The 57,671-nt window shown below is 65.8% G+C and carries 40 protein-coding genes, 6 pseudogenes and 1 riboswitch (1 of these 47 running past the window's edge); of the genes and pseudogenes, 22 read left to right on the forward strand and 24 right to left on the reverse strand.

Annotated elements, in window-relative coordinates:
* Nucleotides 1-203: 203 nt before the first annotated feature.
* The 3 genes from scpB to H3V53_RS26420 all read right to left on the reverse strand — a co-directional run bounded on the left by scpB (nucleotide 204) and on the right by H3V53_RS26420 (nucleotide 3,880).
* The gene (gene scpB / locus H3V53_RS26410; protein ID WP_336600461.1) at nucleotides 204-1,250 is read right to left on the reverse strand and encodes an SMC-Scp complex subunit ScpB; all 1,047 of its coding nucleotides are present in this window, start codon (nucleotides 1,248-1,250) and stop codon (nucleotides 204-206) included.
* Nucleotides 1,251-1,571: 321 nt separating this feature from the next.
* On the reverse strand, nucleotides 1,572-2,819 hold the full coding sequence (locus tag H3V53_RS26415) for a pyridoxal phosphate-dependent aminotransferase (RefSeq protein WP_419539579.1): 1,248 nt from the start codon (nucleotides 2,817-2,819) through the stop codon (nucleotides 1,572-1,574).
* 158 nt (nucleotides 2,820-2,977) lie between these two features.
* The gene (locus tag H3V53_RS26420) at nucleotides 2,978-3,880 is read right to left on the reverse strand and encodes a LysR family transcriptional regulator (RefSeq protein WP_336600462.1); all 903 of its coding nucleotides are present in this window, start codon (nucleotides 3,878-3,880) and stop codon (nucleotides 2,978-2,980) included.
* A gap of 420 nt (nucleotides 3,881-4,300) precedes the next feature.
* On the opposite strand from H3V53_RS26420, the pseudogene H3V53_RS26425 reads away from it, so the two are divergent.
* Nucleotides 4,301-4,696, forward strand: a pseudogene (locus H3V53_RS26425) (transposase); the annotation flags it as partial.
* Between the two features lie 444 nt (nucleotides 4,697-5,140).
* Nucleotides 5,141-5,410 (forward strand): hypothetical protein, encoded by a 270-nt coding sequence (locus H3V53_RS26430; protein ID WP_054926529.1) that lies wholly within the window; start codon nucleotides 5,141-5,143, stop codon nucleotides 5,408-5,410.
* Nucleotides 5,411-5,754: 344 nt separating this feature from the next.
* Here the strand turns inward: H3V53_RS26430 and H3V53_RS26435 are convergent, their stop codons facing one another.
* On the reverse strand, nucleotides 5,755-6,069 hold the full coding sequence (locus H3V53_RS26435; RefSeq protein WP_054926530.1) for a hypothetical protein: 315 nt from the start codon (nucleotides 6,067-6,069) through the stop codon (nucleotides 5,755-5,757).
* Nucleotides 6,070-6,363: 294 nt separating this feature from the next.
* Between H3V53_RS26435 and H3V53_RS26440 the strand changes: the two genes are divergently transcribed.
* The 3 genes from H3V53_RS26440 to H3V53_RS26450 all read left to right on the forward strand — a co-directional run bounded on the left by H3V53_RS26440 (nucleotide 6,364) and on the right by H3V53_RS26450 (nucleotide 8,158).
* On the forward strand, nucleotides 6,364-7,050 hold the full coding sequence (locus H3V53_RS26440) for an ElyC/SanA/YdcF family protein (RefSeq protein WP_054926531.1): 687 nt from the start codon (nucleotides 6,364-6,366) through the stop codon (nucleotides 7,048-7,050).
* Nucleotides 7,051-7,394: 344 nt separating this feature from the next.
* Complete coding sequence (locus tag H3V53_RS26445; protein ID WP_054926533.1) at nucleotides 7,395-7,631, forward strand: hypothetical protein; 237 nt, start codon at nucleotides 7,395-7,397, stop codon at nucleotides 7,629-7,631.
* Nucleotides 7,632-7,900: 269 nt separating this feature from the next.
* Nucleotides 7,901-8,158 (forward strand): hypothetical protein, encoded by a 258-nt coding sequence (locus tag H3V53_RS26450; protein ID WP_054926538.1) that lies wholly within the window; start codon nucleotides 7,901-7,903, stop codon nucleotides 8,156-8,158.
* A 113-nt stretch (nucleotides 8,159-8,271) separates the two neighbouring features.
* On the opposite strand, the gene H3V53_RS26455 is transcribed toward H3V53_RS26450, so the two are convergent.
* A complete protein-coding gene (locus H3V53_RS26455; RefSeq protein WP_054926534.1) occupies nucleotides 8,272-8,562 on the reverse strand; it encodes an antibiotic biosynthesis monooxygenase in 291 nt (96 codons plus the stop codon).
* 321 nt (nucleotides 8,563-8,883) lie between these two features.
* Here H3V53_RS26455 and H3V53_RS26460 point away from each other — a divergent pair, with 321 nt between their 5' ends.
* Nucleotides 8,884-10,158, forward strand: a complete 1,275-nt coding sequence (locus H3V53_RS26460; protein WP_336600463.1) for an EAL domain-containing protein — start codon at nucleotides 8,884-8,886, stop codon at nucleotides 10,156-10,158.
* A gap of 16 nt (nucleotides 10,159-10,174) precedes the next feature.
* On the opposite strand, the gene arfB is transcribed toward H3V53_RS26460, so the two are convergent.
* Nucleotides 10,175-10,582, reverse strand: a complete 408-nt coding sequence (gene arfB, locus H3V53_RS26465; RefSeq protein WP_336600492.1) for an alternative ribosome rescue aminoacyl-tRNA hydrolase ArfB — start codon at nucleotides 10,580-10,582, stop codon at nucleotides 10,175-10,177.
* Between the two features lie 226 nt (nucleotides 10,583-10,808).
* On the opposite strand from arfB, the gene H3V53_RS26470 reads away from it, so the two are divergent.
* Nucleotides 10,809-11,468 (forward strand): VC0807 family protein, encoded by a 660-nt coding sequence (locus H3V53_RS26470; protein ID WP_336600464.1) that lies wholly within the window; start codon nucleotides 10,809-10,811, stop codon nucleotides 11,466-11,468.
* On the opposite strand, the pseudogene recD reads toward H3V53_RS26470, so the two are convergent.
* The 3 genes and pseudogenes from recD to recC form a co-directional block, all read right to left on the reverse strand.
* Nucleotides 11,465-13,536, reverse strand: a pseudogene (recD, locus tag H3V53_RS26475) (exodeoxyribonuclease V subunit alpha). The gene H3V53_RS26470 and the pseudogene recD overlap by 4 nt on opposite strands.
* A pseudogene (recB, locus tag H3V53_RS26480) lies at nucleotides 13,533-17,263 on the reverse strand (exodeoxyribonuclease V subunit beta). Before recB ends, recD begins: the two co-directional pseudogenes overlap by 4 nt.
* On the reverse strand, nucleotides 17,260-20,628 hold the full coding sequence (gene recC / locus H3V53_RS26485) for an exodeoxyribonuclease V subunit gamma (protein WP_336600465.1): 3,369 nt from the start codon (nucleotides 20,626-20,628) through the stop codon (nucleotides 17,260-17,262). Before recC ends, recB begins: the two are co-directional and overlap by 4 nt.
* Before the next feature lie 217 nt (nucleotides 20,629-20,845).
* Here recC and H3V53_RS26490 point away from each other — a divergent pair, with 217 nt between their 5' ends.
* Entirely contained in the window at nucleotides 20,846-23,347 is a 2,502-nt protein-coding gene (locus H3V53_RS26490; RefSeq protein WP_336600466.1) for an FUSC family protein, read from the forward strand.
* A 154-nt stretch (nucleotides 23,348-23,501) separates the two neighbouring features.
* On the opposite strand, the gene H3V53_RS26495 is transcribed toward H3V53_RS26490, so the two are convergent.
* Nucleotides 23,502-23,705: a hypothetical protein gene (locus H3V53_RS26495; protein ID WP_054926541.1), complete on the reverse strand. Its 204-nt coding sequence runs from the start codon at nucleotides 23,703-23,705 to the stop codon at nucleotides 23,502-23,504.
* Between the two features lie 118 nt (nucleotides 23,706-23,823).
* Nucleotides 23,824-24,306 carry an Lrp/AsnC ligand binding domain-containing protein gene (locus tag H3V53_RS26500; RefSeq protein WP_054926542.1) on the reverse strand — a complete coding sequence of 161 codons (483 nt, stop codon included), beginning with the start codon at nucleotides 24,304-24,306 and terminating at the stop codon, nucleotides 23,824-23,826.
* Nucleotides 24,307-24,438: 132 nt separating this feature from the next.
* Between H3V53_RS26500 and H3V53_RS26505 the strand changes: the two are divergent.
* Nucleotides 24,439-25,070 (forward strand): annotated as a pseudogene (locus H3V53_RS26505) (cysteine dioxygenase family protein).
* 101 nt (nucleotides 25,071-25,171) lie between these two features.
* Here the strand turns inward: H3V53_RS26505 and H3V53_RS26510 are convergent.
* The 4 genes and pseudogenes from H3V53_RS26510 to H3V53_RS26525 form a co-directional block, all read right to left on the reverse strand.
* Nucleotides 25,172-27,786, reverse strand: a pseudogene (locus tag H3V53_RS26510) (mechanosensitive ion channel family protein).
* 162 nt (nucleotides 27,787-27,948) lie between these two features.
* The gene (locus H3V53_RS26515; protein WP_336600468.1) at nucleotides 27,949-28,596 is read right to left on the reverse strand and encodes an NAD(P)-dependent oxidoreductase; all 648 of its coding nucleotides are present in this window, start codon (nucleotides 28,594-28,596) and stop codon (nucleotides 27,949-27,951) included.
* A 94-nt stretch (nucleotides 28,597-28,690) separates the two neighbouring features.
* Nucleotides 28,691-29,149 carry an Rrf2 family transcriptional regulator gene (locus H3V53_RS26520; protein ID WP_336600469.1) on the reverse strand — a complete coding sequence of 153 codons (459 nt, stop codon included), beginning with the start codon at nucleotides 29,147-29,149 and terminating at the stop codon, nucleotides 28,691-28,693.
* A 105-nt stretch (nucleotides 29,150-29,254) separates the two neighbouring features.
* The gene (locus H3V53_RS26525; protein WP_336600470.1) at nucleotides 29,255-29,716 is read right to left on the reverse strand and encodes a BCAL1086 family glycoprotein; all 462 of its coding nucleotides are present in this window, start codon (nucleotides 29,714-29,716) and stop codon (nucleotides 29,255-29,257) included.
* Between the two features lie 207 nt (nucleotides 29,717-29,923).
* Between H3V53_RS26525 and H3V53_RS26530 the strand changes: the two genes are divergently transcribed.
* On the forward strand, nucleotides 29,924-30,505 hold the full coding sequence (locus tag H3V53_RS26530) for a DJ-1/PfpI family protein (RefSeq protein ID WP_336600471.1): 582 nt from the start codon (nucleotides 29,924-29,926) through the stop codon (nucleotides 30,503-30,505).
* A 142-nt stretch (nucleotides 30,506-30,647) separates the two neighbouring features.
* Nucleotides 30,648-30,971 (forward strand): hypothetical protein, encoded by a 324-nt coding sequence (locus H3V53_RS26535; protein WP_336600472.1) that lies wholly within the window; start codon nucleotides 30,648-30,650, stop codon nucleotides 30,969-30,971.
* A 56-nt stretch (nucleotides 30,972-31,027) separates the two neighbouring features.
* Here the strand turns inward: H3V53_RS26535 and H3V53_RS26540 are convergent, their stop codons facing one another.
* The gene (locus H3V53_RS26540; RefSeq protein WP_336600473.1) at nucleotides 31,028-32,683 is read right to left on the reverse strand and encodes a sensor histidine kinase; all 1,656 of its coding nucleotides are present in this window, start codon (nucleotides 32,681-32,683) and stop codon (nucleotides 31,028-31,030) included.
* Nucleotides 32,684-33,118: 435 nt separating this feature from the next.
* Between H3V53_RS26540 and H3V53_RS26545 the strand changes: the two genes are divergently transcribed.
* From H3V53_RS26545 to H3V53_RS26560, 4 genes are all read left to right on the forward strand, one after another.
* Complete coding sequence (locus H3V53_RS26545) at nucleotides 33,119-34,318, forward strand: ammonium transporter (RefSeq protein ID WP_336600474.1); 1,200 nt, start codon at nucleotides 33,119-33,121, stop codon at nucleotides 34,316-34,318.
* 175 nt (nucleotides 34,319-34,493) lie between these two features.
* Nucleotides 34,494-34,554: riboswitch (Fluoride riboswitch) on the forward strand.
* 73 nt (nucleotides 34,555-34,627) lie between these two features.
* Nucleotides 34,628-35,008 (forward strand): fluoride efflux transporter CrcB, encoded by a 381-nt coding sequence (gene crcB, locus H3V53_RS26550; RefSeq protein WP_336600475.1) that lies wholly within the window; start codon nucleotides 34,628-34,630, stop codon nucleotides 35,006-35,008.
* A gap of 297 nt (nucleotides 35,009-35,305) precedes the next feature.
* A complete protein-coding gene (locus H3V53_RS26555) occupies nucleotides 35,306-35,557 on the forward strand; it encodes a hypothetical protein (RefSeq protein ID WP_336600476.1) in 252 nt (83 codons plus the stop codon).
* An 11-nt stretch (nucleotides 35,558-35,568) separates the two neighbouring features.
* Nucleotides 35,569-35,835 carry a hypothetical protein gene (locus H3V53_RS26560; RefSeq protein WP_336600477.1) on the forward strand — a complete coding sequence of 89 codons (267 nt, stop codon included), beginning with the start codon at nucleotides 35,569-35,571 and terminating at the stop codon, nucleotides 35,833-35,835.
* Nucleotides 35,836-35,907: 72 nt separating this feature from the next.
* Here H3V53_RS26560 and H3V53_RS26565 read toward each other — a convergent pair whose 3' ends face one another.
* From H3V53_RS26565 to H3V53_RS26575, 3 genes are all read right to left on the reverse strand, one after another.
* Nucleotides 35,908-36,507, reverse strand: a complete 600-nt coding sequence (locus H3V53_RS26565; protein WP_336600478.1) for a hypothetical protein — start codon at nucleotides 36,505-36,507, stop codon at nucleotides 35,908-35,910.
* A 182-nt stretch (nucleotides 36,508-36,689) separates the two neighbouring features.
* On the reverse strand, nucleotides 36,690-37,538 hold the full coding sequence (locus tag H3V53_RS26570) for a CHAD domain-containing protein (RefSeq protein ID WP_336600479.1): 849 nt from the start codon (nucleotides 37,536-37,538) through the stop codon (nucleotides 36,690-36,692).
* 137 nt (nucleotides 37,539-37,675) lie between these two features.
* Nucleotides 37,676-38,614: a hypothetical protein gene (locus H3V53_RS26575; RefSeq protein WP_336600480.1), complete on the reverse strand. Its 939-nt coding sequence runs from the start codon at nucleotides 38,612-38,614 to the stop codon at nucleotides 37,676-37,678.
* A 212-nt stretch (nucleotides 38,615-38,826) separates the two neighbouring features.
* On the opposite strand from H3V53_RS26575, the gene H3V53_RS26580 reads away from it, so the two are divergent.
* From H3V53_RS26580 to H3V53_RS26600, 5 genes are all read left to right on the forward strand, one after another.
* Entirely contained in the window at nucleotides 38,827-39,315 is a 489-nt protein-coding gene (locus H3V53_RS26580; RefSeq protein ID WP_336600481.1) for a PRC-barrel domain-containing protein, read from the forward strand.
* A 707-nt stretch (nucleotides 39,316-40,022) separates the two neighbouring features.
* Complete coding sequence (locus H3V53_RS26585) at nucleotides 40,023-40,859, forward strand: IclR family transcriptional regulator (RefSeq protein ID WP_336600482.1); 837 nt, start codon at nucleotides 40,023-40,025, stop codon at nucleotides 40,857-40,859.
* Between the two features lie 494 nt (nucleotides 40,860-41,353).
* Nucleotides 41,354-42,751: an MdtA/MuxA family multidrug efflux RND transporter periplasmic adaptor subunit gene (locus H3V53_RS26590; protein ID WP_336600483.1), complete on the forward strand. Its 1,398-nt coding sequence runs from the start codon at nucleotides 41,354-41,356 to the stop codon at nucleotides 42,749-42,751.
* A gap of 17 nt (nucleotides 42,752-42,768) precedes the next feature.
* Entirely contained in the window at nucleotides 42,769-45,906 is a 3,138-nt protein-coding gene (locus H3V53_RS26595; RefSeq protein ID WP_336600484.1) for an MdtB/MuxB family multidrug efflux RND transporter permease subunit, read from the forward strand.
* A gap of 17 nt (nucleotides 45,907-45,923) precedes the next feature.
* Nucleotides 45,924-49,232 (forward strand): efflux RND transporter permease subunit, encoded by a 3,309-nt coding sequence (locus H3V53_RS26600; protein ID WP_054926609.1) that lies wholly within the window; start codon nucleotides 45,924-45,926, stop codon nucleotides 49,230-49,232.
* A gap of 24 nt (nucleotides 49,233-49,256) precedes the next feature.
* On the opposite strand, the gene H3V53_RS26605 is transcribed toward H3V53_RS26600, so the two are convergent.
* The 3 genes from H3V53_RS26605 to H3V53_RS26615 form a co-directional block, all read right to left on the reverse strand.
* Nucleotides 49,257-49,721, reverse strand: coding sequence for a hypothetical protein (locus H3V53_RS26605; RefSeq protein WP_336600485.1), 465 nt, complete (start codon nucleotides 49,719-49,721; stop codon nucleotides 49,257-49,259).
* Nucleotides 49,722-49,967: 246 nt separating this feature from the next.
* The gene (locus H3V53_RS26610) at nucleotides 49,968-50,531 is read right to left on the reverse strand and encodes a peroxiredoxin (RefSeq protein ID WP_336600486.1); all 564 of its coding nucleotides are present in this window, start codon (nucleotides 50,529-50,531) and stop codon (nucleotides 49,968-49,970) included.
* Between the two features lie 201 nt (nucleotides 50,532-50,732).
* Entirely contained in the window at nucleotides 50,733-52,067 is a 1,335-nt protein-coding gene (locus tag H3V53_RS26615; protein ID WP_336600487.1) for an EAL and HDOD domain-containing protein, read from the reverse strand.
* 312 nt (nucleotides 52,068-52,379) lie between these two features.
* Between H3V53_RS26615 and H3V53_RS26620 the strand changes: the two are divergent.
* Nucleotides 52,380-54,204 (forward strand): annotated as a pseudogene (locus tag H3V53_RS26620) (putative bifunctional diguanylate cyclase/phosphodiesterase).
* A 94-nt stretch (nucleotides 54,205-54,298) separates the two neighbouring features.
* Nucleotides 54,299-55,756: an HDOD domain-containing protein gene (locus tag H3V53_RS26625; protein ID WP_336600488.1), complete on the forward strand. Its 1,458-nt coding sequence runs from the start codon at nucleotides 54,299-54,301 to the stop codon at nucleotides 55,754-55,756.
* Nucleotides 55,757-55,869: 113 nt separating this feature from the next.
* Here H3V53_RS26625 and H3V53_RS26630 read toward each other — a convergent pair whose 3' ends face one another.
* Nucleotides 55,870-57,225 carry an EAL and HDOD domain-containing protein gene (locus tag H3V53_RS26630; protein ID WP_336600489.1) on the reverse strand — a complete coding sequence of 452 codons (1,356 nt, stop codon included), beginning with the start codon at nucleotides 57,223-57,225 and terminating at the stop codon, nucleotides 55,870-55,872.
* A gap of 317 nt (nucleotides 57,226-57,542) precedes the next feature.
* Nucleotides 57,543-57,671 carry the final stretch of an ABC transporter substrate-binding protein gene (locus H3V53_RS26635; protein ID WP_336600490.1) on the reverse strand. 663 nt of this gene lie beyond the right edge of the window, so only the last 129 of its 792 coding nucleotides appear in the window; the start codon falls outside the window, past its right edge — the gene reads right to left on this strand; the stop codon is at nucleotides 57,543-57,545.

Below are 57,671 nucleotides of genomic sequence, written 5' to 3' on the forward strand. Positions count from 1 at the left end.
CGCTCGTCGCCCTCGCCCTCCGGCGCTGGCGCCGCCCGTTCGCTGTCGCCCGCCGGCGCTTGCGCCGTGCGCGTTTCGTCGGGGCGCGCAGCAGCGACGGCGCGCTCGGATTCGGACGAATCGGTGTCGTGGATGTCTGTCAAAACAACCTCAAAATGTCAGGTCGCGCGCCCGTTGCGGGCGCGTCAAAAAGTACGGTTACGTCAGGCGCTGCGCGACTCGGCTTCGTCGTCGGTGTATTCGCCTGCGTCCTGAGCGGCGTCGCGGCGATCGTGACGATCGTCGCGTGCCGCTTCGCTCTGGTCTGGTTCGGCCGGGTTGGCGTGGTCTGCGTGCCCGGTCTCGTTGTGAGATTCGCGCGTGTCTTCGTGTTCGTATTCGGACTGCGCGGCGGCGCCGGCTTCATCAGCCAGCTCCATTCGATGCGTCGCCTCGTCGGCGATTCGGTGCTCGCTGGTCGCGACGGCGTTTTCCGTTTCGCGTGCGCCGGACACCTCGGCTTCTTCTTCGACTTCAATAGCCTGGCCGTGCGCATTGTCACCGGGTTCGTCCTGCGATGCCGACGCTTCCTGCACGGAATGCGCCACGCTTTCCGCCGACAAGGCTTGCGCAGCAGCAACCGTCATGCCATCGGCGCCGATTTCCGATGCCTCGGTCGCAAGGGCTTCGGTCTCGGCGGCCTCGCCATCCGGAAACTCGATCGCGTGCTGCGCGAGCAGATCGATATTCGTCTGCGCCGACGGATCATCGAGCGGCGGCAGTTCCTCGAGCGACTTCAGCCCGAGATCGTCGAGGAAAGAACGTGTGGTCGCGTACAGCGCCGGGCGGCCCGGCACGTCGCGATGGCCGATCACTTCGATCCAGCCGCGGTCTTCGAGCTGCTTCACGACCTGCGTGTTCACCGTCACGCCGCGAATCTCTTCGATATCGCCGCGCGTGACAGGTTGCCGATACGCGATGATCGCAAGCGTCTCGAGCACCGCGCGCGAGTACTTCGGCGGCTTCTCGGGATGCAGGCGATCGAGATACGTGCGCATCGCCGGCTTGCTCTGGAAGCGCCAGCCGGAAGCCAGTCCGACGAGTTCGACGCCGCGTCCGGACCAGTCCTGCTTCAGGTCTTCAAGCAGCGCGCGGACCGTGTCCGCCGACACGCCGTCGGCAAAGAGCTTACGCAAATCACCGAGCTTTAACGGCTCCTGCGCGCAGATCAAGGCAGTCTCGAGGACGATCTTCGCCTCTTGGGTATTCATGCAGCTAGGTCAGACCCTGTGGTCAAAGAACCGGATCAAACAGACGATGTGGAACTGAAGACGCGCTCGCCCGATTCTGATCGGTCATATTGATGGGAGCACGCACCGGGGGGAGGCGAAAAAGGCATCGAGCCAAACCCAGCCGGACGACGGAGCAGCGAAATTCCGCGAGGGAACCGCGTGACTGGCTGCCATATTACGCAAAAACAATCGGTGCGTAAAGACGAAATCCAGACTGCACCTTAATCGACATTTCCGGCGCTGCATGACGGATCGGCGCGACGGCCGTCCCCGGCCGCCGCTGGCTGTCGACGCCGCGGGTCAGCGCCCGATGCCGTGCCGCTCCAGATACCCTTTCAATCGCTCGACACCTGCGTCGAGCCGCGCCGGATCGCATGCATAGCACCAGCGCACGAAGCCCTCGCCCTCCGGCCCGAACGCGCTGCCGGGCGCAAGCCCGAGCCCGGCCTCGCGCACCAGCGCCTTGCATAGCTCGAGGCTGTGCGCCGCGCCCGGCAACGCGAAGAACACGTACATCGCGCCCGGCGGCGCCTTCACGTCGACGCCCCGCAGCGCAGACAGCGCGCGTACCAGATGATCGCGCGACGCCCTCAGATCCGCGACCAGATCGCGCGTGAAAGCCGCGCCCTGCTCGATGGCCGTGATGCCCGCCTGTTGCACGAAGGCGGGCGCACAGGACGTGTTGTACTCGACCAGCTTGCCGAGATCGTCCATCAGCGACGCGGGCGCCACGATCCAGCCGAGGCGCCACCCCGTCATCAGCCATGCCTTGGAGAACGAGTTCACGCAGATCACGCGCTCGTCGCGCGCGGCGAGATCGAGGAACGACGGTGCGCTGAGCGCTGCTTGCTGCCCCGCGCCGTCCGCGTAGTAAAGGCGCTCGTAGACTTCGTCGGCGACGACCCAGATGCCGTGCCGCCGGCAATGCTCCAGCACGGTGCGCTGATCGTCGCGCGTCATGACCCAGCCGGTCGGATTGTTCGGCGAGTTCAGCATCAGCAGTTTCGTGTCCGGCGTGAGCGCCCCGAGCAGGCGTTCCAGCTCGAGCTGCCAGCCCTGTGCCCCATAAACGAGCGACACCGTTTCGACATGCGCGCCAAGAATTTTCGGAATCTCGACGAGATTCGGCCATAACGGCGTCACGGCAACCACGCGGTCGCCTGCGCCGACGACCAGCTGCGCAGCCAGCATCAACGCATTGACGCCCGCGCTCGTCACGGCCACGTGTTCCGCCGACGTCGGTCCGTGCAGTTCGCTCACATATCGCGCGAGCGTCGCACGCAGCGGCGCAATGCCCAGATTGTGCGTGTAGAACGTCGCGCCCGAAGCCAGCGCCGCGCTCGCGGCATCGCGGATGAACGGCGGCGTCACGCGATCCGATTCACCGAACCAGAACGGCAGCACGTCGGGCACGCCGAACCCGGCATTCGCCACTTCGCGGATCTGCGACGGGCGCAACGCGCGCACGGCATCGCGTGCATCGGGCGTTGCGCGAGGCGCCAGGTCGGGCATCAGAGAATGAGGCTGGGGCAAGTCCGTTTCGCGCATCGAGGGTTCCGGCGGATCTGTCGAAAGTGGCGAGTGTAACGCGCCGCAAATGGCGGACGGTGCGAATCCAGCAAACCGCGCCGGCAAATGCCCCAGCAAAAGGGAAAGGACGCGGGGCCAGCTCGCGGGGCCAGCAAGCGCGCCGGCGCAAAGCCGCGTCAGCGCAGATCCTCGGTGCGGCCCGGCACCTGATGAATCAGATTCCACACGGCGTCGGCCGCGGGCGACAGCGAACGGTCGCGCCGCCGCACCAGCTCGACCGTGCGCTCGGCGCGCGGCACGAGCGCTCGCGCGACCAGTGCGGAATCCGCCGGCAGCGGTAGCGCGAGCCACGGCAGCACGCTCACGCCGACGCCCGCCTGCACCAGCCCGAACACCGTCGACGGATGGCCGAGCTCCTGCACGACGTTCGCGCTCACGCCGTGCGACTCCAGCGCGGCGTCGATGATCGGCCGGCTACCCGACGCCTGGTCGAGCATTACGAGCCGCTCGCCGTCCAGTTCGCGCCACGCCACTTCGCGCCGCGCCGCAAGAGGATGGTCATCGCGCGACACGAGACAGAACGAGTCGGTCATCAGCGGCTCCGTGACGAGGTCATCGGCGGAAAGCGGGCCGATCACCACGCCGAAGTCCACCTCGCCGGACTTGACCTTGCGCACGACGTCGCTCTGCACGTCGTCGCGCAGGCCCAGCGTGATGTACGGGAACTGCCTGCCGCACGCCGCGATGATGCTCGGCATCAACCGGCACGCGATGGTCGGGCTCGCCGCGACCATTACCCTGCCGCGCCGCTGTTCGCCGATTTCGCGGATTTCCCGCAAGGCGTCGTCGAGATCGGTCAGCAACCGCGACACGCTGGCCACCAGATTGCCGCCGACGTCGGTCAGCTGGACTTCGCGCGTGGTGCGGTCGATCAGCTTCAGGCCGATCTCCGCCTCAAGCTCGCGCACGCACCGGCTGACGGCCGACTGCGTCAGCCCGATTTCGCTGCCCGCGCGGCTGAAGCTCTGCAACCGCGCGACCTCGATGAACACGCGCAGTTGACGCAGCGTTACATTCATCCACTCCCCTCATGAATCGTGTCATTTGATGCCGATTTTACGCGCCGGGACCGGCTCGCGCACGAATCCGGGGCTTTCGCTGCAATGCAGCAAGAAGGCGCAGACGCACGCGGGACGGGCCTGATTGCACAAGATTGGTGATTGTCCCGATTTGCGCGATAGCTTTTTTGGATTCTCATACGGGCCAGGCTAGCGCCCGTATCGGCTTGATCCGGCGGGGCTTCGAGGCGGTTTGAAGCAAGGTGGCACGCTTCATGCATTTCCCCTTGCACAAGAGTCGGCCCCGAATGGACTGGTGAAAAAACACGGTCCGTCGGACATGAGCCGGCTCTCCGCCGGCGTCCGGAACCGATCCGGGCGCATGAAGAGTGCGCAGCGCGGGGCAGCGCACCGGAGTTAGCTTCGCTGAGGTGAAACATGATGGTGTTCGACGATTTGAGAGACAACGAGTGGGCGCTGGTTGAGGCGTTGTTCTGTGCGGAGCCGGCACGGAGCGAACGCCGTGGTCGACCACGCGTCGAAGCTCGCGCGGTAGTGAACGCCGTGTTGTGGGTTTTGTCGACGGGCGAGGGCTGGTCCAAGTTGCCGGGCCGTTATCCGTCGCCGCCGACGTGCCGTCGTCGTTTCGACGAATGGCAGGCCGACGGCACGCTGGCTGAAATTGTGAAGCGTCTCGGTTCGAGCGGCCGCGAGATTTCGCTGCGCGGTCGCATCGGCGCGACGGCTGCCAAGCCGCCCGCACCGCCGAGCCGCGATCGCCTGCGCGGCGCGTTCTGGACCAATCCGGAATCCTGGCGCGCGCCCGTCAAGATGGCGTGACAGAAAGCCCCATGCCGCCGGGCGCCTTCGGGCGCCCGGCGCGTTTCCGAGGCCGTCGCAGCCCGGCCGGATTCTCCCTTTCGCGCGTAGCATCGTTCCGTCAAGCGGTTCGCGCGGTGTTCAGCGCGATTCACGCGTAACACGCGCCCACTCGACGGGATCATGGCCATCCGCGCCGCACGGGTCTCCAACCGCCTGTCGCAATGACCTCCGGCCGCCGTTCTTTCGGCCGGTTACACGCTGCGCGCGCCCGAACGCCGGGGGCCGCCCCCAACTCTAGCGCCTGCGCGCGCTTCGCCCGTTTCCGCCGACCCGCTACGCATATCGTTCGTGACGGGACGAAACATCCATTTACTCTTATTTACAGCACGCTTTCGCAGTGCGGCATACGGTACGAGTATGCAAACAAGCCCGCCCCGACCGGCTTGTCGGGAATCGATCATGAGGCCCATGTCACTGCGTGTCTGCGGCGCGGTCGTTGCGCTGCTTGCCGCAACTGCCTTTGCGCAACAACGCCCGCAAGGCTGGAACTGGCGGCCGGAGCAGCCGGCGACCCTCCAGGCTTGGCAGCAGGCGGAAACACGCAATCAGAATTTCACGCCGCCGACGCCGCGCGGCGACCTGCGCGGCGATATCGCCAGCAACGTGCGCGCGCGCCCGGACGGGCAGCGCGAGGAAGCGTCGCAGCGGCGCGGCCCGGCTGCGCACTGAACGCGACCGAATCACCGGCGCGGCCCGCCGATGTGAATCGAGCGAGCCGGCATCGACGAAGATCTGCAATATCGGGAACCACCGGCCGTATCGCCAGTCTCATCATTGCCATTAAGCACAGCGTGGCAGAAGTAATTCCGGTATGCCCGTATCCTCGCGATACGGGCTTTTTTTTTCACACGCGATGCAGCGCGAAAACCGCCGCAGGATCTGTGGGCGCCGTCGGCATAAAGGAAGTGTTGAAACGCGGAATTGGCGGCGACACGCCCTCGACGCGTCGCGACTGACGCGTTTTGCGCGCGCCCACTGTTCTCGTGGGCGCCCGTCCTGCAAGAGCCGGTCGCCTAGACGGCGGCTGCCCTCTCTCCGGCTACAGCGCCGGCGAAAACGTAATCCCGCATACGGCGCGCGTCCCAGTCGAGCGAACGCTCGTCGCGCGCAAGCCGCGCAAACTCAGAGCGGCCTCGTTCGGTCAGCACCGCGATGTCCACAGGAGCATGGAAACCCGGCGCGGGAGCCACCGTCCGTTGCCGAACGGTGTCCATCATGCCAAGCGAACGGAGATACTGAAAAACGCCTGGGCGCTTCGCCCACGGCACCTGACGGTATTGCGCCCGTCGCAGCGCCTCGAGTACAGCTTCGTTCGAATAAGTGGTCATCTCACTTCTTTCTTAAAGTGCAGCCAAGACTTATTTGTTCGCGACACAATGGCGCGTCTGTCGACACGCGCACCGCGGACAGCGTCAGAATTCACGCTTTTATCCGCCAATGCAGGCATTGGCCGCCGTTTATTTCGGTCCCCCGTGTGAACGCCGTGCTAGCGTTCTGCTTCCAATGGCGGCGATGCGACCGTGACGGTGCGATGGTCCGCCTATGGAAATGTCCGAATACCATACGTTACCCCAATAAAATTGATTCTCTTAACTTTATTGCTGCTTTTTTTTGCAGCTTTTATGCTGCTGCGCAGCGCCCGCACACTGATCGGCGCGCTCACCATCGTGGTCTTCTGGGCGCTCGGCGCCGGCTGGCTGGCCCAGCCACTGCTCGATCTCGCCCAGCGCGGCGCGCCGCCCGGCGGCCAGACGGTTGCTCCCGCAACCTACGCAACCCGCACCGCCATCGTGATGCTCGGCACAGGCACCATTCACCGCGACGGCAAGCTGGTTCCGCCGAAGGACGCGATTGCCCGCATCGTGACGAGCGCCGGCCTGTACGCGCGCTGCAAGCAGGTCGGCCGCGTGTGTCACGTGATAGTAAGCGGCGGCAATCCGCAGGAGCACGAGTCGACGGAAGCCGACACCTACCTGCCCTATCTGCTGCGCGAAGCCGTGCCGCGGGACGATATCGTTCTCGAGAACACCAGCCTCACGACGTACGAAAACGCCCGTAACGTCGCTGCCATTCTGCCGGACGGATATTACGGTTCGTTGATCCTGGTCACATCGGCCTATCACATGCCGCGGGCGCTGCTGGACTTCCATCGCTTCGGCATGAACCCGCTGCCCGTTGTGTCGAACACGCGACGCGCGACGCGCGGCCTGCTGCCACGCCGGGAAAACTTTTTCGACGCCGAAATCGCATTGCATGAACTGATCGGCATCGTGCAGTTCCACGTTTACCGGCAGCTCGGCTGGTTTTGATCCCGGCCCGGCCACGCAGGTCCTGATTTGATTAGCTATCCGATCCATACCTGGACGCGGCAGCTTGCGCGCGTGCCGCGCCGATTGACCATCGGTGGCCATTGCCAGCGGGAAAATCTGACTTGCCGCGACACGCGCGGCGAAGCGCAGCACAATACGTTTCATGCGCGCCACGCCTGTCTCACGCGGCTTCCTGCGCGACGCGCACAGATGTAACCAGACGTAACCATATGTGAATTCTGTTACAGAAGACGCGCTGGACTGAACATTGCTGGCTAGAATTCACTGTCGTACCACTGGACAGGTCATCCTCGGGTCCACAACCACTCTCTACGGAGGCAACGATGAAGAAAGTGTCCCTGGCAATCCTGGTATCCCTCTCGGCACTGACGGGCGCGGCTTACGCGCAGCAGGATCAAGGCATCATGATGAGCACCGACCCGGCAAAGGCCGCCGACGTCGAGCAGCGCGCGCAAGACCTGCAGGCGAAGCAGCAGGCGATGGAAAGCGCGCCTGCCGCACCGATGAAGCATCACAAGGGTTCGATGCATCACAAGAAGCCGGCAGAGCCTGCCCAATAAGCGCCGCGCCACATACAGTCGCGAACCGCACCAGCACCCGCGGCGCGAGCCGGTTCAAACGCAGTCCGCGCATGCTCTACGCACGCCAGGTTGCGTAAAACGAAAAGCCGAAGCCGGTTGTCACGGCCTCGGCTTTTTTGTGTGGGCAAACATGGGTGAATGCCTGGCAAAGCATGTGCGAGGCGCGCAACGACGTTATGCTAAAGTCGCGCACCAACGAATCCATCCAATTGACACAACCCGCGTGCGCCCCTGGTGCGGAGGACAGAATGAGCAACATCCAGCTGGACATCGAATGGACTGAAGCAGCATCCCGCAAGATCGAAAAACTTATGCCGCGCGGCAATCAGGATGCGTTCCTCGCGCTGCCGCCAGTCGAATGTCTGCCGATGGAAGGCGACGTGCTGTTCCTCGGGCCGTCCGGCAAGCAGCAGCCGTTCATCGTCGCCGAGCGCCAGTACCATCACGACGGCGACGCCGACTGGACCATCATCCTCATTCTCGACGTGCCGCAGTCGACGCACTGAGCGTGTCCGCCAGGCGGGCTCCCGGCTTCGCCCGAGCCCGTCTTGCGCAACCGGACCATTGCCGCGACGGGAACGATCGGACCGATAAAACCGGTTGAACCGACTGAAGCGTCCTACGCGATCTTCGACACGATGCGAAGTTCCGCGTATTCCACCCACTCCGCCGACGCCTTCCTGTACGCCTCGATATGCGCCGACTTCGCGTGCGCAGCGAGTGCCTCTTCGCTTTCCCAACGCTCGAAGAAAATGAAGCGCCGCGGCTCGCGCAGGTCGCGGTGCAGATCGTACTGCAACGCGCCGCGTTCCTTGCGCGTCGGTCCGACGATACCTTCGAGCGCCGCGCGTAATTGCTCTTCATGTCCCGGCTTTGCAACCGAGATCGCCACGACTGCGATTTCAGACATGCCCCACTCCTCTTTTTTAAAACCAGCAGCATAACGTCACTGCCATAAAAGCACTGGCAATCTGCGCCAACATCGAGCCATCTTGCACAGCCCGATGCACCCGTCTGTGATAACCCGAACATTCACATTGCATACTTACTGCTAGACTGATTTCGGCACATCGAACTGCACCACTGAGCCACTGAGCGGAGTCGCGCGTGAACGGCATCGATCTGACTGCCTTCGGGCCCGACCTCCATTGCGCCGTTGTCGCACATGCCTGCCGCCGGCATTTGCTGCATCCGGGCGAGCGCCGCACGCTGCATAGGACAATCTGCCGTCATGCCTAACGTCGACGATACGACGCTCACCGGCCTTCTGCAGCACATGGTGCAGGACGAGGCCGGATGGGCCGCGCCGTGGCGAACCATCACCTTGCGCAGCGTCTTCCAGCCCGTCGTGTCGGTGACGCACCAGCGCGTGGTCGGTTACGAAGCGTTGCTGCGCGCGTTCGATCCCGTCGGACACCCCATCTCGCCCGCCGTGCTTTTTTCCGGCACGCGCTCGACGGCCGACGCGCGCGCGCTCGATCGTCTTGCTCGCTGCCTGCATGTGGCGAACTTCATGGCGCAAGGCATAGAGACAGGCTGGCTGTTTCTGAACACGCGTCCGCAAGTATTCGAAACGGGTTGGCCGCAGCGTCCGTTCATCGATGAACTGTCAGAGCATTTCGGACTGCCTCAGGAACGCATCGTGATCGAAGTGCTCGAGCAACCGGCCGACGACGAGTCCGCCGTCGCCAGCATGCTGGCCGCATCGCAGCCGCGCGAGTTCCTGATCGCCATCGACGACTTCGGCACCGGCTTTTCGAACTTCGACCGCGTGTGGCGTTTCAGACCCGATATCGTGAAGCTCGACCGCTCGCTGGTGGCGCGCGCGGGTCGGCACGACAACGACAACTCGCTGATCGGTCATCTGATCAACATGCTGCATCAGTCGGGCACGCTGGTGCTCGCGGAAGGCGTCGAAACGGAAGACGAACTGATGACGCTGATGCAGGCCGACGTCGATTTCGTCCAGGGTTACTGGTTCGGTCAGCCCAAGGCGTCGATGCAGGCGGCGAGCGCGCGCGTGCCCGAGTTGATCGAGCAGATGTGGGAGCGGTTCGAGAGCTATGGGCGCACGCATTCGCGCTACCAGCGGCCGGGCTTCGAGGGGTTCACGGAAGCGGTGCTGGCGGGTGCCTCGCTCTACATGCAGACGGGCGACCTCGCGCAGGCCGCGCTGCCCGTCTTCCTGCTGCCCGACGCGCGCCGCGTGTTCGTGCTGAGCGATCGCGGCGAACAGTTGCAGCCGTCGATCACGCCTTGCGGCACGCCGGCTCCGCCCGCGCGGCTCGCGCCCCTCTTTCCCGACACGCGCAACAACTGGTCGCGGCGCGCGTATTTCAAGCATGCGCTCGCCGCGCCCGGACGGGTCGCGATGATGGGACCGCACTGCTCGCTGATCGACGGCCAGGATTGCTACACGGCCGCCGTCACCGTCGAGCGCGACGGCGCGACGCACGTGTTCTGCGTGGATTTTCTGCCGGAAGTACGCAATCCAAGCCCGGTTTGACGCGTGGGCGCGGGCGTCACTCGTGATCGATACGCCGCCGCGCGGATTTGACGTCGCCGCGCCGCGCCTTGCTTTCGAGCCGCCGTTCTTTCGACGCGCGCGTCGGCCGCGTCGCGACACGCGCCTTGCGGGTCACGCTGACGCTGTCGATCAGCGCATCGAGCCGCGCGAGCGCCGCCGCGCGGTTCATTTCCTGCGTCCGGTATTCCTGCGCCTTGATCACGACCACGCCGTCGCGCGTCAGCCGATGGTCGGTGATGGCGAGCAGGCGCATCTTCAGCACGTCGGGCAGCGACGACGCGCGCACGTCGAAGCGCAGATGAATCGCGCTCGACACCTTGTTGACGTTCTGTCCACCCGCGCCCTGCGCGCGCACAGCCGTCAGCTCGATTTCGTTCGGCGGGATCGGATAGCGTGAAGTCATGTGAACGTGCAGCAACGGACAAATGGCAAGTGTAACCGGCGGCGAGTGACTGGCGGCAAATGACGGGCGGCGAATGAACTGGCGGCGAATGAACTGGCGCGTCTCCTTCGAATCAGAGTTCATGCGGCATTCATCTGGATGTTCGACCCGTGCTGTCATGCCGTGTGTCTACCCGTCGGCACCGATCTCGCCCATACTGACATTTTTCGCTCGTGAGTCATTCATCGTGACGAAACTGCGCCCCGCGCTGGTACTCGAACTCGTGGTCAACCTCGTGCTGCCATGGGTGACGTACCGTCTCGCGCAGCCATACTGGGGCGAGACAGGCGGACTGCTTGCGTCGGCCGTGCCGCCTCTTGCCTGGAGCATCGTCGAGCTGGTGCGCTTCAGGCGCGTCGACGCCGTCAGCCTGACGGTGCTGCTCGGCATCGTGCTGTCGATCGGTGCGATGGCGCTGGGCGGCGATCCGCGTATGCTGCTGTTTCGCGAGTCGCTGGCGTCCGGCGCGATCGGCGTTGCGTTCCTGCTGTCGCTCTTGCTGCGTCGGCCCGCCATTTTCTACCTGACGCGGGCTTTCATGGCGCGCGAGATGACCAACGGCGCCGCCCATATCGACATGCTGTGGCGCGAGCGCCCCGCTTTCGCCGCCGCGATGCGCGTGCTGACCATTACCTGGGGCACGGGCCTCACAAGCGAAACGGCGCTGCGCGGCTGGATGGCGTGGCATTGGCCCATCGAGCGCGTGCTGGTCGTGTCGCCGTTCGTCGGCTACGGGATCTTCGGCGGGCTGATGATCTGGACGCTGTGGTATCGGCGTACGCTGCACGATCTGACGCACAACCCAGAATCCGAAGCACAGGCACCGGGCAACACAGCGGCCAACTAACGCCGTTCGTCCCCGTCTTCGCCTCCTTTTTTATCCCCCTCTTCGTATTCCCGCGCCGCTTCGGCGATTCGCGCCGCGAGCCCCGAGTCGCGCTGTGTCGGCGTGGCGATCGCTCGCATCAGCACCTGACGCGAGCCGATCACCTCGACGCGCTCGCGCGCCCGCGTGACGGCCGTGTACACGAGTTCGCGCGACAGCACACGGCTGAACGTAGACGGCAACATCAGCACGGCATGATCGAACTCCGAGCCCTGCGACTTGTGGACGGTCAACGCAAACGCCGTATCGTGCGGCGGCAGCGCAGCGGGAGACACGGCGCGCAAGCTGCCGTCCGCGCTGCGAAAGTACACGCGCAGCGCGCCGTCCAGGCCCGGCAGCGCAATGCCGATGTCGCCATTGAACAGGCCGAGCGCGTAGTCGTTGCGCGTGACCATGATCGGGCGGCCGGCGAACCATTGCGCGCCGACGGCGAGCGGCACGCGCGCGGCGCGACGCACCTGGGCCGCCATGGCCGCGTTCATCTGATCGACGCCGCGCGCACCGAGCCGCGTCGCGCACAGGATGCGAAAGCAGTTGAGCGCTTCGAACAGCGTGAGCGCGTGCGCCGCCACGCTCTGCGCACCTTCGCCGAGCGCCGCCGCGAGCGCAACCGCGAGCGCATCCGCATAGGGCGTGAAGCCTGCGGCTAGCCGCTGGATCGTGCGATCGGAGGGCGCGGCGCCCACGTCTTCATGAAATGCCGCCGCGCCGCGTTCGGCGGAATCGGCGGTGAGCACGTCGAGCGCGTCCTGCGCCGCGCCGCGCCGGATCGCCAGCGACAGCCGCCCAATGGCCGACTCAAGCCCGAACCGATAGTTGCGCTCGAGCCATACGACGCAATCGGCAAGCGGCGCGCGGCGCGGCGGCTGCGCGCGGGGCCCTTGCTGCGGCATGCCGAACAGGTCGTCGGCAAGGTCGGCTGCAAATGGCGGCAGCTCATCGGCGGCCACGTCGCGATCCGCCGAGGGCAACGCCGCCTGCAGCGTGCGCGCATCGATGCCGAGCACCGCCGCGATCGCATCGATGCCGGCCGCCGTGAACGCCGGCTGCGCGCTCAGCCCGGCGAACACGGCGCCCGCTTCGACGGCCGCGAGCTGATCCTTGTCGCCGAGCATCACGAGATGCGTGTCGCCGGCGAGTGCGTCGAACAGATGCGTCGCCATCGCGACGTCGATCATCGAGGCCTCGTCGATCACGATCACGTCATACGGCAACGGGTTGTCGCGATGATGCCGGAAGCGCCCGTTCGGCGCGGTGCCGAGCAGCCGGTGCAGCGTGAACGACGTTTGCGGCAGACGCGCAGCAAGTTCCGCCGGCAGCGAGCCGGCGCGCGCGAGCAGTGCCTCCTGCATCCGTTGAGCGGCCTTGCCCGTTGGCGCGGCAAGCGCGATGCGCAAATCCGGGCGCGTGTCCAGCAGACACGCGAGCACGCCGACGACCGTCGTCGTCTTGCCCGTCCCCGGCCCGCCGCTGACGACCGTCAGCCGCCCGGACAGCGCCATCACGGCGGCCACGCGCTGCCATCGATCTGCTCGTCGCGCGGTTCGCCGAAATAACGCATCAGCCGCTCGCTCAAACGCTGCGCGTCGAGCCCAACCGCCACGCCCTCGCCGCGCGCGGCGCGCGCATGGCCGACGAGTGCCTGCGCGAGCCGACGCTCGTAATCGAAATAGCGCGCGAGATAGAGCCGCCCGTCTGCATCGACGATCAGCGGACGCAGCGCCTGAGCCGGCTGCTGGCCGTCGCTGGCGACACCGCTCGTGAGCAACGCGGCGCGCACGTGCGCAAGCGTTGCGCCGTAACGCTGCGCGAGTTCGTCGAGCGGCACGCACACATGCCCTTCGGAGGTCGCGCGACTCGCCGCGAACGCCGCCCGCGCGGCCCAACGCACACTGTCTTCGGACGCGCGGGCGCGCTTCGCCAGCGCGCTCACGCGCCGCGCGAAGCCTTCGGCGAGCGCCGTCGAGAAGTCGGCGGGCGCGGGCACGTTGACTTCGACGTCAGGCAAAGGCTGATCGAACATGCTCATTGCGCCCCTCCGTCCATCAGTGCGTCGAGCGCGGCGATGAGTTCGAAGTCGGGCCGCCGCGCGTGCACGCCCGCCGCCTGGCCGCTGCTGCACCACTCGGGGCGCACGCCACGCACGAACAGGTACAGATAACCGCCGATGTGCCGCTCATAGTCGTACCCCGCCAGCCGCACGCGCAGATAGCGGTGCAGCGCGACGATATAAAGCAGCGCCTGCAGGTGATACGCGTGGCTCGCCATCGCTTCGTCGAGCGGCGCGGCTGCATAGTCGTGACGCGCGTCGCCGAGGTGGTTCGACTTCCAGTCGATCACCCAGAAGCGGCCCTGATGTTCGACGATCATGTCGATGAACCCCTTGACGTAGCCGCGCAGCGCACCCGGCTCCAGCGCGACATCAGGGTAGCCATGCGCGGCAAGCAGCGCGCGCAGGGCCGGAAAGTCCAGCGACGGCGCCGGAAACAGAAACTCCAGCTCGTTGATCCGGCGCTTCGGGTCGAGCGACGCGAGCGTCATGCCCGGCACGAGTTCAGCGCTCACGATATCGGCGAGCAGACGCTGCATCATCGCGGGCAGCCGTTGCGCGAGCTCGGGTTCGGCGGGCGCGGGCCGGTCGCGCAAGGCCTGTCTGATCGCCTCGGGCCATGTGCTGCGATCGGAGAAGTCCGCCAGTTCGAACATGCGGTGCAGGCACTCGCCCGCCGCTGGACCACGCGGAAACGCGAGGATGTCGTCGGGCGCGAGTTCGACGGGCGCCGATCCCATATCGAACAGGTTTGCGCTCGGCGCTGCCGAAAGATCGACGATATCGGCAAGTTCGTCGTGATCGGGTCGCGCCTCTTCGCTTGTTGCGGGCGCTTCTTCGCCGCGCGAGCCCGCCGCGATCAGCGAACTGAAGCTCGCCATGCGCCACATGTCGCGCAACGCACGCCGGTTGACGCGCGCGCGCAGGCGAGTGCCGCTATCGCCGATGGTTTCGAGCGGCACGCGATGCGCCACGGACGGCAATCCGACCACGGCCATGGGCCCGCCCGCGAGCGCTTGCCAATGCGCATAGATAGCCGTCTCGTCGAGCGGCTTGGCGAGCCATTCGTCGAAGTCGCGGCCACTGCCCGCAACGAGCCAGTTCAACACGCTGCGCGCCGATTCCTTCGTCGAGCGTGCCGACAGATACGTGCCCGCCACCAGATAGCAGCGATAGACGGCCCGCGTCAGCGCGACGTAGATGAGCCGCGCGCGCTCGGCCGCCTGCTCGCGCGTGGCCTGACGGCTCGCGTGGCCTGCCTGCTCGTCGTCGCAGCCGTAGTGCAGCACGGCCGAGCCCGCCTCGTCGTGATACTCGCGCGCATCGGGCAATCCCGAAGACGGGGGCTCGCGCATGCTGCCGTCGTTGAGAAACGGACAGAACACGACCGCGTATTCGAGCCCTTTCGACTTGTGCACGGTGACGATCTGCACGAGATTGCGGTCCGATTCCAGCCGCAGCTGAGCTTCTTCGCTGCCGCGCGCGCCGCCCGCGCGCTGCGCGGCGAGCCAGCGCAGCGTAGGCGCAATGCCCGGCTGCATCGCGGCGCGCGCCTGCACGAGCTCGGCGAGATGGTTGACGTTGGTCAGGCGGCGCTCGCCTTCCGCGCCCGCGACGAGCCGCTGCGCGACCCCCAGCTCGCGCATCAGCGTGCGCCACATCAGCGCGAAGCCGCGCTCGTGCCACAGGATCCGGTAGCGCGAGAAACGTTCGACCCAGCTCATCGCATCGGCCGATTGCGCTTCTGCAGCCGTAACGGCCGCAGCGGACACAGCGTCGTCGGCCTGTTCCAGCCGCCACAGCGAGGCGGCATCGAGACCGAACCAATCCGTTGCGAGCGCGGCGCGCAGACGGCGCAAGTCGCCTGGCGTATCGACGGCAGCCAGCACGCGCTCGATCTGCTCCGCGTCGAGCGATTCGAACACCGACGCCTGCGCCAGTTCGACACTGCCCACACCCCACGCGGACAACACGCGCTTGATCAGACTACCCTGCTTGTGCGTCTGCACGAGCACGGCGATGTCGCCGGGTGCGAGGGGCGCGTCGCCGACCGTCACGCTGCCGTCGCGCGCGCCGCGCAGGAGCCGCACGATCTCCGCCGCGCATGCTGCTGCGCGCGCTGCGCGTCGCGCTTTGTCAACGCGGCGTCGCCTTGCGGCAGCGTCCACACGCGGAAGTCGCCCGCCGCGCCCGCCGCGTCCGAAAATGGCGGCCGTCGGCGCTCGCCCGCGCGCACCGGCTGGTAGTCAAGCCCGTCGAGCACGAACGCCTTCCGGTTCGCTTCGAAAAAGCGGTTGCAGGCTTCGACGATGGGCGCCGTCGAACGCTGGTTGACAGCAAGCGTGTACCGCGCCGACGCCTGCGCGCGCGCCGCGAGATACGTGTGAAGATCGGCCGCGCGAAAACTGTAGATGGCCTGCTTCGGATCGCCGACGAGAAAGAGCGGCCCCTCGGGCGCGAAGATGCGCTTGAAGATCGCGAACTGCAGCGGATCGGTGTCCTGAAACTCGTCGATCAGCGCGGCGGGATAGCGGGCGCGCAGCGCGTGCGCGAGCCACACGTGCGTGGCGAGCGCGCGATGCAGGTTCGACAGCAGATCGTCGAATGAGACGACCCGACGCGTGCGCTTGCGCGCCGCCAGTTCGCTGGGGGCGTAGTCGAGCCATGTCTGCACGATGCCGAGCCAGCGCGCGCGCTGCCCGGCTTCGGCGGCCAGCGCGGCTGCGGCAAGATCGTCCGCGACAGCGAAGAACGGATGCGACGGCGGCTCGAACTTCGTCTTCGTGCCCTTCGCCAGCGCCGTTGCCGTGAGTTTCAGCGCGGCCTTGGGCGGCGCGGCGTGACAATCGTCCTGCGCAAAGTAGTCGCTCCAGGCGGCAATTGCCGCACTCACGGTCTCGGGCTTGTGCGAGGTTTTGCTCAAACGCTCCTGTGTCTGTTCGAGCAGACGGACGACGTTGTCGCGCTCGGCAAGCCACATGTCGCAGGCGGCATCGAAGCGCGCGCGCATGTCGCTGGGCGCGATAGCCGCATCGACAGCGACCTCGCCCCAGCGCAGCTGCGCAAGCGGCTTTTTCAGGCGCCGCGCCAGCTGTTCGTCGAGCGACGCCGGGCCCGCGCGCCTTTCGACGAGCCACGCGGCAAACGACGGATGCGCCGCCGCTTCGGGCTCGACCTGCTCGCGCCAGAAATCGGCGGCCAGCTCGAAGCGCAGCGCAGCGTCATCCGCTTCCATCTCGAACGCGAACGGCATTGCGGCCGCGAACGGCGCTTCCTGCAGCGCGCGCTGACAGAAGGCGTGAATCGTGTGGATCGCCGCCTGATCGAATGTGCGCAGCGCGCGCCGCACGATCTTCGCCGCCGCTTCGAGATCGACGCCGCGTGCTTCGCAGAGCGTCGTCTCGAACAGCCTGGCGATGAATGGATCGCCGCCGTCGTCGCCCGTTTCGATTGCGCGCTGCACTTCGGCGAGACGGCCGCGAATGCGCTCATGCAACTCGGCCGTCGCCGCCTTCGTAAACGTCACGACAAGAATCTGATCGGCGCTTAGATTTTTCTCGAGCAACAGCCGCACGTAGAGCGCGCAGATGTTCCAGGTCTTCCCCGTTCCCGCCGATGCCTCGATCTGGTTGACGCCATCGAGATCACAGGCAAACACATCGAGTTCGTGCGCTGCCAGCGCATGGGTGCTAAGGGCGCCGCTCATGACACGGTCCTCAAATGCGCGACGAGCGGCTTGAACACGAGCGACGCGAGCGCGCCGAACGGTTCGTCGAGCGACAGCGGCACGCCGCGAAACGCGATGCGCAACGCAGCGTCGTCGGACTCGCCGCGCAAGCGGTCGCTGATCCACGCGTTTTGCGCGGCCGAATCGCTATCGCTGATCTTCGCCCACGCGCTCTTGGGAAAGAAGCGCAGCGGAAACGCACGCCCCGCCCTGAACAACGCGGCAAGCGGCGCGAGCTGATCGAGCGGCGTCTCCACCGGCGCGAGTTCGAACGATTCGCCGCTCGCGTGCCACACGGTGCGCCGCGGGCCATTCGGCAGCGCCGCGCAATAGGCGAGATGGGACAGCCACGCGCACAGGTAATCGCGTGCCGTGGGCCGCGCGTAGCGGAACACGACCTGCCCCGTTGGCGTCAGCAGATTGAGCGTGCCTTGCAGCCGCAGCGGACCTTGCGCCGCGTCGCGCAGCGCTACGTCGTGCGGACCGAACAGCGCGATGTCGCCCGTGTCGGGCCAGCACGCGTCGAAATCGAGCGTAAAAGGCAGGCGCGTGACGCCGTCCGCGAGTTCGCGCCGCACCCGCTCGGCCAGCCCGCGCAATGCCGACAGCTCGCGCGTACGCCACACGGCGCCCGTCGCGCCGCCCGGCAGTTCGGGGCTCGCTTCCGCGACCCGGCGCGCGCGGGCGAGCGCTTCATCGTCAGAGCCGGCATTGAGCAGCGTGGGCAAGAGCCGCTCGGCCAGTGCGTCACGGCCCGCGAAGTCGAGCTCGAACGGCTCCATGTCGAGCAACTCGCCCTGCGCGTCGGACAACACGATACCGAGACGGTCGCGCAGCAACGCGCGCGCGGGATGCCGCCAGAAGCGCTGGAAATCGTCGAACGCGATGGGCTCGGGCGGTTCGACAGGCAGCGGCGCGGCAAAAAAAGGCGTGCCTGTCTCGCGCGGCGCGGCGGCGAGCAAGGCGGCCAGTTCCGCGCGCTCGGCGTCGTACGTGAACAAGCCGCTTTGCGCGTCGAAGTAATCGGACGCGAAGGGCTGCAACGGATGCTCGACAATGAACGCGCGGCGCGCGGCATCGAGTTCGGAGGGCGATGCGCCTTCTTCGCACGACACGCGCGCGAGATGATCGAGCAGTTCGTCGACGAGCGCGGCAGGCGGCAACGGCGCGTTGTCGCGAATGCTGCGGCCCGTGTAGGCGATCAGCAGCCGGTCTTGCGCGGCCAGCAGCAGATCGAGAAAGAGATTGCGTTCGTCGTCGCGGCGCTGCCGGTCGCCTGCCTTGCCGAACTGCGCCATCAGGTCGAACTCGTCGGCGCGCGCGAGACTCGGCAGCACGCCGTCGTCCATGCCGAGCAGACAGACAATGCGAAACGGCAAACCGCGCAGACTCGTCAGCGACGAGAACGTCACGCTGCCCCATGGCACGCCGCCGCGTGCGGGATCATCGAGCGCTTCGGAGAGCGCCGTGCGCACGACGGCGGCAGGCAGCGACAGGTCGCCCGCGCCCGCGCGCATCGCTTCGCTCATCGTGTCGACGGCATCGCGCACGGCCGAGAGGCTATCGGCAAAGGCAACGCCGCCGTCGAAGCAGCGGCCCAGCACTTCGAGCAACAGTTGCGTCCACTCGGCGGGTGTCATGTCGTCGGCGCAACGGCGCGCGAACGCATCGACATCGTCGACGAAACTCGCCAGCCGCCCGAGCAGTTCCGCGTCAGAGCCATCCGCCCCTTCGACAGGCAGCCAGGCGTCGACGGGCTCGCCGCCTTCGGGCATCGCGTAGCCGAGGAACAGGCGCGTAAGCGCGTCGGCGAACGTGTGGCGCGCGACGGGGACCGCGCCGTCGGCTTGCGGCACGGGCGCGAGTCCGCGCCGTGCGCCCGCCGCTGCGAGCCACGCCTGAATATCTTCGAGCGCGGCCGCGTCGATGCCGTAGCGCGCGGCAATGGCATCGACACGCAGCCATTCGATCAACTCCGGCGCGCCGACATTGCGTTCGGGCAATGCCAGCCAGTCGAGCATCACGCGCGCCACCGGGTTGGCCTGCGAAGGCGGCAGACCCGTGATCCGGTAGGGAATGCGCCGCGTGTCTCCCGTGGGCGCCGTGCCGAACACGGCGTCGATCAGCGGCCCGGCGGCGCCGAGATCGGGCAGCGCAACGAGCACGTCGGAAGGTTGAAGGTCGTCGAACTCGTCGAACCAGCCAAGCAGACGGTCGTGCAGCACTTCGAGCTGGCGCGCGAGGCTATGGCACACGTGCACTTCGATGCCGGCTTGCGTCGGCGGTATGTCGAACTCGCGCTCGTCGCGCAGATCGAGCATTGCGTTCTGCACGGCGGCAAGCCATGTAGGCGCGGCATTCTCCGCGAAATACGACGCCTCGCCCGATGCCGCGCTTTCCGTCAGCTCATGCAGCATGTGCAGTTGCGCCTGCGTCTGCCGGCCCCATTCGGCCAGCAGCGGATGACCGACTTCCTGATAGTCGAGCTGGTTCACCGCGTCGAGCGCTTCGATGCGACCGACGCTGACGATATCGAACCAGAACTCGCGGCATGGGTTCATCGCGTACAGGCGCACGTCGATCCAGCGCGAGAGCTCGCGCAGCAACGCGATATGCAGCGGCGGCATGGTGGGCAGCGCGAACACGCTGACAGACTCGGGCCATTGCGCCCGCGCGATCGCGTCGAGATCGAGCGAGCGAATTTCGTCGAGAAAGCGGTACGCGGGCGGTGTGGCGGCATCGTCAGAATGCGAGCCGCCCGCTACTTCGGCAAGCAGCTCGCGCCACAGCGCGCCCTGCCAGCGCTCGTCTTCGCGCGCCGCCGCGTTGCCGCCCGTGAGGCGCGGCCCGGTCTCATCCGCTGCGCCGCCCGCGAAGATCGAGCCGCCCTTCTGCCACTGCAGCAGCCATTCGGGACGATAGGTCAGATAGTGGTCGAGCACCGTCGCAAAGCGGCGCGCGAGCTCGTAGCGCATCGGCGCGTCGGCGGCATCGAGATAGCTGCGCAGGCGCGGCGACGCGTTCCACGGCCGCGCCCCGTCTGCGTCGCCGAGCAGACGGTAACAGCGCCACACGAGCCGATCCGGTGCGAACGGCGAGCTTTTCGGCACGTCCTTGATGACACCGCCGATCTGCGTCCACAGCCATTGCGCGAGATAGCCGAAGTGGATGTTCGCGCACACGCCCTGGCGCGCGGCGATATCGAGTTCGAGCCGCCGCCGCACGGCCGCGCTCGGCACGATAACGGGCTGAGCCGTCCAAGGACTGGCAGGTGTTTCGCCAAGCCCGTCGAGCAGTGCGCCGACGAGCACGTCGTATCGGTTCGAATAGACGATCTGAAGCATTGAAACTGTGCGAACGAGGGGCGCCGCGCTCGCGCGCAGGCCACGTAAATAAAGGAAGCGACAGCATAGCAAACGAGTTGGGTGTCGAATAACCTGGCCATCCGGCAGATGGTCCGGACAGGGGCAAATCAGTTAGACTCGACGGCAGTTCGGGCTGGGAACAGCCGCTGCTTCACTCCTATTGACCAACAGGCAGACACGAGACATCAGGCAGTCGATGCGCTATTCAGTCGAAATCAAAAAGTTTCTGTATAGCCAGTACTTCTACGGCGGCTTGCGCATTGCAGTGGGCGTGTCGCTGCCCGCCGTTCTTTGCCTGATCGTCTTCCACAACCGGGATCTCGGCTTCACGATCGCGACGGGCGCGCTCGGCGCATGCGTCGTCGATATGCCGGGCCCGCTCAAGTACAAGCACAACGAAATGCTCGCGTGCAGCGTGATCGGCTTTCTTGCCGCGCTCGCCACCGGGCTCGCGAGCGTCAATCCCATCGCACTGTGGTGCACCGTCGTGCCGCTCACGTTCGTGCTGTCGCTGATCGTCGTCTACGGCAACCGCTGGCCGCAGATCAGCTTCGCGACACTGTTCATGATGGTCGTCACGCTCGAAGAGCACTTCACGCCCATGCAGGCATTGATCAATGCCTCGTGGATTCTGCTCGGCGGACTGTGGTTCACATACTGGTCGACCTTCGTGAGCCACTGGATGATGTACCGGATCGAACAGCAGGCGCTCGCCGAAAGCGTGTTTGCGCTCGCCGACTATCTGCTCGCGCGCGCGGATTTCTACGATCTCGACAACGATCTGGACGAGTGCTATCGCAACCTCGTCACAAGGCAGATCGCGGCCGTGGCGATGCAGGACGCCGCGCGCGACATCGTGCTGCGCAACCTGCCCAAGCTCAAGAGCGGGCGATTGCAGCCGCGCCGCGCCACGCTCTTCAACCTGTTCATCCATACCGTCGATCTGCACGAGCAGTTCGTCGGCGCGCATACCGACTACCCGCTCGTGCGCAATACGTTCGGCGCGTCGGACATGCTGATCTTCTATCGCGACCTGATCCGCAAGGCTGCCGCCGACCTCGAAGATATCGGCCTCGCCGTGCTGCAAAACGAGGCGCCGCGCGCCCGGATCAACATGAAGGCCGAGTTGCGCGCAATCGAGTTCGAGATCGAGCTGATGCGAAAGCAAGATCTGCCCAAGAAAAACCCGGAGGCGTATTCGGCCATCTCGGCTTCGTTCAGACGCATCTGGAGCGCAACGCGTCTGATCGACAAGATGCGCAAGAACCTCGCGAACGAAGAGAGCACGAAGGAAACCGAGTTGCGCATCGACCAGGCGCTTACGCGCTTCGTGTCGAGCCGCCGTGTTCCGTTCGGCTCGATCTTCTCGAACCTGACGATGGCGTCGCCGAGCTTCCGCCACGCGCTACGCGTGACGATCGCCGTCGCCATCGGCTTCTGGCTGGGGCGTCTGCTGCCGCTCACCAACGCTTACTGGATCGTGATGACGACGGTCATCATTCTGAAACCCGGCTATTCGCTCACCAAGCAGCGCAATGGGCAGCGTATCGTCGGCACGCTGATCGGCTGCGCGGCCAGCGTCGCGCTCATCATGAGCGTGAAGGAAGCACCCGTCCTCATCATCGTGATGTTCGCGTGCATGGTGATGAGCTACAGCCTGCTGCTGTTCAACTACACCGCGAGCGTCGTGTTCACGTCGGCTTACGTGCTGCTGCTGTTCCATCTGCTCGCGCCGGGCAGCCTGCATATCATCGGCGAGCGCGCGATCGATACTGTCGTCGGCTGCGCGATCGCGATTGCTGCAAGCCATCTGTTCCCCTACTGGGAATACCGGCTGATGGGCAAGCTCGTCAACGACATGATCGCGGCCACGCGCAGCTATCTCGAAGCAAGCTGGTGGTGGGGCGGCAAGCCGGCTGCGGCCGTCGTGACCACGCCCGGCGCACTGACGGAGGCGGCTGCCCTCGCGCCCGCTATTGCCGTGGCCGAAATCGCGGCGAGCGGCGCCGATGCGATGGCGGCATCGACGGCACATGCGGTCGCGGGCGCATCGTCGAGTAGCTCGGCCGCAGCCGAGGCGCTGTCGGCGGTTGCCAAGGCGCAAGCGGGCTCATCCGGCGCGAGCGGCTCGGTTTCGGGTGGCGCGCCGTCGGCGTCCGCGAAACTGTCGGCGCCCACGCCCGCCGCCGCGGCCGCCGCGATCGCGCTCGATCGCGACTACCGCTATCGGCTTGCGCGCAAGAACGTGCACGTCGCATTCGCGAATCTCGGCCAGGCGTTCCAGCGGATGATGCTCGAGCCAAAGTCCGCGCAGAAGTTCGTGCCGGAACTCAATGATCTGCTCGTGCGTTCGCACGTGCTCGCCTCCCAGATCACGGCAGCCGCGCCGTTGCTGCGCACGTCGACGCAACAGATGGGCGGGCCGTCGCATCAACCGCTGCAACGCACGCTGAGCACGATCCGCGACAACCTCACGCAAGCGGAAGCCGGCAATCCGCCACCCTCGGACCAGCTCGAGATATCACGGCAGTTGGGGCGGGAACTCGATTCGATGGTCGTCGAGACCGAGCGGTCGGCGGAGTCTTCGGCCGACGCCGTGCACGAACTGAAAATCCTCGCGCATCAGTGCAAGCAGATGCTCGCGGCATCGTTTCAGATTCGCAAGGACGCGGGCGTGATCCGTCTGCCGGAAAATTGACGCGCGGAAAACGCGGGAAATAAAGGGCGGAACACGTGGAAAACCGCACGGCGAATGGAAAAGCCGCGACGCATCCGCGCTGTGCGCAAAGCAAGCGGATGCGCCGCCTGCCGCGCCCCATCCGTCGGCGGCTCGATGCGGGCTTGCTGCCAGCCTATTGCGACGCGCCCTTGATCGCGTTCGCCGCGCCTGTCGCTGCCGAGGCGGCCGACGCCGTCGAATCGACGGCATTGTCGCGCTCGTACTCGCGCTTTTCGGTGATCGCGTTGTAGAGGATCGTCGCGATCACCAGCAGCACGACAACGACGATAAACACTGCGACACCCAGCGTGGGGTTCTTCTTGCGCGGATCGTTCATGAATCGTGCTCTGCCTGCAGATGGATTCGACAAAGCGGGCATTCTACGCCGAAGCACCTTGCGCGCGCCTTGCAGTCAGGAGGCGCGCACACACGGAACGCATCGGCGATGGAGGGGATCAACGCCCTTCCGCCACCACGGAAGCGCGAACGGGCAACGCCGTCGAATACTTGATCTGCTCCATTGCGAAACTGGAGCTGACGTCATACAGCGGCACCGCGCGAATCAGTTGCTTGTACACGCGGTCGTAATCGTCGATATCGGAGACGACGACGCGCAGCAGATAGTCCGTCTCGCCGCTCATCCGGTAGACCTCGACCACTTCGGGAATGTCTTGCACGGCGCGCGTGAACGTCTGCGCCCAGGCTTCCGTGTGCTGGTTCGTGCGCACGGCGACGAACACCGTCGTGCCGACGCCCAGCTTGCGCGGATCGCACAGCGCCACCTGCGCGCGGATCACGCCTGCTTCCTTGAGCCGCTGCACCCGCTTCCAGCATGGCGTCTGCGACAGGTTCACGCGGGCCGCGAGTTCCGCGATCGGCATCGTGGCATCCTCCTGCAACAGTTCGAGCAGCCGCCGATCAATGATGTCCATTCCCATCTTCCCATCCGGATAGAAAATTATTCTCTTTCTCGTTAAAGCGAGGGAATTATATGAAAACTCTTTCTCCGCGCAAATCGGTATAAATGAGGGCAGTCCCGACTTCGAAAAATAACGCCAGCGGAGCCTTCCATGAATCCGATAACCAGCCTGACTTCACGCTCTCTTTCGTTACTCGATGCCGGCTCGGCTGCGAGCGCGATACCCGCCGTCAGCGCAGTCGCGCGGCTTTGCGCGCGCTCGATGCCGCGTTCGACGCGTGCGCCGACGAGCACGATCCGTCGATGCATGCGAGCTTTGCGCGCGGCGTGCGGGCGGCGCTCGCCGAAGCGGCCGCCGACCCGTCGCTGCTCACGCACGATCAGCGCGAAGGCGCCGCTGCCTGCTACCGCCGCCACCTGCTTGCCGCCGATCCCCACGGCCGCTACGCGATCGCCGCGCTCGTGTGGATGCCCGGCCAGGCCAGTCCCGTGCATGCGCATCATACGTGGTGCGGATATGCCGTGATCGACGGCATGTTGACGGAAACCGTCTACGACTGGAACGCGGACATCGATTGCGCGGCGCCCGTGCGCGAGCAGGCGCGCGAGCCGGGCGCGGTATCGTTCGTGCGCGCAGGACGCAAGGGCATCCATCGACTCGGCAACAGCAGCCACGCGGGCGCTGTCTCGTTGCACATCTACGGCGTGCCGGGCGAACAGATCGCGACGCACGTGAACGACATCGTGCGCGTCGCCGGCAGCGCGCCAGCCCTTCCCGCCTGAGGCTCTCGAACGGCTCTCGAGCATCTCGTCCCCATCAGACACAAGGCGTCACGCAGCGATGCGTGACGCCTTTTTTGTCGTGGTGCGTTCCCGTGTACGTTTTACGTTTTCGCGCTGTCGCCTGCCGTCGGAATCTGCGGCGGCACGGACGCCGTCTGACCTGTCGTCGGCGGTGCCGGACGCGGCTCGTGCGACACGTCGCGTGCCGGCGGCATGGCGCCACCGTGCTTCGGCCTGAACGGCGTCGCCGTGGCCGCCGTGGTGCCCGTCGCGGTTTCGCGCGCTGCGCGTGCTGCGCGACGACTTCGTCGACGAGCGCCTCGCCTACCTCGTCGCCGCGCGACGTGTGCACGCGCATCTGCGGCACGGGAATTTCGATACCCGCTTCGTCCATCTTGCGCTTGACCCGCAGGTTGAACGCGCGCGCCACGCTCCACTGCTGCAACGGCCGCGTCTTGATCTGTCCTTTGACGACCATCCAGTTCGGATCGAACCGGTCGAGGCCCCACACTTCGACGGGCCCGAGCATCTCGCGCCGGTAACGGAAATCGGCCATCAGGTCCGCGCCGACGGCGCGAATCAACTGCGTGACCTCGTCGACGTCGGCGGAAAACGGCACGCGCACCTCGAAGACGGCATACGCGAAATCGCGCGACAGGTTCTTCACGATCTTGATCTGCGAAAACGGAATGGCGTGGATGGCGCCCTGCCCGTCGCGCAGGCGCACGGTACGGATCGACAGATATTCGACGGTGCCCGCGTGACCGCCGTCGATGTCGATCCAGTCGCCGACCGAGATCGTGTCCTCGATGATGATGAACAGGCCCGTAATCAGGTCGCTGACGAGCGATTGCGCGCCGAAGCCGATCGCGAGACCGATCACGCCCGCGCCCGCCAGCAGCGGCGTCACGTTGATGCCGAGATTGGCCGCCGTCACGATGCCGGCAATTGTCAGGATCGTCACCATCAGCACGTTGCGCACGAGCGGCAGCATCGTGCGCGCGCGCATGCTCGGGCTCTTGCCCTTGTTGCGCGGGCCGCTCGGATTGACGGCTTCCTGGATCGCCGTATCGATCAGAATCCACACGAGCCACGCCACGAACACCGTGATCAGGATGGCCGTCAACGCATGCGCGATGCCGCGCGCGGTCACGCTCTCCTCGATGATCCGCGCGAGCGACACGTCCCAGAGCCGCGCGGAAAACTCGAAGTAAGCGAGCCAGACGAACAGCGTGATCAGCGTGCCCGCGAAGCGCAGCAAACGCGTCAGATACGGCGAGCGGCGCCGGCGGCGCGCACTGCGCGGGCGCGTCACGCGCAGCACGATGGCCGACACGAAGAACGCGAGCACCAGCAGCAGCGCCGTGACGACGGAAATCTGCAGCACGTTCTCGCCGCTGCCGATGCCGCCGATGGTCGCGATCACGGAGGCCGTCGCCAGCACGAGCATCGGCACGTGCCAGAGCGAAGCAAGCACGTCGAACGCATCGGTCGCGGCCTTGTGATCGTGGCGCTGCTCGTACCCGCGATTGCGGATCAGGTGCGCAACGGGGCGGCGGAAGGCGAGCGCGAAGTACGCCGTCAGCGCGGCCGCCGTCATGTTCGACACGGTCGATACGAGCGCCGCGAGATTGGTGCCGAGTTCATGCGCGACGTCGTAGTTGACGGCAGCATCGCCGAGCGCGCTGCAAATGCCGATCACGAACAGCAGGCGCCGCCCCTGCTCGATCAGCACGCGCACGGCAGCGCGCCGGTGCCCCGAGCCGAACAGCGAGAACATGATCAGGCAGATGGCCGAAAACACCGCGCCCGCGACGATCGCGTACGCGATCACCATGGCGATCGTGCGGCCGAGCGAATCGGGCATCGCGCGCACGAACATCAGCGCGGCAAGAAACGCGACGATCCACGGACCGACGCGGCGCAGCGCGAAGATCAGCAGGTCGCGCGTGGTCGGATTCGGATCGAGCCGCACGACGATGCCAAAGCGCGCGTGAATCCTGCGCTGCAGGTAGATCAGGCCCGCCGCGCACGCGCCCCAGCCGGCCAGCACGGCGATCATGTTCAGCAACAGGCGCCCGAAGTGCTCGCGTCCCTGGCTCGTGACGATCGTGTAGATCTCGTTGCCCGCCGCGTTGAAGCGTCCGGACCAGTAGTTCAAAGGCGAGCGCCCCTGATGCACGTCGTTCTCGAAGGACGCGATGCCCGCCGCGATCGCGCCGAGCAAGCCGGGGCTCGGCTGCGCGGGCGCGGGCGGCCCGACGGTGGTGGTCGCTTCGCGCAGTTTTTTCAGCTGCGACACGAGCGCGGAGCGCTGCCGGTCGTTGTCGAGCGTGCTGATCACGCTGTCGAGCGATCGGGTCAGCTCCGCCTGGCTCGCGGGCGACGGCGCCGACGCCGCGTCCGCCGCCGACGCGCCCGAGGCCGGCGCCACAGTCGAGACCGTTGCGCTGTTGATCAGGCTTTGCAGCGCGGGAATCATCGGCGTGCCGCTCGCGGCGCCCGCGGCCTGCGCCACGCCGGGCAGCGCGACGGCCGCGAACCCGACGCAGGCGGCATAGGCAAACTCTGCGCAACGCGTGCGAAAAGGCGCCGGGCACGATGCTGCGGCGTGCGAAAAGATCAGAAAGACAAAACGAAAAACGGTGCAAATCGCCAGAAGCCCGCCGCATAACGGCGCAGCCCGCGATTCACGCCGCGCAAGGCATGAATTCATGGCAATCCGTGACAGATCGGGAGACGCCAAGTGTAGCGGCTGTCGGCGAGGGAAAGCTCCCCGATGCGTAACCGAATGTTAGTGCACTTGCGCGGCGGCGCGGCAGCCGCTCCCGCGCGCCGCGCGGTGGCTGCGCGCGCGCGGGACGATGCTTCGAACGCCTCAGTACGCGGCCGTGGCGAGCTGGCGAACGAAACGGCCCTGCTCCAGCTCGTCGACGTAGGCTGTCGCGTAATCTTCCGCCGAGATGCGGCTGTTGCCCTGCGCATCCGCGATCAGCGCATTCGCGCCCGTGCGAAACACGCCCGTACGCTCGCCCGGCGCGATCAGCGCCGCTGGCGCGAAGAAGGTCCAGTCGAGGTCGCTGGCCGCGCGCAGGATCGGCAACACGTCGCGATGCGCGAGCGCAATCGCCTTGTATGCTTCGGGAAAGCCTTCAGTGTCGACCAGCTGCTTGCCGGGCGCGACTTCGAGCGAGCCTGCGCCGCCCACGACCAAGAGCCGCTTGATCCCCGCCGCGCGCGTGCCTTCCACGAGCGCGCGGGTCGCCGCTTCGATCAGCGCGACGTTGTCCATCGGCGGCGCGTAGGCGCTCGCGACGACATCGTGTCCGCGCGCGCCCGCTGCGACGCTCGCGGCATCCGTCACGTCCGCCTGCGCCGCATGCAGATTCGCGACGCCCGAGGGCACGCGTGCCGGATGGCGCGAAAACGCCGTCACCTGATGCCCTCGCCGCGCGGCCTCCGCCGCGATGCGTGAGCCGATCATGCCCGTTGCGCCGAACAGCGCGATCTTCAATGTCTTGCTCATGTCGAGGTTCCCTTCGATTAAATGTAACTTTGTTGATTACATATATGACTAAAAAAATCGGGGCGATGCCCCGGGCCGTGTTGCGTTCGCCTGTTCAGCCGTCCGACGTCTTGCGCTTGCGCTCGCGCGCACGTTCGGCGCGTACCACGTCGGCTGTCGCGTCGGCCAGCGTGCGCGACGCAAGCGACGCTTCGAGCGCCTGCTGCGCATCGCCGATGATGCCCGTCAGCACCGTCTGGATGTTGCGCCCGACCATGCACGCGGGATTGGGCGTCTCGCGATGTATCGCGAACAGTTGCGCGTCGTCGACGGCGCGGTAGACGTCCAGCAGCGTGATGTTTTCCGGCTCGCGCGCGAGCAGCGCGCCGCCGCCCGCGCCGAGCTGCGACGCGGTCAGGCCCGCTTCCGCGAGCATGGCGAGCAGGCGCCGGATCAGCACGGGATTCGTGTTCACGCTGCCCGCGATCATCTCGGACGACAGCGGCACGCCTTCCTGAAACGACAGCAAGGCGAGCACATGAACCGCGAAGGCAAATCGGCTACTCGTATTCACAGCGATTAGTCATCCGATGCGCATCAGGCGCGCATGACACCCCTCGTCGGCAACGACGATGTGTAATCATCATAGTTACAGTTATCGCTGCGGTCAAGCGGGCGCTTACTTGTCCATCTGCTTCTGGGCGTCGCCGGATTCGGACGGGGCGGACTGCGTGTTCGCGGATGCCTCGCTCGACCACTGCTGCAGCTTGCGCCCCGCCGTCTCGAGGCTGGCGCCCGTCGAGCCGATCGCCTTGTTGACGGCGGCGTTGGTCGCGCTCGCCGCGCCCTGCAGATTGGCCTGCGCTTGCGATGCGAGATCGCCCGGACTGAGGTTGATCGTCGGGCCCGAGGCAGCGGCATCGAGATTCTGCTGCGCCGTGGCCTTGGCAGCGTCGACCTGCTGGCCGACGTAGCTCGCCGCCTGATCGAGCTTCTGGCTGGCCTGCTGCGCGATGTCGTCAAGTTTCGGCGACGTCTGGCCCGCCGATGCGTCGTTCTTCTGGCACGCGGCAAGGCCCGCGAGCAGCGTGGCGGCAAAGATCGACGAGCGGATAAGCGGATGGCGTGAGATGGGTTTCATACTTGTCTGTGAGCCGTGCGAACGGCTTCGTCGTGCGAAAACGTCTCAATGATACGCTGTTGCACGCCGCCCGCTTCCCGCCGCCCGTGCCATGCGATGCGGATTGCAGGCGGCGCGACGTGCGACGGTTGCGTCGCGAGGCTGTCGAGTGGACTGGGTTAGACTGGCCAGCATGCAACGTAGTCCCTCAACCACTGGAGGCATGCGATGGCAGCAAAGAAGATCCTGTTCCTGACGGGCGATTTCGCCGAGGATTACGAAACGATGGTGCCGTTCCAGGCGCTGCAGGCCGTCGGCCACCGCGTCGATGCCGTCTGCCCCGGCAAGCGCGCGGGCGAGCGCGTGAAAACGGCGATCCACGATTTCGAAGGCGATCAGACCTACACCGAAAAGCCTGGCCATCAGTTCACGCTGAATGCGACCTTCGACGACGTCGTGCCGTCTCAATACGATGCGCTCGCGATTGCGGGCGGTCGCGCGCCGGAATACTTGCGGCTCAATCCGAAAGTCATCGAGCTCGTGCGCCAGTTCGCCGGAAGCAACAAGCCGATTGCCGCGATCTGTCACGCCGCGCAGCTGCTCGCCGCCGCCGACGTGATTCGCGGCAAGCGCATCTCGGCCTATCCCGCCTGCGCGCCCGAGGTGAAACTGGCGGGCGGCGACTATGCGGACATCCCCGTCGACGCGGCCATCACCGACGGGAACTTCGTCACGGCGCCCGCATGGCCCGCGCATCCCGAATGGCTGCGCCAGTTTCTCGGCGTGCTGGGCACGCGCATCGAACTTTGATGCGTCTGGCGGCGTGACGCGCAGATGGATTCGCTACGCGTGGCGTTGACTTTGAACATTGACTTTCAAGATTGAGATTTCTCTGATTTTCCGGATGCGCAGGGCTTTCTAGAGTCGCAGGCTCACTTTGGAAGGCTCTGCCATGAATCTCACTAACTGGGTGCTCATTCTCGCCGTCGCGCTGATTTCGTTGACCTTCTTCTGCTCGCGCGCACCCGCCAACTGGTCGATCAGAAACCGTGCTCGCCGCGCGACAGGGACGCGCCTGCTCGCGCAGGCCGTGCTGTCGTTCTGGACCGCGCTTCTGGTCGTCGGGCGCGGGTTGTCCGCGCCCGGCACCTCGGCCTCGCATGTCTCGCCCGGCACCGTACTGGTCGGCGCGCTGATCCTGATCGCCGCCAGCTGCTACTGGTCGATTCGCGGCCGCAAGCTGCTCAAGCCGCGCCGCCTGTTCTCCGCTCCCTGACGTTTCGCGCAGACGTTTTCCGCAGACGTTTTCCGCTACACCGCTTGCGCAAGGCGCTAACGCGCGTCTGCGCGCGCAACCTGGCCGTCGTCCGGGACGGCGGCGTCGTGCGCATCGTCGCGCGACAGCGCCGCGGCATCGGGCAACGACAGATAGAAGGTCGACCCCACGTCTTCGGCCGACTCCGCCCACACCCGGCCGCCGTGCCGCTCGACCATGCGCCGCACGAGCGCAAGTCCGATGCCCTCGCCTGCCGCAACATTGCCGTGCAGCCGCTGAAACGCATTGAACAGACGCGGCATCGCGATGTCCGGGATGCCCAGCCCGTTGTCCTTCACATAGAAGATGCGCAGCGTCTGGACGCCGGGCGGCGCGGGTGCCGTGCCGATCTCGACGATGCCCGTGCGCGCCGGGCTCAGATAATTGATCGCGTTGCCGATCAGATTCGCGAAGACCTGTTCGAGCGCCGTCGGGTCGCCCCATACGGGCGGCAGTGGCTGCACGATCACGCGCGCGCGGCGCTCGCGTATGGTCGCCTGCATCGCGTCGATCACCCGCTGCACGATGTCGCGTACATCCACCTGCTGACGCCGGTATTCGACGCGCCCGACCCGCGACAACCGCAGCAGCGCGTCGATGATGTGCGACGCCCGCAGCACGGCCGTGCGCAGAAAGTGCAACGCTTCGCCGATTTCCTCGTCGATGAGCCGCTCGATGTGCTGCCGCTGCTGCGCCGTCAGCGACGACTGCCGCACGGCTGCGCGCAGGTCGTCGCACGCATGGATCAGTTCCTTCGAAAAGCCCTGCAGATTGACGAGCGGCGCGCGCAGATCGTGCGACACGCTGTAGATAAACGTCTCGTTGTCCTGGGTCTGCTGACGCAGTGTGTCGTTGGTCTGCACCAGCTCATCCGCGTGGCGGCCAAGGTCGGACTGAAAGCGCGCCTGCTGACGCTCCGCCTCGAGCAGCTTGCGGCTCGTGAGGTGCAGCGTCAGATCGAGCCGCGCGATTTCGTCGTCGCCGGGCGTGAGGGGTGCAAGCGGCTCGTTGCTGGCGAGCCGGCTGGCATTGTCCGACAGCCGCGCGAGGCGGCCTCGCACGCCGCGCGCGAACAGCCAGAATGCGATCGCCACGAACACCAGCGAGCCGACCACGGCAGCGACGATCAGCGACTGCTGGCGCTCGCGCGCCGCGGCCGCCGCGGCCGAGCGCACGGAGTCGAGCTGGCGCTCCTGCCCCTGGAACGCGGTTATCTGCGCGCGAAAGCCGTCGAGCACGTCGGCGTCGGACAGATCGTGAAGGCGCTGCAGCACGTCGTGCCGGCGTCCGGAGCGAATCAGGTCCTGCACGCGCTCCGACCATTGCCGGTAAGCCTGCACCGAGTGGCGGATCTGCACGGCGCGCTCGACCTGCGCGGGGTTGTCGGCGACCAGTTCGGCGAGCCGGTCGATGCGACGGTCGATGTCCATCCAGAACGTGACGGGCGTCGAGACATCGCGCGTGCCGCTGACAGCGGCGCCGCGCAGCCGCACCGATTCGAGCAGCACGGGGGCGAGAATGTCCGCTGTCTGGCGCAGCACGTCTTCGCTGTGCATGCTCCAGCGCTCGGCCTCGTCGGCGTCGGCCTGGGCCACGACCAGTCCCGACAGCAGCGCAAGCTCGAACACGGCGGGTATGGCGATCAGCAGCAGCCCTTTGGTCGTGAGTCTCATGCGCGCGCCGGAGGAAACGGATGCCGGCGGGTCGCGCCGGGGACGGCACATTATGTGGGCGATTCGCGTCGATGACAAAGACGGTTGCCACGCTGCCGTCCCTGCCCGTGTGCCGCTCGCCAGCCAGCCGGCCCACGTGTGCACGCGGGTGGCGCCGCCCTGCGCCGCCGTTATCTGATCGTAGGGAAATGGAAGGCGGATCATAGGCTTACGCCCGTTTTTGGGCTTGCCTAATGCCCTATGTCCGAGCACACGCACTTTCGCGGTGCTTTTCCGCCCGACGATGAGGCCGCCTCGATGCGGACGAAAACAGCGCCGTGACAGGGAAAGCCCATTCCAGTGCGTCTTTGCACCCGACGGACGCCCGAACGCCTCCATTTGGCCCATTTCTTGCATTCAACGCCCGCTTTTTGCGCACGCAGGATTCTCACCCCGATGGACAGTCTGAAAACCGGCACCGATACCCTCTTCCTTCTGCTCGGCGCGGCGATGGTGCTCGCGATGCACGCAGGCTTCGCGTTTCTCGAGCTCGGCACGGTCCGCAAGAAGAACCAGGTCAACGCGCTCGTGAAAATCCTCGTCGACTTTTCGGTGTCGACGATCGCCTATTTCTTCATCGGCTACACGATCGCCTACGGCGTCCAGTTCTACGGCAGCGCCGAGATGCTCGCCGCGAACAACGGCTATGCGCTCGTGCGCTTTTTCTTCCTGCTGACATTCGCGGCGGCAATTCCCGCGATCGTGTCGGGCGGCATCGCCGAACGCTCGAAATTCAATCCGCAACTGTTCGCGACCTTCGTGCTGGTCGGCTTCATCTATCCGTTCTTCGAAGGGATCGTGTGGAACAACCGCCTGGGCATCCAGTCATGGCTCACGCACGCGCTCGGCGCGCCGTTCCACGATTTCGCGGGCTCCGTCGTGGTGCACGCGTTCGGCGGCTGGGTCGCGCTGCCCGCCGTGATGCTGCTCGGCGCGCGGCACGGCCGCTACACACGCGACGGGCGCATTGCCGCGCATCCGCCGTCGAACATTCCGTTTCTCGCGCTCGGCGCGTGGGTGCTGGCCGTCGGCTGGTTCGGCTTCAACGTGATGAGCGCGCAGACCATCGACAAGATCAGCGGCCTCGTCGCCGTCAATTCGCTGATGGCGATGGTCGGCGGCACGCTGACGGCATGGCTCGCGGGCCGCAATGACCCCGGCTTCACGTACAACGGGCCGCTCGCCGGGCTGGTCGCTGTGTGCGCCGGCTCGGACGTGATGCATCCCCTCGGTGCGCTGGTGACGGGTGCCGTGGCGGGCGTGCTGTTCGTCCAGATGTTCACGATCGTCCAGAACCGCTGGCGCATCGACGACGTGCTCGGCGTCTGGCCGCTGCACGGCCTGTGCGGCGCGTGGGGCGGCATCGCCGCGGGGATCTTCGGGCAGCATGCGCTGGGCGGGCTCGGTGGCGTGTCGCTGGCGGCGCAGCTGATCGGCACGATCGGCGGCGTGGTGTTCGCGACGCTCGCGACGATCGTCTACGGCGTAATCCGCATGACAGTCGGCCTGCGCATCGACCAGGAGAACGAGTTCAACGGTGCCGACCTGTCGATCCACAAGATCACGTCGACGCCCGAGCGCGAAACGGTCGGCTGACAAGGCGCGCCGATGGCCGGCGCGCCGCCCCGTTTCGCGTTGCAGCGTGGCGGGCGCCCCCGGTGCGCCGTCTGACAGCCGCGCGGCATCTGGTGTAACCTCGGCGAATGCTGGATGCGATCTGCCACGGCAAGCCGTTATCCTTCATACGATCCTGCGCGCGGGTGGTAGACTTGCGCGCCCCGGAGATGGCATTCTCCCTAACCGCCCTCGTGGCTGATGATGCCTGCTTCGCCCGGAACCTGCGGACGTTGCAGCGTCACGCCTCCGCAGCCCGGTTTGTCGACGCTCGGCTTTCCAGGCTTGCTCATGTATCTGTCTATTCTTGCCGTCGGTATCGGCGGCGCGCTCGGTTCATTGTTTCGCTGGTTTCTCGGTCTGCGCCTGAACGCGCTCTTTCCGACGCTGCCGCTAGGCACGCTGGCGTCGAACGTGCTTGCCGGCTACATCATCGGCGTGGCTGTCGCGTACTTCGGACGCAATCCGCAACTCGCGCCCGAATGGCGGCTTTTCATCATCACGGGGCTGATGGGCGGTCTGTCGACCTTCTCGACCTTCTCCGCGGAAGTCGTCCAGCATCTGCAGCAAGGGAGGCTCAACTGGGCGCTTGCGGAAATCGCGATCCACGTGGCCGCTTCCGTCGTGATGACGCTGCTCGGCATCGCGACAGTCGCTCTCGCCGCGCGCTGAACGCCGTACGGCAAGCGCCTGCGACGGCTTCATGCGTACGGCTTCGTGCGTGCGCTCCGTGCACGCAGCTTTGCGTGCAGCGCGTGTGCGCGGACCGAGCGCGCCCGACGATGACTGACACCCGACGTTCATCAAAAGATCATGGCCGCTGCTCGTCGCGTGTGAGGCGCGTCGCGGTATGATCGCCGTGACATGCAGCGGGCATGGCGACCACCATCGACCACGCACCATCGAACCGCGCGCGGCATCGTTGCATCCGCTTCTCGCCACCGTCGATGCAAGCCAGCCGGGGACCACTTGAAGTACCGATATCTCTCACGTCGATCGGTTGTTTCGCTTCGGCGCACCGCCGAGGAACTGTCGTTTGCGTTTTCGGAATTGCTCACGCAGCCGCTCAGCCGGTCCGAAGCAGCCGTGCGTTTCGAGATTCTGTGGAACGAAGTCAACGACGCCGAGCAGTCGTGCGTCGATAGCGACGCCGCCTTTCCGTACATCGCGCTGCTGCACAGCATGGACCAGCGCTGGCGGTTCCTGAGATCGATGAACTAGCGCACAAGCCGATGTCCTCCGATCAGCCGGGCGACATCCCGACGAACTCGCGCGCACGGCCGCCGCGCTGCGCCGACGAGATCGAAAGGGACTTTCTGGATCTGATGATGTCCGGCATTCCGTCCGGCATCGCGCACGACAAGTTCGAACGGTTGTGGGCTGAGACGAACGCGCTTGCCGCATCATGGATGCTGACGGAGCAAGGGCGTCCTTATATCGCGCTGCTCAAGGGCATGCACGCGGCCTTCGCCGAGCGTTACGCGCGCCGCCCTGAATGAAGGCGCGAGCGGCTGCTGACTGGCGTGCCGAAAAGAGCGTCGACGACCACTCACCCAGCCAGCGCGATCACATTACGACTTGGCGGGCCGTCCCGTCTTGACGGCTTCGAGTTCCTGCACCGCCGCGATGAGCCGCTTGGCAGGCGACACGGCGAGCAGGTTCAAGCCCGCGCGTAACAGTTCGCTCTTCTTGACAGGGACGCCTGCGTCGAGACAGCGCTGCTTGAGCTCAGCGATCTTCGCGTAGTCCGATTTCGGCATCGTGAAGCTGTCGCGCACGACCTTCTCCTTTTCCTTCTTCGCGCGAACTTTCTTTTCTTCGACGGCTGCAGGCACGGACGGCGACTTCACGGCCGTGGCTGCCTTCGGCGCTGTCCCGGCCTTCACATCCTTCGCGTCCTTCGCCGCCGATGCTGCCCGAGCGGTCTTTTCCGCTACCTTTGACGCGCTCGCGCCCGTCTCGGCGCTGCTGGCGGCTTTCGTGCGCTTCGGCGCAGTCTTCGCGGCCCCGGGTGCGCTTGCGCCAGCGGGCGAGGCGGCTTCAGCCTGCTTCGTGCTCGACGCGCGCGTTGCTTTCGCCGATGCTTTTTTCCCTTCCGCAGCCGGCTCTTTGGCGCTCTTCGGGAAATGAAAGGCCTTCTTCGTAGGTTCTTTGATTCGTGGCGTGCTCATTGTCACTTCCTCGTTAACGGTATAAACAGTATATACGGTTTTTAGGACGACATTTCAACCAGCGAACGTCGCTGCGGCGCGGCCGACACTTGGCCGACATCCTGCGCCAAATCCTCACGCGGACTTCGACCCGAGTTTCGTCCCAAGCCCGCGCGCCGAAAAACGCGAGCAGCAGTTTTGCGCTAGGCCTTTGCGAGCAACCGCACCGCCTCGCGCCGCCGCTCCTTGCGACGCAATTTCAGATAGGCAAGCGCATCGCGCGCGGCGCACTGGTCGGCGAACAGATGCACGTTCGCGCGCAGCAACGCGATGCTGGCGATCACGTCGTTGAGTTCGCCGAAGCATTGCTGCAGCTCTTTCAACCGCTTCAGGACGCGCTCGTGGTCACGCTCATCGAGCACGGGACCGAAGAACTCGATCAGATAGCGGACCCGCTTGCCCGCCTTGCGCACATCGTGCAGCAATTCGTAGTCGGGTCGTTTGACGCGCGACGCCGCGCGCATCCGCGCGCGCAGCGACCTTTCGGCGGCGCGCACGCGCTGCGCGGCGAATCGGGGCAACGCGTGCCGCACGGACGCCGTGTTCAATTCCTTAGCCGCGCTCGCCAACGCATCGTGCAGCACGTTGCGGATATCCGCGTTGACGAGGGTCTCGCGGCTTGCCGCGAGCGCACGCTCGCGCGCGTCGCGCAGACAGGCCGGCACGTCGCCGTCGATGCCCGACAGCAGTTCCAGCAGGATGTCCCAGTCGCGCGTCTCGCCAGCTGCGTCGGCGAGAAAGCGATACAGCGCGCGCTGCCGCGTGTTCTCCGCCTTGTCGAGCAGCGGACGGTACGCCCACCACAACGAACGCAGGCGCCGCAGCGCGACGCGCAACTGGTGCAGCGATTCGGGTGAAGCATCGGCGTGAATGGCAGCATTGCGTGCCAGTGCTTCATCGACGAGGGGCGCGGCGAGCGCGGCAAATGTCGACTCGGCGTGCGCATCATCGCCCAGCGCGGCAATCTCGTGCGTGCGATCGTCGTCTTTCATGGGTCTTGTGAGCGGCAACGGGATGACGGCCGATGCATCGGCCGATGCAGACGACCATCATACGCTTCCCGCTGCACAAAAATCGAGCACGACACGCGAGCGTGCGATCACGCGCCCATACGCTCCCTTTCCTTCCGCTATCCGGCGTGCGCGAGCGAGCGCGTCGTGAAGGTCTGCAGGTCCATCGCGAGACAGAAATCGTGACCCGCCGCGAGCACGCAATCGACTGAGCGCACGATGCCCTCTCCTCGCGACGGCTTGCGGCGCAGCGCGACGACGCCCTGGATCCAGCGCTGATATGTGGGCAGCGGCCAGCCGCAACGCGCGACGGCCAACGCATCCACTTCCACGTCGTCTTCCAGCAGCCAGCGCCCGAGATGGTTGCGCGCGCGCAGCCCCCAGTGCGCCGTCGGCGGCGCGGGCCACTGCGCAGCATTCGCGACGCCGGTGTGCGCGCCTTCGGGCGCCAGATAGATGAAATAGTGCGGCGCCAGAGCGGTCCAATTCGCGGTCCAATTCGCGGTCCAATTCGCGGTCCAATTCGCGGTCCAATTGGCAGGCCAATTCGCTAGCACATTCGGGTGACGATTCGTTGCGCTGTCCGTCGCGCTGCCGGGCTGACGTTCGGACGACGCAAGCTCGTGCGCGTCGGATGCCGCGTGCGTGCGCATCTCTGTCAGCTTGACACGTAGAGCTTGAAGTTTTTGCCTGCACGCTTTCGACCAGCGTTGCTCGGCATCGTCACGCTGGAGTTCGAGCGTGCGGACGTCGTCCAGATGCACGGACTTCGCGTCCGCAAGCGCGCGCCGCGCCTCGACGATCGCCTTCGGCGCGCTCAACGACACATAGCGCGACGGCTCGCGACCGATGTCGTCATCGTCGATCCCGTATTCGAGCAGACACCAGCGCAACGACGGATCGAACGCGGCGGCGGCCGTCGTCGCAGCAGCATCGGCGGGCGCGATGCGCAAACCAGGTGCGGTCATCGCGTACAGGTATTCGACGCTTTTGCGCGTGGTCGGCGCGAGCATCGGCGGCGTCGCCGTCTCGCGCGCGAGGAGATTCTGGACAGCCATCGTATCGTTGACTCCCGGGTCGCGGTTCGCATGGCCGTACGCGGACAGAAGCGGGGTTCCGATCGGCGGCCAGCCACGCTCTGCGTCGACATGCAGCGAGAACCACGCCACCCGCGCGGCGGTGAGTTGACACGAACGCGACGCAGCTTACGCGGCGGTGGCAGGCACGCCGGATGCGCCATGCATCCCGTGGACATCCAAAGGAGGAAATCATGACCACGCTTGACCCGAAAATGAACCCGGCACGTGGCGGCGCAGGCATCGTCGGCGGTGGCGTTGGCGAAGGTCCGGGGCCTGAAGTGATGGCAGCGGCAACGCTCGATGGCAACAAGGTCATCTCGTCCGATGGCGAACACGTCGGCAAGATCTCGGACATCATGCTCGACGTTCGCAGCGGACGCGTCGCGTACGCGGTGCTGTCGGAGGGCGGTTTCCTTGGCATGGGCAGCAACCTGCACGCGATTCCCTGGAGCGCCCTGACGCTCGACACGGACCAGAAGGTGTTCCGCGTCGATATCACCGCGCAGCGCATCAAGGACGAACCGGGCTTCGACAAGGACCATTGGCCCTCGATGGCCGACGAGACATGGGGCACGCAGATGCACCAGTACTACAACCGCGATCCGTACTGGATGTCGACTTCGGCGGACCCTGCGTCGACCTCTGTCGACCCCGTCGCGGTGCGCGACCGCGGGCTCTGATCACGGCATCGTCCGTCACTGCGCGCCACTTCCGCAGTTGATGCAGCCAGACGGCGCCCGCTGAATTTCGGCCTGGGCGCCGCTACCGGCGGCCGTCGTCCTGACGGCCGCCGCGTTTCGTTTACGTGGATTGCGCACGCGACCGCGCCAACGCGGCCGTACCGACGCACTTGCAGACCACACTCTTCCCGCCTACTCTCCGAGCGACCGGCTTGCCGCAAGTCGATGCGGCAAGGCAGCGATCCCACCGCGCCCCGACGACCACAGTCCGACCGGACGGACGGACGAAAAAAAAGGCGCCATGTTGCCATGGCGCCTTCAAAAAGTTCTAGCCATTCCGAGGGCCGTGCTAGAACCTGAGAGACGGTACGTGATGCCGGGACGTGTGCTGCGCACGTGACGGCTGAAGAGATGATTTCGGCGGCGATGCAGTCAATTTTGGCAGCCCGATTGCCCACGCCCGGCCTGAAAATCGGGCATTATTGCTGCATGCTTTCGAAATATAGTTCCATTTTTTATGGTAATGCTGACTAAGTCAAGCAAAATTTCACGACTGCCGAACGCGCAAAAATTACCTTTCAATACAATGAATCGTCGTAGGAAAAAAGCACCTAGGCCTTGCTGAGAGAGGGTCTTAGGCCGCTTCAGAGGCATCTGCCTCACGAAGCGGGTCCCATAAAATTGAAATAGCGTTTCATAAAAACCACATGAAGCAGCCATCGACGCGCACGCCCGCCAGCGATTCCGGCAAAGACAAGGATGGTTCCGGCGACGAAGTCACGGCGCTCGCGCGCGGCCTCACGGTGCTCAGACGCATCGCGGCCGCCGACGCGCCGCTGTCCAATCGCGAGCTGACGGAACTCACAGGCATTCCGAAACCGACCGTTTCCCGCATCACCGCGACGCTCGTCAGCGCGGGCTTTCTGTTTCGCCTGCCGGACAGCGAGCGGTTCGTGCTGACGTCGTCAGTGCTGGAGCTGAGCAACGGTTTTCTGCGCAACTTCGACATTCGCGCGCGCTCGCGGCCGTTTCTGATCGAACTGGCCGAGCGCACGGCGCTGTCCGTGCATCTGGCCGTGCGCGACCGGCTCGACATGGTCGTCATCGACGCGATCAAGCCGCGCTCGGCCGTGCTCGTATCGCGCCTCGACGTCGGCTCACGGATGGACCTGAGCCGCACGGCCGTCGGTCGCGCGTATCTGGCAGCACTCTCCGAAACCGACCGGCAGAACCTGCTGACGGGCCTGCAGGCAGCAGCGGGCGACGAGTGGGGCCTCATCAGCAGCCGGCTCGACGCGGCGATGCGCGAGACGCAGGCGCAAGGCTTCGCGATCGCGACGGGCGAATGGCACGAAGGGCTCAACGCAATCGCGGCCGGCTTCATCGGTCCGGCGGGCGAGCGTTATGCCGTCAACTGCGGAGGCTCGTCGCATCAGTGTCCGCGCGACTGGCTGGTGTCGCGGGCAGCCCCTGCACTGCTCGAGACGATCGACCGGATCGCCCAGGAGATCGGCGGCACGCCCGGGCGCCGGCTCGACGACTGACGCGCGCGTTCGGACTGACGCGCGCGTTTCATTTGTTACGCCACTCGCGTGCCCGCCGCGCCGCGGCACGCACCCTTGCCCGTCCGCTAACGTGCGCCTTTCAATAGCGCGAAAGCCGTGTAACGGTCGTAATCCGCCGAAAAATACGCCGCTGGACTGTAACTCGGCCCGGGACGTAGCATCATGCTTTCCCGCGCCCAGGCGCGCCGCGGCCTTCTCGCGCGACGGTGCAACGGTATGCGCTCGCCCCGGGCCGCACACGCGAAGATGCAACGGGGCACAAGCACGGCCAACAGGGAGGAGCCGTCAATCATGCCGAGATCGCGTCTGGCCGCGAGCGCGGCCTGCCGTCCCGTCACCGTCATCCCGATGAGCGACGCATCGCGTAGCATCGCGCGGGCATGCGCGATCAACCCGAACAGCGCACAGCCGGTCGCCGTCGCTCGCGCACTGCACGTTTGCCTCATATCACGCCCAGCCACCTGATCGAACCGATGGACGAACAAAAACAGCAGCCTGAAACCAAACGCAACACCGCCCCCGCCAGCCCGCCTCCCGGGCGCGAGCCGGGGCCCGGCGCCGTCAGGCGACATCGCGGCCGCACGATCGCGTTGATCGTCGCCATCGTGCTGATCGCGGGCATCGTGCTGGTGCGTTGGCATCCGTGGAACAAGAACGCCCAAGGCGCGAGCGCGGCAGCGAGCGCGAGCGGCGCCCAGCCGGGACGTGCCGGACGGCGTGGCGCCGGCGGCCCGGGCGGCGCGAACGCGCCGCAACCTGTGCATGTCGCCACCGCCAGGCAAGGCGAAATGCCCGTCGTGCTGAACGCGCTCGGCACCGTCACGCCGCTCGCGAACGTCACCGTGCGCACCCAACTGACGGGCACGCTGCAGACGGTCGCGTTCCAGGAAGGCCAGATGGTCAAGAAAGGCGACCTGCTCGCGCAAGTCGATCCGCGTCCGTATCAGATCAGTCTTGCCAATGCTGAAGGCACGCTGGCCAAAGACACGGCGCTTCTGCAAACCGCCCGCCTCGACCTGAAGCGCTATCAGACGCTGCTCGCGCAAGACTCGATCGCGAGCCAGCAGGTGGATACGCAGGCGTCGCTCGTCAAGCAGTACGAAGGCCAGGTCAAATCCGACCAGGCGAACATCGACACCTTCAAACTCGATCTCACGTACGCACGCATCACGGCGCCCGTGTCGGGGCGCGTCGGCCTGCGCCAGGTCGACGCCGGCAACTACGTGACGCCGGGCGACACGAACGGCGTCGTCGTCATCACGCAGTTGCAGCCTATCAGCGTGATCTTCACGACCTCGGAAGACAACCTGCCCGCCATCCTCAAGGGCATGCGCTCGGGCGCGAAGATGTCAGTGACGGCGTATGACCGCAGCAACACCACGTCGCTCGAAGCCGGTTATCTTGAAACCATTGACAACCAGATCGACACCACCACGGGCACCGTGAAACTGCGCGCCACGTTCCAGAACAACGAAGGCCTGCTGTTTCCGAACCAGTTCGTGAACACGCGTCTGCTCGTGGATGTCGTGAAGAACGCGGTCATCGTGCCGACTTCGGCGGTGCTCAACGGCTCGATGGGCTCGTTCGTGTACGTCGTCAAACCCGACAACACGGTGAGCGTGCGCCCGGTGAAGACGGGGCCCGTCGACGGCGAGCGCACCAGCATCGCGTCCGGCCTGCAGGTCGGCGAGCGCGTCGTGACCGACGGTTCGGATCGCCTGAAGGAAGGCGCGAAGATCACCATTCCGGCCGACCGTCCGCGCGGCGCGTCGGGGGCTGCCGGTGCATCGGCTGCATCGGGCGCATCGTGGGCAGGCGCGGCATCCGGCGCGCATCGCCGCCGGCATGCGTCGCAGACGTCGGCGGAATAAGGCACGGCTGATACCGCATGAACCCATCCCGCGCCTTTATCCTGCGCCCGGTCGGCACCGCCCTTCTGATGGCGGCGATCATGCTGGTCGGGCTCGTCGCCTTGCGCTTTCTGCCGCTGTCCGCGCTGCCCGAAGTCGACTATCCGACCATCCAGGTGCAGACGTTCTATCCGGGCGCGAGCCCGGATGTGATGACGTCGTCGGTGACGGCGCCGCTCGAGCGCCAGTTCGGGCAGATGCCGTCGCTGAACCAGATGTCGTCGCAAAGCTCGGCTGGCTCATCGATCATCACGCTGCAGTTCAGTCTCGATCTGCCGCTCGACGTCGCCGAGCAGGAAGTGCAGGCGGCGATCAACGCGGCGGGCAACCTGCTGCCGTCCGACCTCCCCGCGCCGCCCATCTACGCGAAGGTCAATCCCGCCGACGCCCCCATCATCACGCTTGCGATCACCTCGAAGACGCTGCCGCTCACGCAGGTGCAGGACATCGCCGACACGCGTCTCGCGCAAAAAATCTCGCAGGTGGCGGGCGTCGGTCTCGTGAGCCTGTCGGGCGGCCAGCGCCCTGCCGTGCGGATTCAGGCCAATCCACGCGCGCTCGCATCGTACGGGCTGAACCTCGACGATTTGCGCACCACCATTTCGAACCTCAACGTGAACACGCCGAAGGGCAACTTCGACGGCCCGTCGCGCGCGTACACGATCAACGCGAACGACCAGTTGACGGACGCCGACGCCTACAAGAGCGCCGTCGTGGCGTACAAGAACGGCCGCCCGGTGATGCTGACGGACGTCGCCACCATCGTGTCCGGCGCGGAAAACACCAAGCTCGGCGCGTGGGTCGACAGCACGCCCGCCATCATCCTGAACGTGCAGCGCCAGCCGGGCGCAAACGTGATCCAGGTGGTCGACAGCATCAAGAAGCTTCTGCCGCAGCTGCAGCAGTCGCTGCCCGCCGCGCTCGACGTGCAGATCGTCACCGACCGCACCACGACCATCCGCGCATCCGTGCGCGACGTGCAGTTCGAACTGCTGATGTCGGTCGTGCTCGTCGTGCTGGTGATGTATCTGTTCCTCGCCAACATCTACGCGACCATCATCCCGAGCCTTTCCGTGCCGCTGTCGCTGATCGGCACGCTCGCCGTGATGTATCTGTGCGGCTTCTCGCTCGACAACCTGTCGCTGATGGCGCTCACCATCGCGACCGGTTTCGTGGTCGACGACGCCATCGTGATGATCGAGAACATCGCGCGCTACGTCGAGGAAGGCGATACGCCGCTCGAAGCTGCGCTGAAGGGCTCGAAGCAGATCGGCTTCACGATCATTTCACTGACGGTTTCGCTGATCGCCGTGCTGATTCCGCTGCTCTTCATGGGCGACGTGGTCGGTCGCCTGTTCCACGAATTCGCCATCACGCTCGCGGTGACCATCGTGATTTCGGCCGTCGTGTCGCTCACGCTCGTGCCGATGATGTGCGCCAAGCTCCTGCGCCACACGCCGCCGAAGGAAAGCCACCGGTTCGAAGCGAAGGCTCACGCGGCCATCGACTGGGTGATCGCGCGTTATGCCGTCGCGCTCGAATGGGTGCTGAACCGGCAGCGCTCGACGCTCGTCGTCGCGTTGCTCACGCTCGTGCTGACGGCCGTGCTGTACGTGTTCATTCCAAAGGGCTTTTTCCCCGTGCAGGACACGGGCGTGATCCAGGCAATCACGCAGGCGCCGCAGTCGGTGTCGTACGCATCGATGGCCGAGCGCCAGCAGCAGCTCGCCGCCGAGATCCTGAAGAACCCGAACGTGGAAAGCCTCACGTCGTTCATCGGCGTGGACGGCAGCAACATTACGCTGAACAACGGCCGCATGCTGATCAACCTGAAGCCGCGCGACGACCGCGACGCGACGGCGAGCGAAGTGATCCGCCAGCTTCAGCGCGACACCGCCCACATTCCGGGCGCGACGCTCTACATGCAGCCGGTGCAGGATCTGACCATCGACTCGACGGTCAGCCCCACGCAGTACCAGTTCATGCTGACGGACCCGAACATCGACGAATTCGCGACGTGGGTGCCGAAGCTGGTCGACCGCCTGCAGCAATCGCCCGTGCTCGCCGACGTCGCCACCGACCTGCAGAACAACGGCCAGTCGGTCTATGTCGAGATCGACCGCGCGTCGGCGGCACGCTACGGCATCACCCCCGCCACCGTCGACAACGCGCTCTACGACGCGTTCGGCCAGCGCATCATCTCGACCATCTTCACGCAGTCGAACCAGTACCGCGTGATTCTCGAAGCGCAGCCGCAGATGCAGCACTACACGGAGTCGCTGAACTCGATCTACCTGCCGTCGTCGACGTCGTCGGGCGGACAGGTGCCGCTCAATTCGATCGCGAGCTTCCACGAGAGGCCCGCGCCGCTGCTCGTCACGCACCTGAGCCAATTCCCCGCCACGACGGTCTCGTTCAACCTCGCGCCGGGCGCGTCGCTCGGCGAGGCGGTGAAGGCGATCCAGCAGGCGGAGAAGGACATCGGCCTGCCCGCGTCGTTCCAGACGCGCTTCCAGGGTGCGGCGCTCGCGTTCCAGGCGTCGCTGTCGAACGAGCTGTTCCTGATCCTCGCGGCCATCGTCACGATGTACATCGTGCTCGGCGTGCTGTACGAGAGCTTCGTGCATCCCATCACGATTCTCTCGACGCTGCCGTCGGCGGGCGTCGGCGCGCTGCTCGCGCTGCTGCTCACCGGCCACGACCTCGACATCATCGGCATCATCGGCATCGTGCTGCTGATCGGTATCGTGAAGAAGAACGCGATCATGATGATCGACTTCGCGCTCGAAGCCGAGCGCGAGCACGGCAAGCCGCCGCGCGAGGCGATTTACCAGGCGTGCCTGCTGCGCTTCCGCCCTATTCTGATGACGACGATGGCGGCGCTGCTCGGCGCGCTGCCGCTGATGCTCGGCACGGGCGCCGGTTCCGAACTGCGCCGGCCGCTCGGAATCGCGATTGCGGGCGGCCTGATCGTCAGCCAGTTGCTGACGCTCTTCACAACGCCCGTGATCTATCTCGGCTTCGATTCGATCGCACGGCGGCTGCGCGCGCGCTTTCATCGTGAAGGCCACGGCGACGGCCCGACCCGGCCGCCCGTCGCCGACACCGACGTCTGAATGAAGAGGCCGAAACGATGAATCTGTCGCGCCCCTTCATTCAACGCCCCGTCGCCACGACGCTGCTGGCGATCGGCATTGCGCTATCGGGTCTGTTTGCGTTCGCGAAGCTGCCCGTGGCCCCGTTGCCGCAGGTCGATTTCCCGACCATCTCGATCCAGGCGAGCCTGCCGGGCGCCAGTCCCGAGACGGTCGCGACGAGCGTCGCCAGTCCGCTCGAGCGGCATCTCGGCTCGATTGCCGACGTCACTGAAATGACGTCGACGAGTTCGGTCGGCTCGGCGCGCATCACGATGCAGTTCGGCCTGAACCGCAACATCGACGGCGCCGCGCGCGACGTGCAGGCCGCGATCAACGCGGCGCGCGCCGACCTGCCCGCGAGCCTCCGGCAGAACCCGACCTATCACAAGGTCAATCCCGCCGATGCGCCGATCCTGATTCTCGCGCTCACGTCAAAGACAATGACGGCAGGCCAGCTGTACGACTCGGCGGCAACGGTGCTGCAGCAGTCGCTGTCGCAGGTGGATGGCGTCGGCGAAGTCGACGTGAGCGGCTCGGCGAACCCGGCCGTGCGTGTCGAACTGGAGCCGCAGGCGCTGTTCCACTACGGCATCGGTCTCGAGGACGTGCGCGCGGCGCTCGCGTCGGCGAATGCGAACAGTCCGAAGGGTGCGATCGAATTCGGCCCGAACCACGTTCAGCTGTACACGAACGACCAGGCGAACAAGGCCTCGCAGTACAAAGACCTCGTCATCGCGTATCGCAACGGCGCGGCCGTGCATCTGTCCGATGTCGGCGAAGTGGTCGATTCCGTCGAAGACCTGCGCAATCTCGGCCTGATGAACAACGAGCGCTCGGTGCTCGTGATCCTCTACCGTCAGCCGGGTGCGAACATCATCGAGACGATCGACCGCGTAAAGGCGATGATTCCGCAGCTGAAGGCGTCGCTGCCCGCCGCCGTCGAGGTGACGCCGACGGCCGACCGATCCACCACCATCCGCGCGTCGCTGAAAGACACGCAATACACGCTGATGATCGCCGTCGCGCTGGTCGTGATGGTCGTGTTCCTGTTCCTGCGCAACTGGCGCGCAACGCTGATTCCGAGCGTCGCCGTGCCCATTTCGATCATCGGCACGTTCGCGGCGATGTATCTGCTCGGGTTTTCGATCGACAACCTGTCGCTGATGGCGCTGACCATCGCGACGGGCTTCGTCGTCGACGACGCCATCGTCGTGCTGGAAAACATCGCGCGGCATATTGAAAGCGGCATGCCGCGCATGCAGGCGGCGTTCGTCGGTGCGCGCGAAGTCGGCTTCACGGTGATGTCGATCAGCATCTCGCTCGTCGCCGTGTTCCTGCCTATCTTGCTGATGGGCGGCATCGTCGGGCGGCTGTTCCGCGAATTCGCGCTGACGCTGTCGCTCGCGATCGGCGTGTCGCTGATCGTGTCGCTGACGCTCACGCCAATGATGTGCTCGCGCCTGCTGTTCGAGCCGCACGAGAAGAAGGAAGAAGGCCGCTTCGCGCGCTGGCTCGAACGCGGCTTCGAGCGGATGCAGAACGGCTATGCGCGCACGCTCGGCTGGTCGCTGCGCCATCCGCGGCTGATTCTCGTCGTGCTGCTCGCAACCATCGGCCTGAACATCTGGCTCTACATCATCGTGCCGAAGGGCTTTTTCCCGCAGCAGGACACGGGGCGGCTCGTCGGCGGCATCCAGGCGGACCAGGCCACGTCGTTCCAGGCGATGAAGGTCAAGTTCTCCGAGATGATGAAGATCGTGCAGGCGAATCCCGCCGTCGACAGCGTGGTCGGCTTCACGGGCGGACGGCAGACCAACTCGGGCTTCATGTTCGTGTCGCTGAAGCCGAAGTCGGAGCGCAAGATTTCCGCCGATCAGGTGATCCAGCAGTTGCGCGGGCCGCTGTCGGGCGTCGCGGGCGCGCGCACGTTCCTGCAGGCGGTGCAGGATATCCGCGTGGGCGGCCGGCAGTCGAACGCGCAATATCAGTTCACACTGCTCTCCGACACCACCGCCGATCTGTACAAATGGGCGCCGCTGCTGACCGAGGCGCTGCAAAAGCGCCCCGAACTCAGCGACGTGAACTCGGACCAGCAGCAGGCCGGCCTCGAAGCGATGGTGACGATCGACCGCGCGACGGCAGCACGCCTGAACATCAAGCCCGCGCAGATCGACAACACGCTGTACGACGCGTTCGGTCAGCGCCAGGTGTCGACGATCTATAACCCGTTGAACCAGTATCACGTCGTGATGGAAGTGGCGCCGAAGTACTGGCAGAGCCCCGACATGCTCAAGCAGGTATGGGTCAGCACGTCGGGCGGCAGCGCGAGCGGCTCGCAGTCCACCAACGCGACGGCGGGCACGGTGACCTCCGCGGCCACCTCGACCCCGAGCGCTTCTTCGGGCGGCACGGCAGGCACGTCGGCGTCGAGCGCGGCCGCCATCGCGTCCGACTCCGCGCGCAATCTGGCCAACAACTCGATCGCGGCGAGCGGCAAGTCGAGCGCCTCGACGGGCGCGGCCGTGTCGACGTCGAAAGAAACGATGATCCCGCTTTCCGCGATCGCGAGCTTCGGGCCGGGCAATACGCCCCTCGCCGTGAACCACCAGAGCCAGTTCGTCGCATCGACGATCTCGTTCAACCTGCCGCCTGGCAAGTCGCTGTCGGAAGCCACGCAGATCATCTATCAGACGATGGCCGAGATCGGCATGCCGGGCACGATACGCGGCAGCTTCCAGGGCACGGCGCAGGCGTTCCAGCAGTCGATGTCCGACCAGCCCATCCTGATTCTGGCGGCGCTGGCGGCCGTGTATATCGTGCTGGGCATTTTGTACGAGAGCTACATTCACCCGCTGACGATTCTGTCGACGCTGCCCTCGGCGGGCGTCGGCGCGCTGCTCGCGCTGCTGCTCTTCAACACGGAATTCAGCATCATCGCGCTGATTGCGGTGATCTTGCTGATCGGCATCGTGAAGAAGAACGCGATCATGATGGTCGACTTTGCGATCGACGCGTCGCGGCAAGGCCTGTCATCGCGGGAAGCCATCGAGCAGGCGTGTCTGCTGCGCTTCCGCCCGATCATGATGACGACCTGCGCCGCGTTGCTCGGCGCCTTGCCTCTGGCGTTCGGCCGCGGCGAAGGCGCGGAGTTGCGCGCGCCGCTCGGGCTCGCCATCGTCGGCGGACTGATCGTCAGTCAGATGCTCACGCTTTACACGACGCCCGTGGTCTATCTGTATATGGATCGAATCCGGGTGCGGTGGGAAGCACGGCGCAACAAAGGGGCGCAGCCGGCCGCGATGTGATGGAACCCGGACGAAGCGAAACCCTTACAGCTTCTGCCCCATCGCCAGCAAGAAAATCCGCGACCACTGCCGGGCTTCGCGCTCGGACCTCATCGGCAGGCGCCATTCGGGATGCCGCGTGTCCTGTACGCCGAGCTTCACCTGCCAGCCTTCGCCGTCGCGCACGGGCTGCGCCTCTCGTAAGTCTGCAAAGATATACGAGCCGCGCACGCCCGCGACCTCCATGTCGCATAAGCGCTTGGCGGCAGCGAGCCGCACGCTGCCCCAATCGCCCTTGAGCTCATGAGTCCAGTCGCCATCGTGGATATTCGCGGCCACTTCCTTGTGGCGGCGCCACCACCACGCGAGTGCCGCCAGCACCAGCGCCGCGGCGAGTATCGCCACACCGATGGCCACGGACAGTCCGAAATGGGCGGAAAGCGCGTGAAACGCCTGCACGGCGCCATAGATCAACGCGATCAGGACGAATAGTGCGACGACGATAGGCATGGCAACGTGTCCTGTGATGGCACGACATCATCGAAGCACGCGCCGCCGCATGGAGGGCAAACGGCGCGCAATGAAAACGGCAGCGACGTGTGCATCGCGGGGTGTTGCTGCCGCCTGGCTCATGGCGCCTGGCTCATGGCGCCTGGTTCATGGCTTCAGGTTCATGGCGCCCGGCTCATAGCACCCGGAGCACCTGTTAGCGGCAGTTCGTCCCGCTTGCCTGATGGTGTGCGTCCGCCGAACGGCTCAGGGCTGCTTGTGCGTGGCGGCCCATTCCTTGAGCGCCTGCATCGTATTCTCGACGTGCTTGTCCGGCGACAGGCTGGTGTATTCGTAGATGATCTTTCCGTCGGGCGCAATCACGTACGACACGCGGTTCGCCATCGACGCATGCATCGGCAGGCCCGCGTCGTACGCGTTGATGACCTTCGAGTCGGGGTCGGCCGCCACGGGGAATTTGCTGCGGCATTCGCTGACCGAGAACTTCGTCAGCGTGTCGATGTTGTCGTGCGACACGCCGATCACCGTGGCGCCGTACTTCTTGTATTCGTCGACGGCTTCGGCGAACTCGTGCGCCTCGATCGTGCAGCCCTTCGTGAACGCGGCGGGATAGAAATACAGCACGACGGGGCCTTTCTTCAACGCATCGGCGAGCGCATAGGTGTACGTCTTGCCGCCCAGCGACGCCTGTGTCGTGAAGTCGGGCGCGTTGTCGCCGGGCTTGAGCGTGGCGGACGCCGTCGGCGCATGCAGCGACAATCCCGCGCACAGCACAACCGCCAGCGCGAACGGCACAATACTTTGCTTCATGTCGAGTCCTCGAATCGTCAGCGCACGATGCCCGTGCGACGCCTCGCGATGCCCTGCTCCACACGGCAAACCGGCATCGCGATCCCAAGCCTTCGTTCCCTTCGTCCGCTATTGGACCACGTTTGACATTTGCGCGTCGGCGGCCGCGCCGCCGCTATCAGTCCGCCGACGACACGGCTTCGCCCATCCCGCGCGCTGCGCTCACTCGGCCAGATGCGCGCCGAACCACGCGGCCGCCGACAGATTCAGTTCCGCGAGCACCATCGGCGTGAGCGCCGCGAACTCGTCGCGCGACTGCGCGCTCGCAATCGCGGCGGCATCCTGTGCCTCGCCCGCCGCTTCCGCGATACTCAGAAGCGCGCCCATCGGCCCTTTGCGCCCGACGATCGCATCGCGGATCAGCGGCGACAGGTCGAGAGGATCGAGCGTCGCGTCCGGCGTCGAATCGACGAGCACATGCACGAGCGAGAACACGCCCGTCATGAACGCGGCGTCGGCGAACGCCTCGTCGTTGGGACGAATCCAGCGTGCGGCGAGTTCCATGAAACGCGCGCGCGTGCCCGCCAGCTGCACGAGGGGATCGGAGCGCCACGGCAAATCGCCGCCGCCCGCATACAGCAGCAGTTGCGCCCAGCGCGCGATCTGCCGCGTGCCCGTTGCGATGATCGCCTCGCGCAGCGACGCGATATTGCGCCCCAGGCCGAACGCGCTCGAATTGACGAGCCGCAGCAACTGCATCACGACATTCGGATTGCCCTTGAGCTCCGCTTCGAGCTCGACGATGCCCGCATCGAGCGCGAGCAGTGCGAGCAGCCGCAGCAGCGACGTGCGCGACGAGCGCGCCCGGCGCGTCGACAGCACCTGCGGACGCGCGAAAAAATAGCCTTGAAAGAGATCGAAACCGAGTTCGCGCGCCATCGCGAAGTCTTCGCGCGTCTCGACCTTTTCGGCGATCAACGTCTTGCCGCGTCCTCGCAGCGACTGCGCCAGGTCGGCGAGCCGCGTGCGGTCCGTGGCGAGAAAATCGATCTTGACGATGTCGGCGTGCGGCAACGCAGCCCGCAGGTTCGGCGACATCTCGCACACGTCGTCGAGCGCAATGCGAAAGCCCGCGCCCCGCAAATCCTGGATGCGGGCAATCAGCTGCGCGTCGAATCTGACCGTCTCGAGGATTTCGAGCACGAAGCGCTCGGGCTCCATCAGATGCACGATGTCGTCGAACAGCAGATCGCGGCCGATGTTCACGTAGCCGCGGTGCGTGCCGAGCACGGACGGCACGCCGATGCCGCCGATCGTGCGCACCACGACCTGCGCGGTGGCCTGCGCGTCGTCGGAGACGACGGCGTGGTTCTGCGCGCTGCCGCGAAACAGCAGCTCGTACGCGTGCAATGCGCCGACGCGGTCGAGAATCGGCTGACGCCCGACGTACACGAATTGCGCCGACGAGATCGCTTCGTCCCCCTCGTCCTGCGTGTCCGGTTGCGCAAACGTTTGTGGCCGGCCGGCTTCGTCTTGGTCTTGATACGGATCAGGCATTTTTAACGGCTGCTTGGGTTCGATAAACGGCATTTACGTGCGCTGTCGTGCGTCTCGCTTCATCAAAACCGATTAACGGAGCGCGACCGCCGCCACTTTAGCGGAATCCTCCCGCAGACGCATCGGCGCGGGCGGCGCTTGCACAATCCTTACCACATGTTGTGGCGCTTTTTATGTCCCGACACTAAAGATTCCGCCGCGAACGTCGATATCCCGTTCTGATGGATGGCCTCGCGCCTGCCCCGTTCGGTCGGCTGACGGGCATCGCGTGGGCGTCCAGCCTCAAGACGAACCGGGTAGTCAGCCACATACATGGAAGCGACCAGAGTCACCCCAGCCCGCCGGGGCTTGTTGCGCACGGCCATCGACCGATTCCGCGCGGTCCGTCAGCCCGCCCGCGCAACGGTTGCGCCGGGCGCGCCGGGCGTCATGCACGGACTCGAACAGGCCGCGCTCGCCGTCGACTTCCTCGCGCATGTGGCGCGCAATCTCACCTTCCTGTATGTCTCGGAGGCAAGCCTGCGCTTCATCGGCTACCACCGCGAATATCTGCAAACCGTCACGCTGCACGAGCTGGTCGCGCCGAACGACGCAGCGCGCCTCGACGCCGCGCTGCGCCGCGCCGACGAAAGCGGCGCCGTCGAAAAGGTCACGCTCGACCTGATGAAGTCGCTGACCTACCCCGTGCCCGTGGAATTGCGCATCGCGCGCAACTGCCACGACGGTATCGAAGGCTATGCGATCGCCGGCTTCGACGTGTCGAGCTGGCGCGCGACGGAAGCGAGCCTCAAGCATCAGTTGCATCACGATCATCTGACGGGGCTCGCCAACGTGCCCGCGCTGGTCGAAGAATTGCGCCAGGCACAGCACAAGGCTGACGCGGCGGGAAAATCGGCCGCCCTGCTGCTGCTCGATCTCGACGACTACCAGCGCGTGAACCGGGCGCTCGGCTACGACGCCGGCGACGAGATGCTGCGCGACACGCGCGCCGCCTCTCGAACATGACCACGCAAGGCGAACTGATCGCGCGCATTTCCAGCGACGAATTCGCGATCCTGCTGCCGCCCGTGCACGCGCGCGCCGATACGGCCATCGCCGCGGAAGCGCTCGCGCGGCGTCTGTTGACGGCGATCCAGCAGCCGTACGCCTTCAACCGGCAGCCGGTGCATCTGTCGGCGAGCGTCGGCATTGCGCTCTATCCCGACACGCAGCACGCCGCCGAGTCCGACGGCGCGCCGCGGGAGAGCCAGCTGCTGCGCTGGGCCGATCACGCGTTGGCGCGCGCCAAGGCGCGGGCGGCAACACGCTCGCGTTCTACGTGCCCGACGACAGCCCGGCCGACGCCGAGCGTCTGAAGCTCGAATCGGATCTGTACGACGGCGTGCGCAACGGCGAGTTTTCGCTGCACTTCCAGCCGATCACGAGCAGCCACACGCGCGGCGTGGTCGGCGTCGAGGCGCTGATCCGCTGGCAGCATCCCGTGCACGGTCTCGTGCCGCCGTCGATGTTCATCCCCCTCGCCGAATCCGTCGGCCTCATCAACTACCTGGGCAACTGGGTGCTGAAGGCCGCGTGCATGCAGCTGATCCGCTGGGACGCGCAGGGCATCCGGCTGCAATACGTGGCGGTGAACGTGTCGCCGCAGCAGTTCCGTGATCCGCGCTTCAAGGAAAACGTGCGCGAAGCGATCGCGCTGACGGGCATCGATCCGCATCGCGTCGTGTTCGAGATCACGGAAAGCCTGCTGATGCACGACCCGCAGCACGCAACCGCGCTGCTCGAAGAACTGACGGCCCTCGGCATCCGCTTCGCCGTCGACGATTTCGGCACCGGCTATTCGAGCCTTGCGTATCTGCAACGCTTCCCGCTGGCGAAGCTGAAAATCGACCGGAGCTTCGTGGAGAATCTGCTAACCTCGCGCAACGATCAGGCGATCGTCAGTGCCGTCGTGGGGCTCGCACAGACGCTCGACCTCGAGCTTGTCGCCGAAGGCGTCGAGACGGAAGAACAACGCCACCTGCTGACCGAGATGGGCTGCGACCACATTCAGGGCTGGGTCGTCTGCAAGGCGCTGCCATCGGAAGAACTCGCGCAGCGCTTCGAATCGCGCTCGCTTCACGTGCATGGTGAAGCGTGACTGGCGTGACTGACATGACGCATGTTGATACTGCGCACGGGCGACGCCGCGGCGTGCCACTCCTTGGAACTTGTATGGCTTTTGCGGGACTCTCATGCTAAAGGCTGCGCTGCTTGACCGGCTCTGGGCACGCATGAACGAGCGCGGCGATTTTCCGATGCTGCAGCAGTCGCTCCGCTCGACGATGGCCGCGATGAACAACGACGACCTCGACTTCAGCGCGCTCGTGCAGATCGTGCTCTCCGACTTCGCGTTGACCCAGAAGGTGCTGCGTCTCGCGAACTCGGCGATGTACCTGGCGTTCGGCGGCAACATCACCACGGTATCGCGGGCGCTGATGGTGCTCGGCATGGATGCCGTCGGGCATCTCGTCGTCGGTCTGAAGATCGTCGATCACTTTCATCACAGCGCGCCGCGCCGCATCGACGCGAAACTCGAACTGAACCGCACGATGCTCTCCGGCTGCGTCGCGCGCAAGCTGACCGAGCGCGGCGATCTGCGTGAGGGCGAAGAGGCGGTCGTCTGCACGCTGATGCGGCAGATCGGCAAGCTGCTCGTGGTGTTCTATCTCGACGCCGAGTGGGACCAGATTCGCCGCCAGGTCGATACGGGCATGGGCGAAAGCGAAGCGTGCGAAACGGTGCTCGGCGTGAGCTTCGAGGAGATCGGACTCGAAGCGGCGTCGCGCTGGCGCCTGCCCGAGATGATTCGCGTCGGCATGACCGAGTTCGATCCTCTCGATGACTCGGAGCCGCGTCAGGTGCAGTGGCTGCGCGCGATCACAAACTACTCGACAGAAGTCGCGAGCGTGCTCACGCAGCCGAATCTGCCCGAGTCGCAGCGCGATGTGCGCATCGCGGAACTCGCGCAGCGTTACAGCCGCACGCTGAACACCGATCCCGACGTGCTCGTCGACATGAGCCTCACGCTGGCCGAAGAAGAAACGCGCAATGGCCTGATGCGCGAGATTTTCGAGCTGCGCGCGAACGCCGATGCCATCGCCCGCGAAGCGCTCGATCCCGAGTCGTGCATCCGCGCGGGCGTCGGTGAATTGCTGGCGCTGCCGAGCGACAGCGGACTCGCGCCCGCGCTCGCGCTGGCCTCGGAAACGGTGCTCGCCGGACTGAGCTTCGAGCGCACGGTGGTGTTCGTGCGCCATAGCAGTGGCATTTTCCGGGCGACGATGAGTTTCGGCGTGAAAATCGAAACGCCCCTGCCCAAGCTTAGCTTCGCAACGGCCTTCGAGCCCGACGTGTTTCATCTGGCCATCGCCAACTCGGTCGGCATCTTCATCGAGAACGCACTCGATCCGAAGATGCATGCGCGCATGCCCGACTGGTACCGGCGCGCGTTCCCCGGCGTGCATGCGTTCGTGCTGCTGCCCGTGGTGCTGGAAAACAAATCGACGGTCGCGCTGCTCTACGGCGACTGGGCGCATCACGATGTGCCGCGCCGCATCTCGCAACGGGAAATGGCGGCGCTCAACGAACTCGCGCGCGAGCTTGGACGCTTCTTCGCACACGCGCCCGTGAGCGAAGTGGAAATGCTTTGATGATTTAGCGGTTCGCAGTTTGCCTGCAAGGGTGCGCGCCGAAGCGCCCGCTGCCCTGTTCTCTTCTTCAACCGCTATGCGCGGCCCGTTTGCGCGAGCCGCGCATCCGCATGTCAGTCTTCGATCCGCTCGAGCCCCGTGGCTTCAGCGCTGCGATCGGCGACGCCCGCCCACGCCGCCGCCAGCAGACCCATCTGGGCGGCATCGATTGCCTGCAACCCTTCCAGGCGCGCACACGCGGCTTCGACATCCGCCCATGCGCCGCGCTCCAGCGCTTCGACCACCGTCAGCAACGTGCCGAGCACCCCTTCGCGCAACAGGATCGCATCGCGGATCGGCTTGGCCAGCACGAGCACGTTCAGCGTGTGTTCGAGCGAGCCGCCGAACACCGAGTCGACGAACGAGAACACGCCCGTGAGGAACGCTGCGTCGGTTTCGTCGCGACCCGCTTCGGGCAGACGTTCGACAGCGAGTTCCATGAAGCGCGCGCGCGTGGCGGCGAGTTGCAGCAGCGGATCATCTTCGAGCGCGACCTTGCGGCCGTCCGCGTACAGCAGCAATTGCGTCCAGCGCGCGATGCGGTTCGTGCCCGTCGCATTGATCGCCTCGCGCAGCGTCGTGACCTTGCGGCCCATCGCGAGGCCGCTCGAATTGGCGAGGCGCATCAGGTGCATGACGAGCACCGGGTTCAGCTTCAGCTCGGCCTCGAGCTGCGCGACGGTCGGCTCGCCGCCGAGCAGTTGCAGCAGATTGAGCAGCGCGTGGCGCGGCGCGCTGACCTTGCGTGCGGCGGCACCTTGCGGATGCGCGAAATAGTAGCCCTGGAAGCGGTCGAAGCCGAGATCGAATGCCTGCTCGTACACGGCTTGCGACTCGACGCCCTGCGCGATCAGCAGCTTGCCCGCCGATTTGAGCACGCTCGCGAACTTGGGCAGCATTGCCTGCGCAATGCGTTCCATGTTGATTTTCACCGCGTCCGCGTAGGGGAGAAGACGCGCGAAGGTGTCGTTGGCTTGCGCGACATTATCGATGACGAAGCGATAGCGGCGGCCATACAGCTCGACGATACGCGCGATCAGTTGATCGTCCGCGTGAATGTCGGCCGGCAGCTCGAACATGAAGCGCTCGGCGGGGATGCGCTGGATCGCTTCGTCGAACAGCAGTTCGCGCGTGACGGGCAGATAGCCGGGATGATTCGCGAGCGCGGCGCGCACGTCCGGCTCCAGCAGCGCGCGGATCACGGCCGCCCCTTCGCTGCCCTGCGCGTCCGATTGCGATTCGCCTTCGTTTGAGGGTGTTTCCTGATCTTGCGCGACGGGCGGCCGATACAGCCGCAATTCGAACGCGCACAACATGTTGTCGCGGTTCAGAATGGGCTGACGCGCAAACGAAACGTTTGCGCACTCGCCCTGCGCGATGCCCGGAACGCCATTTGCCTGGCGTTCTTCGGCGACTGCGGTGGTGGTCATTCCCGGTCCCCTGTCGACCCGGGCCGGCGTCTTTGCGCTCACCCGGTCTGATGCAAGTAGTCGCGCGAAGCGTGGCGCTTCGTGCCCTCGTCTATTCAATGTCGTTCTGGCGGCTTGATCCGATGCGAGCGCGTTACATGCGGCACGCCCCGGGCCGTCGTTTCCCCGTGCGGCGATTTTAGCGCAGGCGATCTGGCCCGGGTGCAAGCCGAAGCGAAAAAAGACCATAAAACAAGGGCAAAAAAACAAACGGCCGCGCAAGGCGGCCGGTTTGTCAAATGGACGGGCGCGACGATGCGGGCCCGATCGCATGCGTACTACTTCAGCACGACCTTCACGTCGAAATACTTCGCGGCGAGCCGGTCGATCGTGCCGTCGGCTTTCAGTTCCTTGAGTGCCTGGTTGACGGCGTCCTTCAGCGCAGCGTCGCCCTTGCGCAGCCCGAA

The sequence above is a fragment of the Paraburkholderia bengalensis genome, from assembly GCF_037126505.1.
GTDB classification, from domain to species: domain Bacteria; phylum Pseudomonadota; class Gammaproteobacteria; order Burkholderiales; family Burkholderiaceae; genus Paraburkholderia; species Paraburkholderia bengalensis.

Bases quoted from the DNA above. Each gene is read 5' to 3' on its own strand.
- scpB (WP_336600461.1), bottom strand. From the start codon at position 1,250: ATGAATACCCAAGAGGCGAAGATCGTCCTCGAGACTGCCTTGATCTGC.
- H3V53_RS26415 (WP_419539579.1), bottom strand. From the start codon at position 2,819: ATGCGCGAAACGGACTTGCCCCAGCCTCATTCTCTGATGCCCGACCTG.
- H3V53_RS26420 (WP_336600462.1), bottom strand. From the start codon at position 3,880: ATGAATGTAACGCTGCGTCAACTGCGCGTGTTCATCGAGGTCGCGCGG.
- H3V53_RS26430 (WP_054926529.1), top strand. From the start codon at position 5,141: ATGAGGCCCATGTCACTGCGTGTCTGCGGCGCGGTCGTTGCGCTGCTT.
- H3V53_RS26435 (WP_054926530.1), bottom strand. From the start codon at position 6,069: ATGACCACTTATTCGAACGAAGCTGTACTCGAGGCGCTGCGACGGGCG.
- H3V53_RS26440 (WP_054926531.1), top strand. From the start codon at position 6,364: ATGCTGCTGCGCAGCGCCCGCACACTGATCGGCGCGCTCACCATCGTG.
- H3V53_RS26445 (WP_054926533.1), top strand. From the start codon at position 7,395: ATGAAGAAAGTGTCCCTGGCAATCCTGGTATCCCTCTCGGCACTGACG.
- H3V53_RS26450 (WP_054926538.1), top strand. From the start codon at position 7,901: ATGAGCAACATCCAGCTGGACATCGAATGGACTGAAGCAGCATCCCGC.
- H3V53_RS26455 (WP_054926534.1), bottom strand. From the start codon at position 8,562: ATGTCTGAAATCGCAGTCGTGGCGATCTCGGTTGCAAAGCCGGGACAT.
- H3V53_RS26460 (WP_336600463.1), top strand. From the start codon at position 8,884: ATGCCTAACGTCGACGATACGACGCTCACCGGCCTTCTGCAGCACATG.
- arfB (WP_336600492.1), bottom strand. From the start codon at position 10,582: ATGACTTCACGCTATCCGATCCCGCCGAACGAAATCGAGCTGACGGCT.
- recC (WP_336600465.1), bottom strand. From the start codon at position 20,628: ATGCTTCAGATCGTCTATTCGAACCGATACGACGTGCTCGTCGGCGCA.
- H3V53_RS26490 (WP_336600466.1), top strand. From the start codon at position 20,846: ATGCGCTATTCAGTCGAAATCAAAAAGTTTCTGTATAGCCAGTACTTC.
- H3V53_RS26495 (WP_054926541.1), bottom strand. From the start codon at position 23,705: ATGAACGATCCGCGCAAGAAGAACCCCACGCTGGGTGTCGCAGTGTTT.
- H3V53_RS26500 (WP_054926542.1), bottom strand. From the start codon at position 24,306: ATGGGAATGGACATCATTGATCGGCGGCTGCTCGAACTGTTGCAGGAG.
- H3V53_RS26515 (WP_336600468.1), bottom strand. From the start codon at position 28,596: ATGAGCAAGACATTGAAGATCGCGCTGTTCGGCGCAACGGGCATGATC.
- H3V53_RS26525 (WP_336600470.1), bottom strand. From the start codon at position 29,716: ATGAAACCCATCTCACGCCATCCGCTTATCCGCTCGTCGATCTTTGCC.
- H3V53_RS26530 (WP_336600471.1), top strand. From the start codon at position 29,924: ATGGCAGCAAAGAAGATCCTGTTCCTGACGGGCGATTTCGCCGAGGAT.
- H3V53_RS26535 (WP_336600472.1), top strand. From the start codon at position 30,648: ATGAATCTCACTAACTGGGTGCTCATTCTCGCCGTCGCGCTGATTTCG.
- H3V53_RS26540 (WP_336600473.1), bottom strand. From the start codon at position 32,683: ATGAGACTCACGACCAAAGGGCTGCTGCTGATCGCCATACCCGCCGTG.
- H3V53_RS26545 (WP_336600474.1), top strand. From the start codon at position 33,119: ATGGACAGTCTGAAAACCGGCACCGATACCCTCTTCCTTCTGCTCGGC.
- crcB (WP_336600475.1), top strand. From the start codon at position 34,628: ATGTATCTGTCTATTCTTGCCGTCGGTATCGGCGGCGCGCTCGGTTCA.
- H3V53_RS26560 (WP_336600477.1), top strand. From the start codon at position 35,569: ATGTCCTCCGATCAGCCGGGCGACATCCCGACGAACTCGCGCGCACGG.
- H3V53_RS26565 (WP_336600478.1), bottom strand. From the start codon at position 36,507: ATGAGCACGCCACGAATCAAAGAACCTACGAAGAAGGCCTTTCATTTC.
- H3V53_RS26570 (WP_336600479.1), bottom strand. From the start codon at position 37,538: ATGAAAGACGACGATCGCACGCACGAGATTGCCGCGCTGGGCGATGAT.
- H3V53_RS26575 (WP_336600480.1), bottom strand. From the start codon at position 38,614: ATGGCTGTCCAGAATCTCCTCGCGCGCGAGACGGCGACGCCGCCGATG.
- H3V53_RS26580 (WP_336600481.1), top strand. From the start codon at position 38,827: ATGACCACGCTTGACCCGAAAATGAACCCGGCACGTGGCGGCGCAGGC.
- H3V53_RS26585 (WP_336600482.1), top strand. From the start codon at position 40,023: ATGAAGCAGCCATCGACGCGCACGCCCGCCAGCGATTCCGGCAAAGAC.
- H3V53_RS26590 (WP_336600483.1), top strand. From the start codon at position 41,354: ATGGACGAACAAAAACAGCAGCCTGAAACCAAACGCAACACCGCCCCC.
- H3V53_RS26595 (WP_336600484.1), top strand. From the start codon at position 42,769: ATGAACCCATCCCGCGCCTTTATCCTGCGCCCGGTCGGCACCGCCCTT.
- H3V53_RS26600 (WP_054926609.1), top strand. From the start codon at position 45,924: ATGAATCTGTCGCGCCCCTTCATTCAACGCCCCGTCGCCACGACGCTG.
- H3V53_RS26605 (WP_336600485.1), bottom strand. From the start codon at position 49,721: ATGCCTATCGTCGTCGCACTATTCGTCCTGATCGCGTTGATCTATGGC.
- H3V53_RS26610 (WP_336600486.1), bottom strand. From the start codon at position 50,531: ATGAAGCAAAGTATTGTGCCGTTCGCGCTGGCGGTTGTGCTGTGCGCG.
- H3V53_RS26615 (WP_336600487.1), bottom strand. From the start codon at position 52,067: ATGCCTGATCCGTATCAAGACCAAGACGAAGCCGGCCGGCCACAAACG.
- H3V53_RS26625 (WP_336600488.1), top strand. From the start codon at position 54,299: ATGCTAAAGGCTGCGCTGCTTGACCGGCTCTGGGCACGCATGAACGAG.
- H3V53_RS26630 (WP_336600489.1), bottom strand. From the start codon at position 57,225: ATGACCACCACCGCAGTCGCCGAAGAACGCCAGGCAAATGGCGTTCCG.